A 56,693-nucleotide genomic window follows, 5' to 3' on the forward strand; every position below is an offset into this window, starting at 1 on the left:
TTCACTGTCGGGGTGGCGGGATTTGAACCCACGACCTCTTCGTCCCGAACGAAGCGCGCTGCCAAGCTGCGCTACACCCCGATGTCGTTGCTCCACCGGCCCGCTGCGCGGGTCGTGGCGACATCGATTACTTTAGCGGACCGGCGCCCGGAGACGAAATCCGGTTTTCGTAGGCCAGCGCAGGGCCTCGCAGCCCGCCGCCGGCAGCCCCACGGCCCCACGGCCCGAAGCCCGAGCCCGAAGCACGCCGCCGGCAGCCCCACGGCCCGAAGCCTGAAGCCCGAAGCACGCAGCCGTCAGCTCCGCGGCCCACGGCCCGAAGCCGTCAGCCCCGCCCCGTCAGCGTGAGCAGCGTCGCCTCCGGAGGACATGCGAACCGCATCGGGGTGTAGCGGTTCGCGCCGCAGCCCGCGGATACGTGCATGTACGACCTGTGCCCCTCCGCCTCGTGCGAGGACAGGCCCTTGACCCGGTCCGTGTCCAGGTCGCAGTTGGTGACGAGTGCCCCGTAGAAGGGGATGCAGACCTGGCCGCCGTGGGTGTGGCCCGCGAGGATCAGGGGGTACCCGTCCGCGGTGAAGGCGTCGAGGGTGCGCAGGTACGGGGCGTGCACGATGCCCATCGAGAAGTCGGCGCCCGCGGCGGGGCCGCCCGCCACGTGCGCGTACCGGTCGCGTTTGATGTGCGGGTCGTCCAGGCCGGTGAGGCCGATCTCGTAGCCCTCGATCTTCAGCGCGCCCCGCGTATTGGTGAGGTTCACCCAGCCTGCCTCGTCGAAGCCGTCGCGCAGGTCCTCCCACGGGTTGTGGATCACGCCGACCGCGGGCGGGTTGCCGTTCAGGCCGTGCTGGCCCCGCGACTTCTCGAAGAGGTAGCGGACGGGGTTGCGCGGCTTCGGGCCGTAGTAGTCGTTCGAGCCGAAGACGTACGCCCCGGGGAACCGCAACAGCGGGCCGAGCGCGTCCAGCGTCTCCGGTACGCCCTCCGGGTCGGAGAGGTTGTCCCCGGTGTTGATCACGAAATCCGGGCGGAGGCCCGCGAGGGACTGTAGCCATCGTTGTTTCTTGCGCTGCCCGGACACCATGTGGATGTCCGACACCTGGAGGACTCTGAGCGGTCGCATCCCCGGCGGCAGGACCGGCACCGTGATTCGTCGCAGACGGAAAGAGCGGGCTTCGAAGCCCACCGAGTAGGCCAGACCGGCGGCGGCCGTCGCCGAGATTCCCAGAGGTACTGCGTATCGCGCGCGCATCCATCCATCGTGTCAGACCCGAAGGCCCCGTAAATCAGCGGGCATCGGGCCGTACGCACCTGCGACAATCACCGCATGACCACGCTCAAGTCGAAGCTTCAGGAAGACCTCACCGCCGCGATCAGGGGGCGTGACGAGCTGCGCTCCTCGACGCTCCGGCTGACCCTCACCGCGATCACGAAGGAGGAGGTCTCGGGCAAGACGGCCCGCGAGCTCTCCGACGACGAGGTGCAGAAGGTGATCGCCCGCGAGGCGAAGAAGCGCCGCGAGGCCGCGGAGGCCTTCGCCAACGGCGGCCGCGCCGAGCAGGCCGAGAAGGAGAAGGCGGAGGGCGAGATCCTCGCCGAGTACCTGCCGAAGCAGCTCTCCGAGGACGAGCTCCAGTCGATCGTGGCCCAGGCCGTCGAGGAGGCCAAGGCCGCCGGTGCCGAGGGGCCGCGCGCCATGGGGCAGGTCATGAAGATCGTGAACCCGAAGGTCGCGGGCCTGGCCGATGGCGGCCGCGTCGCCGCCATCGTCAAGAAGCTGCTCGCGGGCTGAGTAAGCACTCGCGGGCTGAGTAAGCAGCGGACAGCAGCGGCACGTGCACACACACGCGCGTACGCGAAAGCGGCACGTGCACACACGCGCGTACGCGAATGCGGCACGTGCACACACACGCGCGTACGCGAATGAGGGCGCCCCCTGGTCGGCCAGGGAGCGCCCTCATTCATGCGCAGGGTGAATTAATTACCTGCCCCAGCCGCCGATCCCGCCCCCATTGCCGTTCCCGCCGTTGCCGTTCCCGCCGATGACGTCCGGCGGCAGTGAGATGTCCGGCCAGGGATCGTCGCCCCCGCCGCCACCGCCGTCGTTGCCGCCACCGCCACCACCGTTGCCGCCCGGCTTGTTGTCGTCGTGGGGCTTGTTCTTGTCCTTGCCCTTGTCGCCGTCCGGGATGTGGATGGTGTTGAAGCCCGGCGCGGGCTTGCCCGCGAGCGCCCCGCTCATCGCGTCCCGCCAGATCGGACCGGGGACCTCGCCACCGAAGACCTTGTCGTACGGGACTCCGCCGATGGTGATGTCGACCATCTGCCGCTTGTGCTGCGGGTCGCCGACCCAGACCGCGCCCGACATGTTCGGGGTGTAGCCGACGAACCAGGCGGCGTAGCGGAAGTCGGTCGTACCCGTCTTGCCCGCGCTCGGACGGGAGCCGAGACCCGCCTCCTGGCCCGTGCCGTCCTCGACCACGCCCTTCAGGAGCGTGTTGATCGTGTCGGCCGTCTTCTGCGACATCGCGCGCGAGCACGTCGACTTCGGCACCGGGAGCGTCTTGCCGCCCGGAGCGGAGATCGACTCGATCGCGATGGGCGTGCAGTGTTCGCCGCGCGCGGCGAACGTGGCGTACGCGCCCGCCATCGTCAGCGGCGACATCTCCTGGGTGCCGAGCGCGATCGACGGCGCCTGGTCCATCTTCCTGCCGTCGGCCCGCTCGACGCCCATCTTCTTGGCCATCTGCGTCACCGGGCAGATGCCGATGTCGCCGATCATCTCTACGTAGTAGGTGTTGACCGACTTCGCGGTCGCTTCCTTCATGGCGTAGGGGCCGACCTCGGACTCGTTCTCATTGGTGAGCTTCGCGCCGCCCGAGTTCAACCACTTCTTGCCGTCGCACGCCGCGACACTGCTCGGGTACGGCATCTCGTACGGAGCGCCGTAGCTCTTCGTAGGAGGCATTCCGCCCTCCAGGGCGGCCGCGGCCACGATCGGCTTGAACGTCGAGCCCGGCTGGTAGCCCGCGCCGCCGCCCACGGAGTCGTCCACGGACAGGTTGATCGTGGTCTCGCTCTTCTTGAAGCCGTAGGGCCGCGACTGGCCCATGCCCAGGATCTTGCCGGTGCCCGGCTCGACGATGGTGGCCGCCGTCGCCACGTCGTCGGTCTGGTTGACGTGATTCTTTATCGACGCCTGTACGGACTCCTGTGACTGCGGGTCGAGGGTCGTCTTGATCTGCAGACCACCCTGGTTCCAGACCTTGGCCCGGTCCTCCTTGGTCTTGCCGAAGGTCGGATCGGAGAGGAAGACCTCGCGTACGTAGTCGCAGAAGAACCCCGCGCCGCTGGCCGCCGTGATGCAGCCGTTCTTGGGCTTGCTGACCTTGAGGCCGAGTGGCTTCTCCTTCGCCGCCGCGGCCTCCGCCTGTGTGATGTCGCGCGTCTCGGCCATCCGCTGCAACACGGTGTTGCGCCGCTTGGTGGCTTCCTCCGTGTCGTTCACGGGGTCGTACCGGCTCGGGGACTGCACGATGCCGGCGAGCAGCGCCGCCTCCTGGACCTTCAGGTCCTTGGCGGGCTTGGAGAAGTAGCGCTGGGCCGCGGCCTCGACGCCGTACGCCTGCTGACCGAAGTAGGTGATGTTCAAGTAGTTGTTGAGGATGCGCTTCTTGCCCAGCTTGTCCTCGACCTGGATCGCGTACTTCAGCTCGCGGATCTTGCGCCCGATGGTCTGCTGGGTGGCCTCGGCGACCTTCGTCGGGTCGTCGCCCGCCTCCTCGACGAAGACGTTCTTCACATATTGCTGGGTGAGTGTGGACGCGCCCTGGGAGACGCCGCCGCTCTGCGCGTTCTGGTTCAGCGCGCGCAGGATGCCCTTCGCGTCGACCGCGCCGTGTTCGTAGAAGCGCGAGTCCTCGATCGCGACGATCGCCTTCTGCATGTACGGCGAGATCTGCTTGAGCGGCACCACGGTGCGGTCACGTGAGTAGACCGTGGCGATCGAGCCGCCCTTGTTGTCCAGGATCGTGGTGCGCTGACTCAGCGGCGGCTGCTTCAAGTTGGAAGGGATCTCGTCGAATCCCTCGACAGAGCCCTTCGCCGCGAGGCCGAGCGCGCCGGCCGCGGGCAGAGCGATGCCTGCCAGCACGGCTCCCGCGAGCACGCTGACACCTAGGAACTTCGCGGCCTGCTGAGTTGGTGACAGACCACCGCCCGAGCGCTTCTTTCCCATGGGGGCAGCCTACGTTCTGATTCCCCGGACACGCCTCAATGCCTTGGCCTAAGCTGCTCTCAACTGTCACAGCAGCGCGATTTGGCACCAACCCGGCACCGACCCAGCGCCAACCCCTCTGTCATCCCGAATGCGGAACGGGACTAGGGAAAGTGTGTCCGAATTCGCCTCATGCGGCATTCGATGCCCGTTGTGGCTCAGCCGAAGCGCCCGCCTTTGCCGGGTTCCTCACGTATGTCGCCAGCTCACTCCGTCGGGTGATCTGCCGCTTACGCATAGTCCGTTCGGGCCATTCAAGATTGGGCCCGAAGGGGGTGTTGCGCTGTGCCCACCTTCCGTAACGTCCTCAACTGGCGGCGGTGAATATGCCGCTGCCGCCGTGGGGGAGCCTCGATTCGGGAGAGGACGGCGCCGGTATGGGCTGGGTAACCGACTGGAGTGCGCAGGCGGCCTGCCGCACTACCGATCCAGATGAACTGTTCGTTCAAGGAGCAGCGCAGAACAGGGCCAAGGCGGTGTGCACCGGTTGCCCGGTGCGCACGGAGTGCCTGGCCGATGCGCTGGACAACCGCGTCGAGTTCGGCGTGTGGGGTGGCATGACTGAGCGGGAGCGCCGCGCATTGCTGCGCAGGCGTCCCACCGTCACCTCGTGGCGCCGTCTGCTGGAGACGGCGCGCTCCGAGTACGAGCGTGGCGCGGGCCTGCTGCCCGTGGACTTGGAGGACGACGAGACGTACGAGAGCTACGCGGCAGTGGGATAGCACCCGTCGGCCGCCTGGGACAGCACCCGTCGGCCGCGTCGGGCGGCGGGAAGAGCCCCGTCGACCGCGTGGCAGTGGGGCAGCTCTCGCTGCTCAGGCAACTCCGGCCGGATCGCCATCAGTACCGGCCGCGAGCCGGTCTCCGATGGCCCGAAGGCCAGCCAGGTCGTGCACATCGCCCGGCAGCGCCGTCACTTCGGCCACGGCCACCTCGGGGTGAAGCGCGGTGAAGCGGTCGCGCGTGCGCTGCTCGCGCACGAGCAGCTGCATCCGCTCCGCGTGCAGCCGCAGCAGGCCTGCGGTCAGCTGGGCCACTGACGGATCCGGGCGCGGGCTTGGCTGCGGGCTTGGCTGCGTTTGCGGGTCGTGGAGTTCAGAAGGTGCGTCTGTGGGTGCTTCCGAAGGTGCGGGAGTCTTGGAACTACCGGGCGCCTCGGGGGAGCTGCCGGGAGCCTCGTGGGAGCTATGCACTCCAACCTTCCCGTCCTCCTGATCCACAATGCGGCTCTCATCAAGATTTTCCGCGGCGGCGAGCGCCCGCTCGGCCGACAGCTGAGCGGCGCCACTGCTGTGCACCCGGTTCAGTACGAGACCGGCGAGCGGCATGTCGTCGGCGGCCAGGCGCTCTACGAAGTACGCCGCCTCACGCAGCGCGTCCCGCTCCGGCGACGCCACCACGAGGAACGCCGTCCCCGGCGCTTGAAGCAGCCGGTAGGTGGCATCCGCGCGGGTGCGAAAGCCGCCGAACATGGTGTCCATCGCGGCCACGAAGGTCTGGACGTCACGCAGCAGTTGACCGCCGAGCAGCTTGCCCAGAGCCCCCGTCATCATCGACATCCCGACGTTCAGGAACTTCATCCCGGCCCGGCCGCCCACCTTCGCCGGCGCCATCAGGAGACGGATCAGTTTCCCGTCCAGGAACGAACCGAGCCTCTTCGGAGCGTCCAGGAAGTCGAGGGCCGAGCGCGAGGGCGGGGTGTCGACGACGATCAGATCCCACTCGTCGCGGGAGCGCAGCTGCCCCAGCTTCTCCATCGCCATGTACTCCTGCGTGCCCGCGAAGCCTGCCGAAAGCGACTGGTAGAAGGGGTTGCCGAGGATCGAACTCGCCCGCTCCTTGTCCGCGTGCGCCTCGACGATCTCGTCGAAGGTGCGCTTCATGTCGAGCATCATGGCGTGCAGTTCGCCGTCGCCGTCCACGGCCTTCACGCGCCGTGGCACGTTGTCGAGCGAGTCGATCCCCATGGACTGCGCGAGCCTGCGGGCCGGGTCGATGGTGAGGACGACGACCTTGCGGCCCCGTTCGGCGGCGCGCAGGCCAAGGGCGGCAGCCGTGGTCGTCTTGCCGACGCCTCCGGAGCCGCAGCACACCACGATGCGGGTCTTCGGGTCGTCGAGCAGGGCGTCCACGTCGAGCGTGCGGGCCGGGTCCAGAGGGTGGGCCGGGGCCGTATCCGAGGAACGCGTCCGGTCCGAAGTCATGCGATCCCTTGCTTCCGCAGTTCCGTCGCGAGGCCGTAGAGCCCCGCCAGATCCATTCCCCCGGCCAGCAGGGGAAGTTCGTGCAGCGGGAGGCCGAGACCGCCCAGAACGGCCCGCTGGGAGCGCTCGAGGGCGTGCCGCTCGGCGTACTCGGTGGCCTGCTCGAGGAGTGGGTCGACGAGGCGCTCGGCGACCCCGCCCCGACGGGCGCCGCCGAGCCCGGCGGCGGACAGGGACTTGGCGATGGCGGTGCGTGGCGTCTGCTCGAGACCGACCTCCAGCGAGACCTCGTCGAGGAGCGCGGGGCGCACCATGTTCACCATGACGCGGCCCACGGGGAGCTTGGCGGCACGCAGTTCCGCGATCCCGTCGGCGGTCTCCTGGACGGGCATCTCTTCGAGGAGCGTCACCAAGTGGACCGCTGTCTCCGAAGACTTGAGGACACGCATCACGGCCTGCGCCTGATTGTGTATGGGCCCGATCTTGGCGAGCCCCGCGACCTCGTCGTTCACGTTCAGGAAGCGCGTGATGCGCCCGGTGGGCGGCGCGTCCATCACCACGCAGTCGTACGCGTAACGCCCGCGCTTGTCCTTGCGGCGTACGGCTTCGCAGGCCTTGCCCGTGAGGAGGACGTCCCGCAGGCCCGGCGCGACGGTGGTGGCGAAGTCGATGGCGCCGAGCTTCTTGAGCGCGCGTCCCGCGCTCCCCAGTTTGTAGAACATCTGGAGGTAGTCGAGCAGCGCGAGTTCGGGGTCGATGGCGAGGGCGTACACCTCCCCGCCCCCGGGAGCGACGGCGATCTTCCGCTCCTCGTACGGCAGCGCTTCGGTCTCGAAGAGCTGCGCGATGCCCTGTCTGCCCTCGACCTCCACGAGGAGGGTGCGCTTGCCCTCCGTCGCGAGGGCGAGCGCGAGTGCGGCGGCCACCGTGGTCTTGCCGGTACCGCCCTTGCCGCTGACGACCTGGAGCCTGCTCACACTTCCGAGCCTAACCAGTCGCTGTCCGGACTAAGCAGGAGGCCACCGTGAGCAGCGCCTCACAACGGCTACAGTCGGCCGTATGACCAAGTGGGAATACTCAACCGTGCCGCTGCTCGTCCATGCCACGAAGCAGATTCTGGACACCTGGGGCGAGGACGGCTGGGAGCTCGTCCAGGTCGTCCCCGGGCCGAACAACCCTGAGCAGCTCGTGGCCTACCTGAAGCGGGAGAAGCAGGCATGAGTGGCGTCGTAGAGGCGAAGCTGGCCGAGCTCGGCCTGACCCTGCCCGAGGTCGTGCCGCCGATCGCCGCCTACCAGCCTGCCGTGCAGTCGGGTGTGTACGTCTACACATCGGGCCAGCTCCCGATGGTGGAGGGCAAGCTTCCGGTGACCGGCAAGGTCGGCGCGGAGGTGACTGCGGAGGAGGCCAAGGACCTGGCCCGCACGTGCGCCCTGAACGCGCTCGCCGCGGTGAAGTCGATCGTCGGTGACCTGGACCGCATCGCACGCGTCGTGAAGGTCGTCGGCTTTGTGGCGTCGGCCCCGGACTTCACGGGCCAGCCCGGCGTGATCAACGGCTCGAGCGAGCTCCTCGGCGAGGTGCTCGGCGACAAGGGCGTGCACGCCCGGAGCGCCGTGGGCGTGGCGGTTCTGCCGCTGGACGCACCGGTCGAGGTCGAGGTCCAGGTGGAGCTCACCGAGGCGTAGTGGGCGTGGACGTAGTGGGCGTAGCCGCCGTGTTGCGGGGTGCCACATCGGATGCCCTACAGCCAGCCCTACCGGCACAGCCAGCCCTACCGGCCGCGTTCTTGCACCCGATAGTTGCCTCTCGAACATCAGCCCACTAGGGGATAGCCTCCGCCCATGGCTAATGGGCAGTGGTACCCCCCGGAGTGGCCCGACCGTATCCGCGCGCTGACCAGCGGCGAACTGACTCCCGCGACTCCGCGCCGGGCGGCCACGGTCATGCTCCTTCGGGACTCCCCGGCGGGCCCCGCCGTACACATGTTGCGCAGACGCGCCTCCATGGCCTTCGCCGGAGGCGCGTACGCGTATCCCGGCGGCGGCGTGGACCCGCGGGACGACGACCACCTCGTGCGCTGGGCGGGCCCGTCCCTGGCGACGTGGGCGGCGCGCCTCGGGGTGGACGAGCCGGGCGCCCAGGCGATCGTGTGCGCGGCTGTCCGCGAGACGTACGAGGAGGCCGGCGTGCTGCTCGCCGGGCCGACCCCCTCGACCGTCGTCGGCGACACCACGGGCGACGACTGGGAGGCGGACCGCGAGGCGCTGGTGGCCCGCGACTTCTCCTTCGCTCAGTTCCTGGACCGCCGAGGGCTGGTCCTCCGTAGTGACCTTCTTGCCGCCTGGGCGCGCTGGATCACTCCGGAGTTCGAACCGAAGCGGTACGACACGTTCTTCTTCGTGGCGGTGCTCCCGGAGGGCCAGCGCACCCGCAATGCCTCTACGGAGGCCGACCGTACGGTGTGGATCGCTCCCGGAGAGGCCACGGCGGCGTACGACAAGGGCGATCTCCTGATGATGCCCCCGACGATCGCGACCCTGCGCCAACTGAGCCCCTACGGAACGGCCGCGGACGCTCTGGCCGCCGCTCCGGAATGCGATCTGACGCCGGTGCTCGCCCAAGCGCGGTTCGAGGGCGGCGAGTTGGTGCTGACCTGGCCGGGACACGACGAGTTCACGAAGCACATCCCTACGGGGGGTTCCACATGACCATGGCCACGCCTGCCACGCCTGCCACGCCTGCCACGCCTGCCACGCCTGCCACGCCTGCCGTGTCTGGCGTGTCTGCTGTGTCCGCCACGCCTGGCCCGCTCGCCACACCTGCCACGAACCGGACGGGAGTCACCTCCGCATGACCGAAGCCGCCGCCCTTCCCGGCCAGCCCCGGGGCGGAGTCCTCAGCGGCCCCGCGACCACACGCGCGGTCAACGTCCTCGCGCCCAACGCGTCGGCCATGACGCTGGACGGGACCAACACCTGGATCGTCTCTGAACCGGGCTCCGGGCTTGCGATCGTCATCGACCCGGGCCCTCTGGACGACGCCCATCTCCAGCACGTCATCGCCACGGCGGAGAAGGCCGGGCAGCGGGTCGCGCTCACCCTCCTCACCCACGGCCACCCGGACCATGCGGAGGGCGCCGCGCGCTTCGCCGAGCTGACCGGCACCAAGGTGCGGGCCCTCGACCCCGCGCTGCGTCTGGGCGACGAGGGCCTCGGCGCGGGTGACGTGATCACGACGGGCGGCATCGAGCTACGGGTCGTGGGGACCCCCGGCCACACGGCGGACTCCCTGTGCTTCCATCTCCCGGCCGATCAGGCGGTCCTGACGGGCGATACGGTCCTCGGCCGCGGTACGACGCTCGTGGCGCACCCTGACGGCCGCCTGGGGGACTATCTGGACTCCCTGCGGCATCTCAGGTCCCTGACCGTCGACGACGGCGTGCACACGGTCCTGCCGGGCCACGGACCCGTCCTGGAGGACGCCCAGGGCGCCGTCGAGTTCTACCTCGCGCACCGCGCGAACCGCCTCGCCCAGATCGAGACGGCCGTCGAGAACGGCTATGCGGCGCCTTCGGACGTCGTCGCCCACGTGTACGCGGACGTGGACCGCTCCTTGTGGCCGGCGGCGGAGCTCTCGGTACGGGCGCAGCTGGACTATCTGCGGGAGCACGGCCTGATCCCGGGCCTCTAGCCGGTCCGGGGTGCCTTCGTGCCGTGCGCGGCGGTGTACTCGGCGGCCAGCCACGGCCCGAGGTCCTCGGTGTACGTGGCGAGGACCGCCGGGTCGGAGACAGGGTCGTACGAGACGAGGACGGCGTCCCGCACCTGCTCGGCCCGCGCCGGGTGGCCGGGGGAGTCAGGGGCGTCTGGGGCGTCGGGGTAATACAGCTGGAACACCTCGGCCATGGTGGCGAGGTCGCTGGTCCAGCCGTTCCACCGCGGCATCACGAGCGTGAACGCGGTGCGTACGAGATGCCGTGCGATGACGCGGCTGAGGGCGCGCAGTTCGTCGTCGGTGGTGGGCCGTGGCGATCCGCTCCCGCCAGCGGGGCAGGAAGAGGTCGAGGTCGCCGTTGGTCTCGCGGGCCAGCAGGCTGTCGGGCCGGTAGCGGGGCAGATACTCGGCGAGGTGCTCGCCGAGAAGGGGCGTACAGAGACAGGCGACGAACCACCCCAGGTCGTACGTCTCCAGGTCGCTCAGGACCTGCTTCCGACTGACAAGGAGGGTGCCGACTCCGTCGATCTGCGGGAACTCCTTGTCGAGCGCGACACCGAGCGCGTCGGCATCGGCCCGGTCGTCGTCCCCCGGCTCCTCGCGCAGGACGAGCAGCAGATCGAGATCGGAGCGCCCGGGGCGGGCGGTGCCGCGGGGGACGGAGCCGTAGAGGTACGCGCTGTCGAGCCGTGCCCCGAAGACATCAAGCACGTGATCGCGTGCGCGGGCGACGACGGCACGGAACTCACCCCGCACAAGGGCGAGGCCCCCTTCACGCGCGATGTACCCCTGGGCATCCAGACCACGGTCATCCATGCACCAACTGTGCAGGGCCTGAGCGGCGGGCGGCGCCCAATTTCCCCCAAGCGCTGCCCCGACGGACCAATCGGGCGCACAACCACCCCGTGCGGCGGGCCAAGAGGTCAGCTCACGCCGCCCTGTGTCGGGGGATTGGGGGGGGGATCGGGCAGTCCACGCCGCCAAGTACGGCAGGGCAATCGGGCGCACACCCGCCCCGTGCCGCGAGCCAATCGGGCAGCACACACCGCCCTGCGCCGCGGGGTAATCAGACAGCCGCCCCGGGCAAGCCCACCCCACCCCACCCCACCCCACCCCACCCCGTGCCGCGGGGCAGGCAAGCGCCCCACCCACCCCGAGCCACTGCGGGGCAATCGGACAAGCGCCCCCACCCGACCCCCCAACGCTGCGGGGTAATCGGGTGGGTGGGAAAGCCTGTGCGGAAGCACGAATGGGGCCCAGCCTCAAGAGAGGCGGAACCCCATCCACGTAAGACCAAGTGTCAACGAGACCGCTTGGCCAGCCGCTCCACGTCGAGCAGAATCACCGCACGAGCCTCGAGCCGCAGCCACCCACGCCCGGCGAAGTCCGCGAGCGCCTTGTTGACGGTCTCGCGGGAGGCGCCGACCAGCTGGGCCAGCTCTTCCTGCGTCAGGTCGTGCACCACGTGAATCCCCTCTTCCGACTGCACACCGAAGCGGCGCGACAGGTCGAGAAGAGCGCGGGCCACACGGCCGGGCACGTCGGAGAAGACCAGATCCGACATCTGGTCATTGGTCTTGCGCAGGCGCCGCGCGACGGCACGCAGCAGCGCCGAGGCCACCTCGGGCCGCGCGTTGAGCCACGGCTGAAGGTCGCCGTGGCCGAGGCCGAGCAGCTTGACCTCGGTGAGTGCGGAGGCCGTAGCCGTACGCGGGCCCGGGTCGAACAGCGAGAGCTCACCGATGAGCTCGCCGGGGCCGAGCACCGCGAGCATGTTCTCGCGGCCGTCGGGTGAGGTCCGGTGAAGCTTCACCTTGCCCTCGGTGACCACGTAAAGGCGGTCTCCGGGGTCACCCTCATGAAAAAGCGCATCCCCGCGCGCGAGCGTCACCTCACTCATGGAGGCGCGGAGCTCCGCGGCCTGCTCGTCATCGAGCGCCGCGAAGAGCGGGGCGCGCCGCAGAACGTCGTCCACGAGTTCTCTCCTTGTCGACCTGCATCAGGGGACCGTGCTCCCCATTTTGCCGGACGGTCCAAACAGTGTGATCAGTCACAAGTCTGCCGCACTGGCGTGGCGTGCTGTGCGGGAGGGGGCCAATTGGGGGCCGATCCATAGGGTCCAGGGCGGATGTCAGTGTCGGGCTCTAGGCTGGCCGGGTGTCCAAAAAGCCGGTGAGAGCACAGGCCAAGGGGTCTGGGAAGGTGACCGCCCCTCGTGATTCCGCTGTGGGCGAACATACTTCCACCGAGTCAGAGAATGCGACAAAAGGGGCAAGGGTGCCACCGGTGAAGAAGGCTACTCCCGCGACTGAAGCCACGTACGGGAAGAAGGCTACGGCCTCGAAGACGGCTGCCACGAAGACGGCCTCGAAGACGGCTGCCACGAAGACGGCCTCGAAGACGGCTGCCACGAAGACGGCCTCGAAGACGGCTGCCACGAAGACGGGCACGAAGACAGCTGCCACGAAGAAGACGGCCACGAAGAAGACGGCCACGAAGAAGGCTGCCGTGAAGCAGGCCGCAGCGAAGAAGCCTCCCGTGAAGAAAGCGCCCGCGCCCGCGCCCCCGCCCAAAGCCGAGGCCGCTCCCAAAGCCAAGCCCAAACCCGAGTCCCACACCGCCCTGGTCCGCCGCGCCCGCCGTATCAACCGAGAGCTCGCGGAGGTGTATTCGTACGCCCACCCCGAGTTGGACTTCGAGAACCCCTTCGAGCTCCTGGTGGCCACCGTCCTCTCCGCGCAGACCACCGACCTGCGGGTGAACCAGACGACCCCGCGTCTCTTCGCCGCGTATCCGACCCCGGAGGACCTCGCCGCCGCGAACCCGGAAGAGGTCGAGGAGTTGATCAGGCCGACCGGGTTCTTCCGGGCGAAGACGAAGTCGATCATGGGACTCGCCGCCGCCCTGCGGGACAACCACGGAGGCGAGGTCCCCGGCCGCATAGAGGACCTGGTCAAGCTGCCCGGCGTAGGCCGCAAGACCGCGTTCGTCGTCCTCGGCAATGCCTTCGGAGTCCCCGGCATCACCGTGGACACCCACTTCGGGCGGCTCGTCCGGCGCTGGAAGTGGACCGAGGAGACCGACCCGGTGAAGGTCGAAGCCGTCGTGGCCGACCTCTTCCCGAAGAGCGAGTGGACGATGCTCTCGCACCGCGTGATCTTCCACGGCCGCCGGATCTGCCACTCCCGCAAGCCCGCCTGCGGCGCCTGCCCCATCGCCGAGATCTGCCCGTCGTACGGGGAGGGCGAGACCGACCCGGAGAAGGCGAAGAAGCTCCTGAAGTACGAGATGGGGGGACTGCCGGGCCAGCGCCTGAAGCCCCCGCCGGACTATCCGGGGAAGGCGGCGCCCCCACTGGGCGCGGCATGATCGAGGAACCAACCGGGGGTCCACAGGCGTTGTCCACAGTTGGACGGGGGTGCCGATGACGCACGCGAGCGACACGAGCGAGACAACCGATACGAGCGATACGCACATGAGCGATGGGAACGGCCTCCAGGGCCCCGGCAGCACCAGCCGCGCAGGCAGCCCCAACGGACACGTGCGCCTCAGCACGGACGGCCTCCCCGCCTGGCTGGACCCCGTGGTCCGCGCCGCGGAGATCGTCGAACCGACCCAGCTCAGCCGCTTCCTGCCCCCGGAGAGCGGCGCGGGACGCCAGTCCGCCGTGCTCGTCCTCTTCGGAGAGGGCACCCGCGGCCCCGAGCTGCTCCTCATGGAGCGCTCAGGCTCCCTCAGATCGCACGCGGGCCAGCCCTCCTTCCCCGGCGGCTCCCTCGACCCCGAGGACGGCGATCCGCTGACGGACGGCCCCCTGCGCGCCGCCCTGCGCGAGGCCGAGGAGGAGACCGGGCTCGACCCCCGAGGCGTCCAGCTCTTCGGCGTGCTGCCCAAGCTCTTCATCCCGGTGAGCGACTTCGTGGTGACCCCGGTGCTCGGCTGGTGGCGCTCGCCGAGCCCCGTCGGCGTCGTCGATCCGGCCGAGACGGCCCGCGTCTTCACGGTTCCCGTGTCCGATCTCACGGATCCTGACAACCGCGCGACGACGGTTCATCCAAGAGGCCACCAGGGTCCGGCCTTCCTCGTCGAATCCGCCCTGGTCTGGGGTTTTACGGCGGGAGTGATCGACAGGATCCTGCACTTCGCAGGCTGGGAGCGCCCCTGGGACCGCACCAGGCAGGTGCCGCTCGACTGGAGCGCATGACAAGGTTGCGGGGACGTGGCGACCGCTAATGCGAGGCGAGGATTGAATCGGTGAACGTGCTGGACATCCTGTTGGTGGTCGCCGCCGTGTGGTTCGCGGTCATCGGCTACCGCCAGGGATTCGTCGTCGGCATCCTGTCGGTGATCGGTTTCCTGGGTGGCGGACTCGTCGCGGTCTACCTGTTGCCCGTCATCTGGGGCGCCCTCACGGACGACGAGGGAGCGGTCAGCACGACAGCCGCCGTCGTCGCCGTGGTCATCGTGATCGTCTGCGCCTCGATCGGCCAGGCCTTCACCACCCACCTGGGCAACAAGCTCCGCCGGTACATCACCTGGCAGCCCGCGCGTGCCCTGGACGCCACGGGCGGCGCCCTGGTCAACGTCCTTGCGATGTTCCTCGTCGCCTGGCTGATCGGCTCCGCCCTCGCGGGGACGACGCTGCCGACGGTCGGCAAGGAAGTACGTAACTCCAAGATCCTGCTCGGTGTTTCGCGCACACTGCCCGACCAGGCCGACACCTGGTTCGCGGACTTCTCGTCGGTCCTCGCGCGCAACGGCTTCCCGCAGGTCTTCAGCCCGTTCTCGAACGAGCCCATCACCGAGGTCCAGGCCCCCGACCCCAGGCTCGCCAAGAGCGCGGTCGCCACGCAGGCCAAGCGCTCCATCGTGAAGGTGCAGGGCGAGGCACGCGGCTGCGGCAAGGTCCTCGAAGGCACCGGCTTCGTCTTCTCCGACCGCCGCGTGATGACCAACGCACACGTGGTCGGTGGCGTGGACGAGCCGAAGGTGCAGATAGGCGGAGACGGCCAGGCGTACGACGCGAAGGTCGTGCTCTACGACTGGGAGCGGGACATCGCCGTACTGGACGTGCCGACCCTGAAGGCGCCCCCGCTGCAGTTCACTTCGAACGACGCGGCGAGCGGTGACAACGCGATCGTCGCGGGCTTCCCGGAGAACGGCCCGTACGACGTCCGCCCCGCGCGCGTGCGAGGCCGCATCACGGCCAACGGCCCGGACATCTACCACCGCGGCACCGTGCGCCGCGATGTGTACTCGCTCTACGCGACCGTCCGCCAGGGCAACTCCGGCGGCCCGCTGCTCACGCCCGAAGGCAAGGTCTACGGAGTGGTCTTCGCGAAGTCGCTCGACGACCCGGACACCGGCTACGCACTCACCGCCGACGAGATCCGCAAGGACATCGAGGCAGGCCGGACCGCCAACCAAGAGGTCGACAGCGAGGGCTGCGCGCTCTAGGGCCCTTCTGACGGATCTCCGCGGAGTCGCGGGAAGGCCGGGAGCGGATCAGTCGCGCGTATGCCGTAGCCGCGCCGAGACCCAGCGGGCCCTGCGGCGCAGGATGCGGGGAATGCCGATGCCTTGAGCAGGGCCTTCATGGCCCGGATCGTGCGGACCGCCCCTCTCACGGCTGTTCAGCGCTGTGGCCGAGCGGCGGTTGCGTGCTGCGTCACTGTAATCGTGCGTCCAGCCCATACCCCGACGTGTGCCCGTGCCTCAAGGTCGGTAACCGCGCCCAGGGGCCCCAATTGGCCTATGCGGGAGGCAATTGGCTGTTCGTAGGACAGGCGTTCCCCTGCCCCTGATTCAAGGGCCCGCCGGGCTGCCGGCGCGACTACCGATCAGGCTCAGGATCCTTCAACCAGTTCACCAGCTCGGTCGAGAAGGCGACAGGGTCCTCCTCCTGCGGAAAGTGCCCGAGACCGTCGAACAGCCGCCACCGGTAAGGCGCTTCGACGTACTCGCCGGAGCCCGCCGCGCTCCGCGTCCGCATCACCGGGTCCAGGGAGCCGTGCAGATGCAGCGTAGGAACCCGCACAGGCCGCTTCATGCGCCGGTTGAACTGGATGCCGTCCGGACGGGCCATCGACCGCACCATCCAGCGGTACGGCTCGATCGCGCAGTGCGCCGTCGAAGGGATCGTCATGGCACGGCGGTACGTCTCCACCGACTCGTCGTCCGGCAGGCTCGGCCCCGACCAGTCCCGGACCAGACGCCCCACCAGAGCCCCGTCGTCCGCGACGAGTTGACGCTCCGGAATCCACGGTCGCTGGAAGCCCCACACGTACGAACTCGCGGCGGTCTGCTTGCGGTCCGACAGCATCGCCGAGCGCCAGCGTCGCGGATGCGGCATCGAGGAGACGGCGAGGCGGCGCACCAGCTTGGGCCGCATCACGGCCGCCGTCCACGCGAGATACCCGCCCAGGTCGTGCCCGACGAGCGCGGCGTCCGGCTCACCGAGCGAGCGCACGACACCCGTGATGTCGAGCGCGAGGTTCGCCGGGTCGTAGCCGCGCGGCGTACGGTCGCTGCCGCCGACCCCCCGCAGGTCCATCGCGACCGCACGGAAGCCCGCGTCGGCGAGCGCCACCAGCTGGTGCCGCCAGGTCCACCAGAACTGCGGAAAGCCGTGCAGGAGCAGCACGAGCGGCCCGTCGCCCATCTCGGCGATGTGGAAGCGCGCGCCGTTGGCGGCGACATCCCGGTGGGTCCAGGGCCCTTCGACGCGTACGAGCGAAGTCGGTTGGGCCGACTGGGGGACAGGCTGGGCGGGGTCCGTCATGAAGACGAGCGTGCCACAGCCGCAGCCTTCTCACCGACACGGTCGACGGTGGCACCCGTGTGGGGCAGCGCAGGGCTGACCGCACGCGGATGCGGCTTGACGTTCCCCAGTACGGCAGCCGTCTCCTTGGCCGAAGCGGCGGCCTTCTGCGGGCCCTTGCCCTTCTTGGCCTTCTTCGCGAAGACGACGCCGATCAGCGCGAGCAACCCGGCGACCAGCACGTTCGCGGCGAAGGAGAGCACGAAGCAGATCGCCATGTTCCAGCCGCTCCAGGTACGGATGCCGTACGCGAGGGCGAAGCTCAGCATCGGCAGCGAGAAGATCAGCACCGCCCCGGCCGCGGCGAACGCGCCGCCGCCGATCGCACCTCGCTTGACGTCCTGCCGCAGCTGGGCCTTGGCCAGCGCGATCTCGTCGTGCACCAGCGCGGACATCTCGCTGGTCGCCGTGGAGACCAGCTGGCCGAGGCTGCGTTCGGTGCCGACGGGCCCGTCGGGTGCGCTCATCGCGTTCTCCCCTTCTCCGTAAGTTGTCCGTAAGCCTGCGTAAGCCTGCTCACATACGTCTGTTCCGGTACGACCGCTCAGCTCAGTCTGCGCAGTCAAGTCGAGTCAAGTCTGCTCAGATCATGCCGGACCGTCGTCATCGGCGCGTGCCCCGGCCGACACTTCGGCAAGCCTGCGGTGCTCGGCGGCCTTCTTTTCGTAGATCGAGGCCATCCGCAGGTGGTACTCCGGCTTGTCCTGCTCGTAGATGTCGGGGATGCCGTCGAGGTCGTCGTCGCGCTCCTCCTCCTCGCACATCGCGCGGTACTTGGCGTTGCGCATCTTGAGCAGGATCCCGGAGAGTACCGCCGCGATGAGCGAGCCGATCAGGACGGCGGCCTTGATCTCGTTGGTGAGCAGCGGGTCCTCGGTGAAGGCGAGTTCGCCGATCAGGAGCGAGACGGTGAAGCCGATACCGGCGAGCGAGGCGACCGCGAACACGTCCGGCCAGGCCAGCTCGTCATTGAGCTCGGCCTTGGTGAAACGCGCCGCGAGCCAGGTGCCGCCGAAGATGCCGACCGCCTTGCCGACCACGAGACCGAGCACCACACCGAGCGTCTCCGGCTTGCTGAATACGTCCCCGAGCGCGCCGCCCGACACCGCGACACCGGCGCTGAACAGCGCGAACAGCGGCACGGCGAGTCCCGCGGAGAGGGGGCGCACGAGGTGCTCGATGTGCTCGCCCGGCGAGTGCTCCTCGTCCTCGCGGCGGGTGCAGCGCAGCATCAGGCCCATCGCGACTCCGGCGATGGTGGAGTGGATGCCGCTGTTGTACATGAGGCCCCAGATGACCAGGGCCAGCGGAACGTAGACGTACCAGCCGCGTACGCCCTTGCGGAGCAGCAGCCAGAAGACCGCGAGGCCGACGACCGCGCCGCCGAGGGCCGCGAAGTTGAGGTCGTTCGTAAAGAAGACCGCGATGATCAGGATCGCGAAGAGGTCGTCGACGACGGCGAGCGTGAGCAGGAAGGCGCGAAGGGCGGACGGCAGCGAGGTGCCGATGACCGCGAGGACGGCGAGCGCGAAGGCGATGTCCGTGGCGGTCGGCACCGCCCAGCCGTCCGTGGAACCGCCGCCGACGGTGTTGACCACGACGTACACGAGGGCCGGTACGGCCATGCCGCAGAGCGCGGCGACGACGGGCAGCGCGGCGGCCCTGGGGTCGCTCAGATCGCCCGCGACCAGCTCGCGCTTGAGTTCGATGCCTGCGACGAAGAAGAAGACGGCGAGCAGTCCGTCGGCCGCCCAGTGCTGGATGGAGAGGTCGAGGCCGAGCGACCCGGGTCCCAGGTGGAAGCCGCGTACGGACTCATACGATCCGCCGGCGGTGTTCGCCCAGATCAGTGCGGTGACGGCGGCGACGAGGAGGAGGACACCGCCGACGGTCTCGGCACGCAGCGCGTTGGCGACGAAGTTCCGCTCGGGCAGCGAGAGCCGTCCGAGGACCTTGCGGTTGTTGCTGGGGCTGGGGCTGGGGCTGGGTGCGGGCGCGGCCACGGGGGTCGACCTCCGGTCGGGTAGGCAGGGCAAAGCTCATGCCGACCAGACTTCCCGGCGCACCTAGGTACTTCTTGTCACGTTGTTGATTGTCATGTTGTTGACGCGGTCCTTAGCTTACCTAACGTGCGTCAGGGCATATCCGGCGATCGTCACTTTATGCGCAAGAGGGGCACTCGGCGCGGTGCCGGGTGCCCCTCTCTGGCCCAGTCTCTGGTCCAGGTCCGACTAGTCCTCGCTCGACGCGGTCGGCAGCTTCGTCTGGATCAGATCCATCACGGAGGAGTCCGTGAGCGTGGTGACGTCACCCAGCTCGCGGTTCTCGGCGACATCCCGAAGGAGCCGCCGCATGATCTTCCCGGACCTGGTCTTCGGCAGCTCGGCCACCGGCAGGACCCGCTTCGGCTTGGCGATCGGCCCGAGCGTCGTGCCCACGTGGTTCCGCAGGTCCGCCACGAGCCCCTCGTCATCGGCGTTCGCGGTGCCCCGCAGGATCACGAAGGCCACGATGGCCTGCCCGGTGGTCTCGTCCGCCGCGCCCACGACCGCGGCCTCGGCGACCGCCGGGTGCGAGACGAGCGCCGACTCGACCTCGGTGGTGGAGATGTTGTGCCCGGATACGAGCATCACGTCGTCCACGCGGCCGAGCAGCCAGATGTCGCCGTCGTCGTCCTTCTTGGCGCCGTCACCGGCGAAGTACTTGCCCTCGAAGCGCGACCAGTACGTGTCGAGGAAGCGCTGGTCGTCACGCCAGATGGTGCGCAGCATCGAAGGCCACGGCTCGGTGAGGACGAGGTAGCCGCCACCGCCGTCCGGAACTTCCCGCGCCTCGTCGTCGACGACGGTCGCGGAGATGCCCGGCAGCGCGCGCTGGGCGCTGCCCGGCTTGGTCTCGGTCACGCCCGGCAGCGGCGAGATCATCATCGCGCCGGTCTCGGTCTGCCACCAGGTGTCCACGATGGGGCACTTGTCGGCGCCGATGTTCTTCCGGTACCACATCCATGCCTCGGGGTTGATCGGCTCACCGACCGAACCGAGGACCCGCAGGCTGCTGAGGTCGAACTTCGCGGGGATGTCGTCGCCCCACTTCATGAACGTACGAATCGCCGTCGGCGCCGTGTAGAGGATGGTCACGCCGTACTTCTGGACGATCTCCCAGAAGCGCCCCTGGTGCGGGGTGTCGGGCGTGCCCTCGTACATGACCTGCGTCGCGCCGTTCGCCAGCGGGCCGTACGTGATGTACGAGTGCCCGGTGACCCAGCCGATGTCGGCCGTACACCAGTAGACGTCGGTCTCCGGCTTGAGGTCGAAGACGGCGTGGTGGGTGTACGCGGCCTGCGTCAGATAGCCGCCGGAGGTGTGGAGGATGCCCTTCGGCTTACCCGTCGTGCCCGACGTGTAGAGGATGAAGAGCGGGTTCTCGGCGTCGAAGGCCTCCGGCGTGTGCTCGGCGGACTGGCGCTCGGTGACCTCGTGCCACCACAGGTCGCGGCCCTCGGTCCAGGCCACGTCCTGGCCCGTGCGGCGTACGACGAGGACATGCTCGACGGAGCTGCCGTCGCGCCCGACCGCGTCGTCCACGGCGGGCTTCAGGGCGGCGGGCTTGCCCCTGCGATAGCCGCCGTCGGAGGTGATGACGACCTTGGCGTCGGCGTCCGCCACACGCGTGGCGATCGCGTCGGCGGAGAAGCCGCCGAAGACCACGGAGTGCGCGGCGCCGATGCGGGCACAGGCCAGCATCGACACGACGGCCTCGGGGATCATCGGCAGATAGACGGCGACGCGGTCGCCCTGCCGGACTCCGAGCTCGGTCAGCGCGTTGGCGGCCCGGCTCACCTCGTCTTTGAGTTCGGCATAGGTGATGGCCCGGCTGTCGCCGGGCTCACCCTCGAAGTGGATCGCCACGCGGTCGCCGTTACCAGCTTCCACATGACGGTCCACGCAGTTGTACGCGACGTTGAGCTTGCCGTCGGCGAACCACTTCGCGAACGGCGGGTTCGACCAGTCGAGCGTCTCGGTCGGTTCGGTGGCCCAGGTCAGCCGGCGGGCCTGCTCGGCCCAGAAGCCGAGCCTGTCAGCCTTGGCCTGTTCATACGCCTCCGCGGTGACATTGGCGTTGGCCGCCAGGTCGGCCGGCGGCGCGAACCTTCGCTCTTCTTTAAGAAGGTTGGCCAGGCTTTCGTTGCTCACGACATCTCCCATTCCCAGGGTGTCCGTTGTGTCCAAAGCCTCAGCTCATCAGACACGCACCCCTGGTGACAAGAGCCTGCCGAAAATTGGTTTAGACCTTTACCCGGGTGGGTGGCTCCTCGTGCGGTGATTCCTCGTGTGGTGACGGTGTCACCTGGTCGAATACGTCGTCGGGGCTCTCGGTCAGCAGATACGCCTGCGCCTCGCCGACATGGAAGTACATGCCGTGCAGTTCGAGGGCGCCCTCGGCCATCCGCCGCGCCACGGACTCGTGGCCGCGCAAGTGCTCCAACTGCTGGACCACGTTGGTCAGGCAGAGCTGCTCGACCGCGTCGGCGGGCGCGCGGCCCGCGAGCCGTGCCCACCCCTTCTGGTGGGCGGCCAGCCGCTCGAGGCTCGGCATCCCGTGCCGCAGCCACCGCCTCAGGGGCGTCTGCGCCCCGCCGGGCGGGGTGTTGAGCAGCGCCTGCATCGCCCCGCACCCGGAGTGCCCGCACACGGTGATGGACCGCACCTTCAGTACGTCCACGGCGTACTCGATCGCCGCGGCCACCGAGTCGTCCCCGCTCTCGGCGCCCGGCAGCGGCACCAGATTGCCCACATTGCGTACGACGAAGAGGTCGCCGGGGCCGCTCGACGTGATCATCGAGGTGACGAGCCGGGAGTCCGCACAGGTCAGGAAGAGCTGTGAGGGCTGCTGCCCCTCCCGTGCGAGGCGGGCCAGCTCGCCCCGCACATGCGGCGCGGTGTTCCGCTGGAACGCGCTGATGCCGCTTGCCAGTTGATGACCGCTGGGACGTCCCTCGCCCTGCGGGGCTTCCTGGGGCCGGTCGCAGTGGTGGTTGCGCCAGGCCGTCCAGGGGCGGCAGCACGAGTGCGAAGCTCCCCCGTGCTCCAGGCTTCGATCAAGCAGGGGGTGCCCGTTCGCCGGTTCGGCGATCCTGGCTCCCGCGCGGCCGGTCACCTCGACGGTGCCGCCCTGTGCGGTGTGCGCGTCCTGCCAGCACTGCAACGCTTCGTACGCCGCGTGGTCCATGAAGGACCCGTCAAGCTCCACGACGGCCGACGCCTCGTGGGGCACGAGGTGCAGGGTCCTGCTGAGCCGCGGCACGGCTAGGAACGTCAACTGCCCCCGCGCGCGTACGTGATGGACTCCGCCTTCCTCGGAGTGGGTGATCCGGGTGCGGGCGAGGCGGTGCAGCGCGACGGCCACGGCGATGGCCACGCCGAGCGCCACGCCTTCGAGCACTCCGAGGACGACCACGCCGATCGTCGTGACGGTGTAGACGAGGATCTCGCGGTGGCGGGTGATGGTGCGGATGTGGTTCAGGCTCACCATCTGGATGCCGACCGCCATCACCAGGGCGGCGAGCGCGGCGAGCGGGATCAGCTCCAGGGCGGGAGCCATCAGGAGGGCGGCTACTACTACCCAAACGCCGTGCAGCATCGAGGAGTTCCTGCTGACGGCACCGGCTCGCACATTGGTCACGCTGCGCACGGCGACCCCGGCGACGGGGAGCCCGCCGAGCGCCCCGGACACGGCGTTCGCGGCGCCCTGGCCGAGCAGTTCACGGTTGAGGTCGGACCGTCCGACGCCCGCGCCGGGCCCCGGTCGCCCGGCGATGAGCTTGTCCACGGCGACGGCGCCGAGAAGCGACTGGACGCTGCACACCAGCGTGACGGTGAGCACGGCGGCGACGATCCCGAGCACGGGCCCTTCGGGCAGCCCCGCCAGCGCGTGACTGCGCCACGATGGCAGGTCGACCTTGGTCACGCTGAGACCGGCGAACGAGGCGACCGCCGTCGCGACGGCCACGGAGATGAGCGCGGCGGGCACGACACGCACAACGCGGCCCGCACGCCCGGGAATCCGGGGCCAGAGCAGCAGAACCGCCAGAGTCAGGGCACTGATCGACAGCGCGGACGACTGTACGTCGGCCAACTGGGCCGGTAGCGCACGGAGGTTGTCGAGCACGGCGCTCTGGGGGGTGCCGCCGAGCATGATGTGCAGCTGGGCGACGGCGATGGCGACGCCGATGCCGGCCAACATGCCGTGCACGACGGCGGGGCTGACGGCGAGCGCGGAGCGGGCCACGCGCAGGCAGCCGAGGCCGAGTTGGGCGAGTCCGGCGAGGACGGTGATGGCGCAGGTGGTCCGCCAGCCGTACTGGTGGATGAGGTCGGCGGTGACGACCGTGAGACCTGCGGCGGGGCCGCTGACCTGCAGCGGCGATCCGCCGATCCATCCGGCGAGCAGACCGCCGACGGCGGCGGAGACAAGTCCTGCCTGGAGCGGTGCTCCGGTGGCGAGGGCGATACCGAGGGACAGCGGCAGGGCGATCAGGAAGACGGCGATCGAGGCGGACAGATCGGCGCCCGCGATGCGGAACTTCCGGAACCTGGGGAACTTGGGGGGCTTTCCGGGCGGCGGTGCGTGGGCCTCGTGGTCGCGTGATGCGTGGGCCGAGTCGGTGGCGTGGGCGGGGACGCAGGCAGACATGGTTTCCCGTCTCCTCCGGGGCAGCGCGGTCGCGGGACAGGGGGTCCTCCGGCGGTCTCCGGAGGGCGGGTCGCGGCCGTGGGTCACGGCGTTGCAGCGGCGGGATATCTCAACTCTCGGTAAACGAATCGTAATGGAGAGTAAAGGCCACAGATAGACAAATAGGGCAAATGGACCACTGGATCACTCTGAAGAGTGAATAAAGCATTTTGTCGGCTTGTCGGAACCCGCGCCCCATGTCTCCGTGCGACGTTGGCGGCGCTGTAGGGCATTTACGAGCATTTGCGAGCGTATGCGAGCAATTCGGCCGCAAGGCCCAAGGGTCTCCGCGGGCAGCTCGTGCCCTGATTCGAAGCCGACTTGAAGGAAGAAGGTGGGCGGAAGATGGCCGCCACCCAGAGGATCCAGCGGATCGCCGCGGGCATCACCGCTCTCGTGGCATGTGTCGCGGCACTGGCCGGTTGCTCCGGCGGTGCCGCCGGCGTCAAGGAAGGCGCGCACGGCGCCAAGAAGGCGGCTCCGGCTCCGGCCCCCAAGAGCGCGGTCCGCATGATCGGTGACGGCTCCACCGCCTTCACCGGCCGCCAGCCGCACCTGTCCAGACCCGAGCGACTGAAACCGGGCCAGAAGCCGCCCCAGTTCGTGGTCTTCTCCTGGGACGGAGCGGGCGAGGACAGTCAGAAGCTCTTCTCGCACTTCCGCAAGGTGGCCAAGCGGAACAACGCCACGATGACGTACTTCCTCAGCGGCGTGTACATGCTCCCCGAGGCGAAGCGCAAGCTCTACGACCCGCCGCAGCACCTCGCGGGCAGCTCGGACATCGGCTTCAACGACCGCAAGGGAATCAAGGACACCGTGGACCAGCTCCGCGGCGCCTGGCTCGAGGGCAATGAGGTCGGCACCCACTTCAACGGTCACTTCTGCGGGGCGAGCGGTGGCGTGGGTCAGTGGTCGGTCGCCGACTGGAAGAGCGAGATCAACCAGGCCAAGTCCTTCGTCAAGGGCTGGAAGACGAACACGGGCATGAAGAAGGCGCAGCCGCTGCCCTTCGATTACGACAAGGAACTCGTCGGCGCCCGCACGCCCTGCCTCGAAGGCCAGAAGAACTTCACGCGAGCGGCCCGCGAGCTGGGCTTCCGCTATGACACCAGTGGCGTCAACAACCAGCTGTGGCCCAAGAAGAAGGAAGGCCTCTGGGATCTGTCGATGCAGCTCGTGCCGGTTCCCGGCCGCAAGTTCGAGACTCTCACCATGGACTACAACTTCATGGTGAACCAGTCGGGTACGACGTCCCAGGGCGACCCGGACAAGCACGAGTACTGGGGCGACCAGATGCGGGACGGTCTGCTCCAGGGCTTCGACCGCGCCTACAAGGGCAACCGCGCCCCCCTGATCATCGGCAACCACTTCGAGTCCTGGAACGGTGGCACGTACATGCGCGCCATCGAGGAGACGATCAAGTCGGTCTGCACCAAGCCCGACGTGCGCTGCGTCTCCTTCCGTCAACTCTCCGACTGGCTGGACGCCCAGGACCCGCAGACCGTGGAGCACCTGACCAAGCTCCCGGTCGGCGAGGCCCCGAAGAAGGGCTGGGCGTCCTACCTCTCCGCCAAGCCCGCGCCGGCCCCGAAGGGCGTCCCGGGCGCTCCGGCGGCCAAGCCGTAGCTCCCTTCGGAGAGTTCAGGCCGTGGCCACCGGCCGCTGCTCACCCAGTACGAAGTCGGGGTCGACCTGGCCTGCCAGGTCGGCGCCCGTCCGCTCGTTGCCCCAGCTCTGTGCGTTCTTCAGATGGAAGTGGACCATCTGGCGGGTGTAGCGGTCCCAGTCCCTGCGCTCGTACGAGGCGTCGGCTGCGGCCTGAAGTGCTTGCAGGGAGCGGTGGTTCTCCTCCTCCAGGAGGTCGAACCGGGGCGGGCGGCCCTTCTCCATGGCGCGCACCCAGTCCGAGTGCCCGACGGTCACCAGGAGGTCGTCGCCCACCTGCTCGCGCAGGAAGTCGATGTCGTCCTGGCCCTGCACCTTGTTGCCGACGACCTTGAGGTCGATCCCGAAGTCCCGTGCGTATTCCTTGTACTGGCGATAGACGGAGACCCCCTTCCGGGTCGGCTCGGCCACCAGGAACGTCATGTCGAAGCGGGTGAACATGCCGGACGCGAAGGAGTCGGAACCGGCGGTCATGTCGACGACCGCGTACTCGTCGCGCCCGTCGGCCAGGTGGTTCAGGAACAGCTCCACCGCCCCCGTCTTGGAGTGGTAGCAGGCGACACCGAGATCGGCTTCGGTGAACGGCCCGGTGACCATCAAACGCACGCCGCCGCCGTCGAGTTCCACCGGCCGCGCACACGCGTCGTACACCGGATTGTCCTCGCGCACCCGAAGAAGCCGCGAGCCTTCACCGGGGGGCGTCGTCTTGATCATCGTGTCGGCGGAGGCGATCCGCGGATTGGAGCCCCGCAGGTAGTCCTTGATGAGCGGGAGGCGCGCGCCCATGGCGGGCAGCTGTGCGGCATCCGTCTCGTCGAGGCCGAGCGCGGGGCCCAGGTGCTGGTTGATGTCGGCGTCCACCGCGATGACGGGCGCGCCAGTGGCGGCGAGGTGTCGGACGAAGAGCGAGGACAGCGTGGTCTTGCCGCTGCCGCCCTTCCCTACGAAAGCGATCTTCATGTTCACCAAGGGTAGCGGCACGATTACCTGGCGTATCCATTCAGCGTGAAGAAGACCACTCCTTCGTGGGGCGGACGCCGGGTGTGCGTAGGGTCGTACTCATGAGTACGACAGCCGATCCTTCCCCAAGCTCTCGAAGCGGCTCGAGCGGGGGAGACCCCATTGCGGCCCTGGGTGCACTGCCCGGCGTGGCCGACTCCGTGGACTCCGTGCGCAAGGCCGTGGACCGGGTCTACGGACACCGGATCATGCGGCGCCGCAGCAATGAGCTCACCTCCGAGGCGGCGCTGCGCGGCGCGCGCGGCTCGGCGGCGCTCTCGGGTGCCGAGTGGGCGCTCGAAGAGGTACGCCGCCGCAGCGACTTCAGCGGGGACGAAGAGGCCCGCACGGTCGGCGCGGCCCTGCGGTTGACCGCTGAGGCGGGCCAACTCCTGTCCATCTGGCGGCAGTCGCCGCTCCGGGTCCTCGCGCGCCTCCACCTGGTCGCAGCCGCGGAGAACGACGAGGCGGCGGGCCGCCCGCGTCTCGCGGGCGAGCCGGTCGACGAGCCGCTCGTCGAGCTGGATGTATCCGACTCCGAAGAGGTGGCGGGCCGGTTGGAGGGTCTCTCGGAGCTGATCGTCGCGGGCGGTTCGGCGCCTGCTCTGGTGACGGCGGCCGTGGTGCACGGCGAACTGCTGAGCCTGCGCCCCTTCGGCTCGCGCAACGGTCTGGTCGCGCGGGCGGCCGAGCGCATCGTCCTGGTGGGCAGCGGGCTCGACCCGAAGTCCATCTGCCCGGCCGAGGCGGGCCATGCGGAACAGGGGCGGGCTGCCTACGTGGCGGCGCTCGACGGCTATGTGTCCGGTACGCCGGAGGGGATGGCCGCCTGGATCGCCCACTGCGGCCGTGCGGTCGAGCTGGGGGCCAGGGAGACGACGGCGGTCTGTGAGGCGCTCCAGCGGGGCGCGGCGTAAGGCTTCCCGGGGCCTACGTAGAAGGCCCTGCACAGGGTTGCGGCGGTACGAGTTCTCGTACCGCCGCTGGCATGTTCACCGTGTTACCAAGCGTCCTCGTAAGTTGCCCATCAGGTCGGGAACTTAGCCCGTCACCTGGTGCGGCTGGCCCGTAATCGACGGGTCGACGTCGCGTGGGTGCTCGATGTTCATGCTTCGGTCCGTGGGGCCTTGGTTGCGTTCAAAGGTAATCCTCTCGGATGTCCTTGGTCTCGCGGGCCGTTGACTCCTTTGTACTCCTGTCCTGGGGTAAGCGGAAGTCCTGGCCCTACTTCTTTACTTTTAGGTTCAAATAAGGGTGAATCGGGCACGCGTGTTCCGGCGGCGGCTGGCGACCCAGACGAGCCCCGCGGCGGCGGCCGCAGCACCCACCGCGGCCACCAGGACGAGCGTGGGACGGGACGGCGCCCGGCGCCGCTCCTTGAGTCTGACCGGGCGGTGGAAGTCCAGAATCGGCCACCCGCGCGCGAGCGCCTCGCGACGCAGCGCGCGATCGGGGTTGACCGCGTGCGGATGCCCGACGGACTCGAGCATGGGGATGTCGGTGACCGAGTCGCTGTAGGCGTGACAGCGGTCGAGGTCGTACCCCTCGGAGGCCGCGAGCTCCTTGATGGCGGTCGCCTTGGTGGGGCCGTAGGCGTAGTACTCCACCTCGCCTGTGAAGCAGCCGTCGTCGCCGACGACCATCCGGGTCGCCACCACTCGGTCCGCTCCGAGGAGTTCCCCGATCGGCTCCACGACTTCGGCGCCCGAGGTGGAGACGATGACGACATCCCGTCCCGCGGTGTGGTGCTCCTCGATGAGGGATGCGGCCTCGTCGTAGATGATCGGGTCGATCAGGTCGTGCAGTGTCTCGGCGACGATCTCTTTGACCTGCTGCACGTTCCATCCGCGGCAGAGCGCGGAGAGGTACTCGCGCATCCGCTCCATCTGGTCGTGATCGGCTCCGCCGGCGAGGAAGACGAACTGTGCATATGCCGTTCTGAGTACTGCCCTGCGGTTGATCAGGCCGCCTTGGTAGAACGACTTGCTGAAGGTGAGAGTGCTCGACTTCGCAATGACCGTCTTGTCCAGGTCAAAGAAGGCAGCTGTCCGAGGCAAGGAGTGGTTTTCCACGAGCTCGAGCATAGGCGCCCACCATTCGGCGTAAGGTGAGGCGCGTGGGTTTGCCTGAGAAGGCTCTCGGGTACACCATGGAAGTCACGGATCGTTCGCGACCGTGCTAACCCGGTCTGGCTCCTCCCCCCCCGAGTCGGACCGTGGGGACGACCCCCGCTCTCCCCCCCGGCGGGGGTCGTCGCATGTCCGGATGGGTTTTCCCGGCATCTTTTGACCCTCATTCGATCGCCTGACCCCACCTTGTGGCTGATCCGGCGATCTCTTGGCATGTCCAAGATCCGTCACTGTGCGTATCCATCAGGCTGCTCTGCGGAAGCCTGTGGGATGTCTCCGGTAAGTCCCCGTGATGTCACCGGTATGGGTGAAGGAGATATTCACAGGCGCCGTGTTGTCCACAGTTATTGACCAAGATCCACACGTTATCCGGGATCGCTGCACGCTGATTCCGCCCGTTCTGCACGCGAAGTTCATGGCCGGATTGCTTTGGCCGGTTCAACGCCGATGTGGAACGCGGCATTCACAGTGCTTGTGGTGAGAGGGGGTTGGAGATCGTGGCTGGAGTGATTGCGTGCGACAGGCCGCCGTCGTCCGATGGACGGCAGGGCGGACCGCTGATCGTGACGGAAGATGTGGAGCTGCTCGACGACCTGCTGCGGCTGTGCGCCGCGGCGGGCGCGCGGCCCGAGGTGCAGCACGGCGTGCCCGAGCGCAGGGGCGGCTGGGACGCGGCGCCGCTGGTTCTGGTCGGGGACGACGCGGTGGACCGGGTGCGGGGAGCCGCGCGCAGACGCGGGGTCGTGCTGGTCGGGCGGGATCAGGATGATTCCGGGGTCTGGCGGCGTGCGGTGGAGATCGGTGCCGATCATGTGCTGGTCCTGCCGGACGGCGAGCGCTGGCTGGTGGACCGGATCGCCGATGTCGCCGAGGGCGTGGGGCGGCCCGCGCTCACGGTGGGGGTGATCGGCGGCAGCGGCGGGGCAGGGGCCTCGACACTGGCGTGCGCGCTGGCCGTCACGGCGGCCCGCGCGGGGCGGCGCACGATGCTCGTGGACGCCGACCCGCTCGGCGGCGGGCTCGACGTGCTGCTCGGCGGCGAGGCGGCCGACGGGCTGCGCTGGCCCGCGTTCGCCCAGTCCAGGGGCAGGGTCGGCGGGGGCGCGCTCGAGGAGTCGCTGCCCGAGCTGCACGCCTTGCGGGTCCTGAGCTGGGACCGGGGCGACTCGGTGGTCATCCCGCCCGAGGCCATGCGCGCGGTGATCGCCGCCGCCCGCCGCCGGGGCGGGGTGGTGGTCGTGGACCTGCCGCGCCGGGTGGACGAAGGGGTGGCCGAGGCGCTGGCCCAGGTGGATCTGGGGCTCCTGGTGGTACCGGCGGAGCTGCGCGCCGTCGCGGGGGCGCGGCGGGTCGCGTCGGCCGTGGGGATAGTGCTGCGGGATCTGCGGGTGGTGGTCGGCGGCGGCCCTCTTGGTGGCTTCGGTGGCTTCGGTGGCTTCGGTGGGTCCGATGGGTCCGGTGGCTTCGAGGCGGAGGAAGTCGCGCGGCTGCTCGGGCTTCCGCTCGTCGGTGAGCTGCCGAGAGAGGGCGGCTTGTCGGCGGCGCAGGCCAAGGGAATGCCGCCCGGAGGTGTCGCGAGGGGGCCGCTGGCTCGGTTCTGCGCGGGCTTCTGGGAGCGGGTTCCCGTCGATGCCACCGGAGGCGGCTCATGAGCGCCGTCGGTGCCGTCGTCGGGGCCAGGATGCTGGACGGGGTGCGCCAGTGGCTCGCGGAGAACGGCACCGAGCCGACCCCGGCCCGCGTCGCCGAGGCGCTGCGGGCACAGGGCAGGGTGCTCGGCGACGCGGAGGTCCTGGGAGCGGCGGCGCAGTTGCGCTCCGAGCTGGTCGGCGCGGGACCCCTTGAGCCATTGCTCGCGGACGGTTCGGTCACCGATGTGCTGGTGTCCGCGCCCGATCGGGTGTGGGTGGACCGCGGCGGAGGCCTGGAGCTGACCGCGGTCTCCTTCAGGGACGCGGCGGCGGTGCGGCGGCTCGCACAGCGGCTCGCGGCCGTGGCAGGACGCCGGCTCGACGACGCCAGGCCCTGGGTGGACGCGCGACTCCCGGACGGAACCCGCCTCCACGCGGTGCTGCCCCCCGTCGCCGTCGGCTCGACGTGCCTCTCCTTGCGTGTCGTACGCCCCCGGGCCTTCACCCTCACGGAACTGGTCGCGGCGGGGACGGTTCCGCCGGGCGGGGACCGGGTGCTGCGCGCCCTCCTGGACGCCCGGCTGTCCTACTTGATCAGCGGCGGGACAGGCTCGGGCAAGACGACGTTGCTGAGCGCCCTCCTCGGTCTGGTGGGCCCTGGGGAGCGGATCGTGCTCGCCGAGGACTCGGCGGAGCTGCGCCCCGACCACCCCCACGTGGTGCGCCTGGAGGCTAGACCGGCGAACCAGGAGGGAGCGGGCCAGGTCGGCCTGGACGACCTGGTGCGGCAGGCGCTGCGGATGCGCCCCGACCGGCTGGTCGTGGGCGAGGTGCGGGGTGCGGAAGTCGTCCATCTCCTGGCAGCCCTGAACACGGGGCACGAGGGAGGCTGCGGCACGGTGCACGCGAACGCCGCCGGGGACGTTCCCGCCCGCCTGGAGGCGCTGGGGACGGCGGCGGGCCTCGACCGGGCGGCGCTGCACAGCCAGTTGGCGGCCGCGCTCTCCGTGGTGCTCCATCTCGTACGGGACCGGGCGGGGCGGCGGCGGATCGCCGAGGTTCATGTCCTGGAGCGAGATCCGTCGGGCCTTGTGGTGACGGTGCCCGCGCTGCGGTGGGGCGAGAAGGAATTCGTCCGGGAGCGGGGCTGGGAGCGGCTGAACTCGCTTCTGGGTGACGGTATTTCGGGTGGTGCGGGATGAGCGCGTCGGGGGTGGCGGGGGCTGTGTGTGCGGGAGGAGCGGCCTGGCTGATGGCTGGGCGGGGATCGGGGATGCGGCGGGCGCGGGAGGTGCTCAGGAGCGGCGATGAGGTCGTGCCGGAGCGCTCGATGTGGCGGCGGGCCACTGCGGTGGTCGCAGTCGGCGGACGGGTGCGGCACGAATGGTGGGTCCTTGCGGGCGGGGCGGCGGTCGCCCTGCTCGGGGAGTCCGTGCTGCCGCTGATCCTGGGGGCGGCGGGGGTGCCGCTGATACGGCGCGTGCGGCGGGCCAGGGACGCACGGCTGGCGGGGGAGCGGCGGGCCACCGCGGTGATCGCGTTGTGCGGGGCGCTCGCGGGGGAGGTGCGGGCGGGGCGGCAGCCGGGGGAGGCGCTGAGGGCGGCGGCCGGCGAGTCCGAGTCCGGCCTTGCGGGTGGTGCCGGCGCGGGGCTCGGTGCGGCGCGGGCCGGGGTTCTCGCGGCGGCGCGGTTCGGCGGGGATGTGCCGGGGGCGCTCGAGGAGGCGGCTCGGGAGCCGGGGGCCCAGGGGCTGTTGGGGCTCGCCGCGTGCTGGCGGGTGGCGGTGGACCGGGGCGCCGGGCTCGTGGCGGGTCTTGAGCGACTGGAGGGCGCGCTGCGGGCGGAGCGGGATCAACGCGCTGATCTGCGGGCGCAGTTGGCGGGGGCGCGATCGACGTCGGTGATGCTCGCGGGTCTTCCGGCGCTCGGGCTGCTCATGGGCAGTGCGCTCGGGGCGGCGCCGTTGAAGGTGCTGCTGCATACGGGGGCGGGGTTCGGGTGCCTGGTGGTGGGCGGGGTGTTGGAGGGCGTCGGCGTGTGCTGGGCGCTGCGGATCGTTCGAGGGGCGGAGGAGCGATGAGCCTGGGTGTCCACGAGTTGGGGGTGGCGGTGTGGGGTGCGGTGGCCGTGCTGTGGCTGGTGTCGGCGGTCCTTGCGGTACGGCGCGAACGGGCGGTGCGGTGGCGTGCGGGGATCGTACTGGGGAGGGCGGAGCGGCCGACCGGGGCCCCGTCGAGGCGATGGCTCGGGCGGCGGGACGCGGTGCGGCGATGGCTGGCGGTGGCCGGGGCGGCGAGCGCCGGGTGGGTGCTGGTCGGTGGTGTTCCGGGGGGCCTGGTGGGGCTGGGTGCCGGGTACGGCGTGTGGCGTTGGTGGCGGGGGCGGGGTGCTGGCGCCGCGGAGTTCGACGTCGCTGAGGCCGCTCGGCAACTTCCCTTGGCGGCAGACCTGTTGGCGGCCTGTGTCGCGGCGGGCGCGGGGCCTGTGGTGGCGGCGCAGGCCGTGGGCGATGCGCTGAAGGGGCCGGTCGGCGAGCGGCTCGCGCAGGGGGCCGCGGAGTTGCGGCTCGGGGGTGAACCAGCCGACGCCTGGCGGAGGTTGGGCGCGATACCGGGCGCGGGGGCGCTGGCCCGCCTGCTGGAACGGGCGGGTGAGTCGGGGGCTCCGGCGGCCGATCCGGTGGCGCGTCTCGCCGCGGACTGCCGTGCCGAACGGAGCCGTTCGGCGACGGCGGCAGCACGCAGGGCCGGCGTGCTGATGACGGCACCGGTGGGGCTCTGCTTCCTGCCCGCGTTCCTCGCGGTGGGGGTGCTGCCGGTGGTGATCGGCCTGGCGGGCGGGTTGTTGGGCGGCAGCTGAGGGATGAGCGGCGGCTGAGTGACGGGCGGCTGCCTTGGCATCGATTTGACAGTGAACGGACGCGAATTTCATGGGGGTTGGGATGTGGGGACAGCTGTGTGCACGGGCGTTGCGCCGCAGGGCGCGTGCGGTGTGCGGGGACGTGGGAATGGTCACTTCGGAGTACGCGATGGGGCTGATCGCAGCGGTGGGGTTCGCCGGACTGCTCTACAAGGTGGTGACGAGCGGGCAGGTCAGGGCGGCGTTGCAGGCGGTCGTGGAGAAGGCGCTCGATGTCCAGTTCTGAGTGGCCCCGGGGTGGTAGGGGCTGCCACGGAGACCGGGGGTTCGTGACGGCTGAGGCAGCCGTGGTGCTGCCCACGCTGGTGCTGTTCACGATGGCGCTGGTCTGGGCGTTGCTGACCGCGTCCGCGCAGATCCAATGCGTGGACGCGGCTCGGGCCGGGGCCCGAGCGATGGCCCGGCAGGACCCCGAGAGCGCGGCTGTGGCGGCGGCGCGGCAGGCGGCACCGCGTGGCGCGTCGGTGGCGGTGCGGCGGGACGGCGACCTGGTGCGGGTGGAGGTCACGGCGGACTCGCCGGGGCCCCGAGCGCTCGGGCTCGGGCTGCGGCTGCGGTCGGAGGCGGTGGCGTCGGCGGAGGAGACGGTGGGGGTGGGCGCATGAGGGGGCGGGTGTGTCGCCGGACTGCCGGGGCCGCGTCGGACCGGGGCGCCGCCACCGTGTGGGTCGTCGTCGTGATGGCCGTGCTGTGCGTGGTCTGCGGCGCGGTCCTCGCGATGAGCCAGGTGATCGTCGCCCGCCATCGAGCGGGCGGCGCGGCCGACTTGGCGGCGCTTGCTGCGGCGGACCACTGGATGGAGGGGCCTGCCGGTGCCTGTGCCAGGGCCGGGCGGGTGGCCGAGGCGCAGGGGACGCGCGTCGTGCGGTGCGCGGTGCACGGCGAGATCTCGGACGTCACTGCGGCGGCTGGCTTCGGCCCGTTCGTGACGGAGGTCAGATCCCGGGCGGGACCTGCGGGACCTGCGGGACCTGACGCCGAGCCGTCAGGGAGCGGGCGCGTCTTTGAGGAGGACGGAGAGGAGGCGGACCGCGCCGCGTTTGTGCAGGGGGTCGTTGCCGTTGCCGCACTTCGGGGACTGGATGCAGGACGGGCAGCCGGCCTCGCACTCGCAGGAGTCGATGGCCTGGCGGGTGGCGGTGAGCCACTCGCGGGCCGTGTGGAAGGCCCGCTCGGCGAAGCCCGCGCCGCCCGGATGGCCGTCGTACACGAAGACGGTGGGCAGGAGCGTGTCCGGGTGGAGCGGGATGGAGACGCCGCCGATGTCCCAGCGGTCGCAGGTCGCGAAGAGCGGCAACATGCCGATGGAGGCGTGCTCGGCGGCGTGCAGGGCGCCGCCGAGAATCTCCGGGTTCACGCGGGCGGCGTCCAGTTGGTCCTCGGTGACCGTCCACCAGACCGCGCGGGTGCGCAGCGTGCGGGGCGGGAGGTCGAGTTTCGTCTCGCCGAGGACCTCACCCGTGATGAGTTTCCGGCGCAGGAAGGAGACCACCTGGTTGGTGACTTCGACGGAGCCGTAGCAGAGGCGTCCGGAGCCCCAGGGGATCTCGGTGTCCGTCTCCAGGATGGAGATGGCCGTGGTGTCGCGGGCCGTCGTGGAGTACGGCGGAACAGCCTCCTCGACCAGGGCGACCGAGTCCTCCAGGTCCAGGCTGCGGACGAGATACGTGAGGCCCTGGTGGAGGTGGACCGCGCCCTCGTGCACGGCGGTGTGCGCGGCGGACGCGTCGACGGTGCCGAGCAGTCGGCCCGTGCCCTCCTCGACGATCTGGATGGGCTTCCCGCCCTCGCCGCGGATGTCGGTGAGGTCGGCGGCCCGCTCCCGGCGGGTCCAGTGCCAGGCCTTCGTGCGGCGGCGCAGCAGTTTCGCGGCCTCCAGCTGCGGGAGCAGCTCCGCGGTGGCCGGGCCGAAGAGGGTCAAGTCGTCGTCCGTGAGCGGAAGTTCCGCGGCGGCCGCGCAGAGGTGGGGCGCGAGGACGTACGGGTTGTCGGGGTCGAGGACCGTCGACTCCACAGGCTGCTGGAAGAGGGCCTCGGGGTGGTGGACGAGATACGTGTCGAGCGGGTCGTCGCGGGCGACGAGGACGGCGAGCGCGCCCTGCCCGGAGCGCCCGGCGCGGCCCGCCTGCTGCCAGAGGGAGGCACGGGTCCCCGGATAACCGGCGATGATCACGGCATCCAACCCGGAGACGTCTACGCCGAGTTCGAGGGCGGTCGTGGCCGCGAGCCCGAGGAGCTCGCCGGAGTGCAGCGCGCGCTCCAGGGCCCGGCGTTCCTCGGGGAGATAGCCGCCCCGGTAGGCGGCCACGCGGCGGGCGAGAGACCGGTCGACCGCCGAGAGGCGTTCCTGGGCGATCACCGAGATCAGTTCGGCGCCGCGCCGGGAGCGTACGAAAGCGACCGAGCGGACGCCCTGGACGGTCAGGTCGGTCAGGAGGTCGGCCGTCTCGGCGGTGGCGGTGCGGCGGACGGGGGCGCCCTTCTCGCCGTGGAGCTCGGTGAGAGGGGGTTCCCAGAGGGCGAAGACGAGCTCGCCGCGGGGTGAGGCGTCGTCGGCGACCTCCTTCACCGGCAGTCCGGTGAGGCGTTCCGCGGCGATGGCCGGTTCCGCCGAGGTGGCGGAGGCGAGGAGGAACACGGGATCGGAGCCGTAGCGGGCGCAGAGGCGGCGCAGGCGGCGCAGGACCTGGGCGACGTGGGAGCCGAAGACGCCGCGGTAGGTGTGGCACTCGTCGATGACGACGTAGCGCAGGGCGCGCAGGAAGGAGGACCAGCGGGGGTGGGACGGGAGTATCCCGCGGTGCAGCATGTCGGGGTTGGTCAGGACGTAGTTGGCGTACTGACGTACCCATTCGCGTTCTTCGACGGGGGTGTCGCCGTCGTACACGGCGGGGCGGATGGCGTTGCCGAGGGGCGCCGCCAGTTCGCGTACCGCGCGGCGCTGGTCGGCTGCCAGGGCCTTTGTCGGGGCCAGGTACAGCGCAGTCGTGCCGCGGCCGTTGGGGGCCTCGGAGCCGTCGAGGAGGGCCGAGAGGACGGGGGTGAGATAGGCCAGCGACTTGCCCGAGGCGGTGCCGGTGGCGACGATCACCGACTCGCCGTCCAGCGCGTGCTCGGCGGCGAGTGCCTGGTGGGCCCAGGGGTGCTCGATTCCGGCCGACTGCACTGCGGCGACGACCTCGGAACGAATGCGATCAGGCCAGACTGCATAGCGGGCCTCGCGCGGGGGCAAGTGCTCCGTATGAGTGACGCGCGAAGCACGGCTCGGTCCCGCGGTGAGCCGGTCCAGGACCGTCCGTGGAGACGTGCGTTCCGGGGCGCCCGTGGAGGGTCCTCCGGGAGGGGAAAAGTCGGCCATCGGCACCGAGTGTGTCACTGGCGGGATGGACAATGGTCCCAAGGCGTCGTGCACGCCTGCCTGTAAGTGATTGAATGCCATCGCGGCTGGCGATCCGTCCCGGGGGCTCTGCCGAGGTATCCCAAGGGATGACCGCTCGATAGCAAGGTGCTGGAGGATCCGTGGACCTGTCCCTGTCGACCCGTACCGTCGGCGATCGCACGGTCGTCGAGGTCGGTGGAGAAATCGACGTCTATACCGCGCCCAAGTTGCGCGAACAGTTGGTCGAGTTGGTGAACGACGGCAGTTTCCACCTGGTCGTCGACATGGAGGGCGTGGACTTCCTCGACTCCACCGGACTCGGCGTGCTGGTCGGCGGCCTGAAGCGGGTGCGTGCCCATGAGGGCTCGCTGCGCCTGGTGTGCAACCAGGAGCGTATTTTGAAGATCTTCCGCATCACCGGCCTGACCAAGGTGTTCCCCATTCACACCTCGGTCGAGGAAGCGGTCGCGGCCACCGACTGAGAGCCGGATGTCCCGGGCCGGCTGCCGGCCGGTCCCGGGGGTGGCAGTACAGCAGGGGACCGGGCCCTCGGCCCGGCCCTCTGACAGCACGCGCGTAAGTCCGAGGGGGATGCATGGCCACCGTTGAACTCCGCTTCAGCGCGCTGCCCGAGCACGTCAGGACCGCCCGACTTGTGGCGGCGGCGGTCGCGCGCAGGGCCGGAGTGGACGACGCCGTCCTCGACGAGGTCAGACTCGCCGTGGGCGAGGCCTGCACGCGCGCCGTCGGGCTGCACCAGAGCAACGGTGTCTCGGCGCCCGTGCGGGTCGCCCTGATCGAGGACGAGAAGCAGTTCTCCATCGAGGTCGGCGACGAGGCCCCCCATGTGGTTCCCGGCGACCGGGCGCCCGGCGCGCGGCCCGGTGAGGTCGATCTGGACGCCGAGGGTGAGGACGAGATGGGTCTCGCCGTCATCAGCGGGCTCGTGGACGATGTGGAAGTCACCGCGGGCGAGGGTGGTGGCCTCATCCGGATGACGTGGCCGACGACCCCGGCCGAGCTTCTCTGACAGCTGGCACCGTCGCGCGGAACCGCGCCACGGAACCGTGCCTCAGTACCGCGTCTCAGAGCTGAATCAAGGTCTTGCTCCCGACTCCGGGAGCAGGGCCTTTTCTTTTATGATCATTACCTCCCGGCTTTTATGATCATTGCCCCGGTCATTTGCCGCGTGCTGTATGTCCGCTCCGCGGCGCGCCCGAATGGATCACCGCCCGGATCACCGCTCTAGATCATTCACTGCTGTCAACGGTTTTGGGGCATTACCGCTTTCGGGGTCAATCTGCGGTCGCGATCATTTGCTGGAGAGCACTCTCGCGCCAATTCCGTTTGCGGCGCTCTGTTTTGATCAGGTTCCGCTCCCTACAATCCGTCCACATCTTGAGCTCAGCCCCAGCGTCAAGGAGGACGAATGGCGGGGCTTCCTTCCCCTCATCAGTTTGACCACCCCACAACCCTCGCAGCGGCGGTACTGACCGACGACAACCGTCTGATCGTGATGGCCATCGCGGCCGTCGCGATCGCGGCGCTCGTGGTCGCCTGGGTACTCGTACGCCAGGTACTCGCGGCCGACGAGGGCACCGACAGCATGAAGAAGATCGCGAAGGCGATCCAGGAGGGCGCCAACGCCTATCTCGGCAGGCAGCTGCGCACTCTCGGCGTATTCGCCGTCGTGGTGTTCTTCCTGCTCCTGCTGCTGCCCGCAGACGACTGGAATCAGCGTGCCGGCCGATCGATCTTCTTCTTGATCGGTGCGGTGTTCTCGGCGACCACCGGCTATATCGGCATGTGGCTCGCCGTACGCAGCAATGTTCGTGTGGCGGCAGCCGCACGAGAGGCCACGCCGGCGGAAGGTGAACCCGAAAAGGACCTCACCGCCGTTTCGCACAAGGCCATGAAGATCGCTTTCCGCACGGGCGGCGTTGTCGGCATGTTCACGGTGGGGCTCGGTCTTCTCGGCGCCTCCTGTGTGGTGCTTGTCTACGCGGCCGACGCGCCGAAGGTCCTCGAAGGTTTCGGCCTCGGGGCGGCGCTGATCGCGATGTTCATGCGTGTGGGCGGCGGCATCTTCACCAAGGCCGCCGACGTCGGCGCCGACCTGGTCGGCAAGGTCGAGCAGGGCATTCCGGAGGACGACCCGAGGAATGCCGCGACCATCGCCGACAACGTGGGCGACAACGTCGGCGACTGCGCGGGTATGGCCGCCGACCTCTTCGAGTCGTACGCCGTGACCCTGGTCGCCGCGCTGATCCTCGGCAAGGTGGCGTTCGGCGACTCCGGACTCGCCTTCCCGCTGATCGTCCCGGCGATCGGCGTCGTGACGGCGATGATCGGGATCTTCGCGGTGGCGCCACGGCGCTCCGACCGCAGCGGGATGACCGCCATCAACCGCGGATTCTTCATCTCCGCGTTCATCTCGCTGGCACTCGTGGCCGCGGCCGTCTTCGCGTATCTGCCGTCGTCGTACGCCGACCTGGACGGCGTCACGGACGCGGCGATCGCCGGTCATGACGGCGATCCGCGGGTCCTCGCGGTCGTCGCCGTCGCGATCGGCATCGTCATGGCCGCGCTGATCCAGCAGCTCACCGGCTATTTCACCGAGACGAGCCGGCGTCCTGTGAAGGACATCGGCAAAACCTCGCTCACGGGACCGGCCACCGTCGTCCTGGCCGGAATCTCGCTCGGGCTCGAATCGGCCGTCTACACCGCGCTTCTGATCGGGCTCGGCGTGTACGGGGCGTTCCTGCTCGGCGGTACGTCGATCATGCTCGCCCTGTTCGCGGTGGCGCTCGCCGGAACCGGCCTGCTCACCACGGTCGGCGTGATCGTCGCCATGGACACCTTCGGCCCGGTCTCCGACAACGCGCAGGGCATCGCTGAGATGTCCGGTGACGTCGAGGGCGCCGGTGCGCAGGTGCTCACCGACCTCGACGCCGTCGGCAACACCACCAAGGCCATCACCAAGGGCATCGCCATCGCCACGGCCGTCCTAGCGGCCGCGGCCCTCTTCGGCTCGTACCGCGACGCCATCGCGACCGCGGCCAAGGACGTCGGCGAGAAAATGGGCGACGGCGCTCCGATGAACCTGGTCATGGACATCTCACAGCCCAACAACCTGGTCGGCCTGATCCTGGGCGCCGCGGTCGTGTTCCTCTTCTCGGGGCTCGCGATCAACGCGGTGTCGAGGTCGGCCGGAGCGGTGGTCTACGAGGTGCGGCGGCAGTTCCGCGAGCACCCCGGGATCATGGACTACTCCGAGGAACCGGAGTACGGGCGCGTCGTCGACATCTGCACCAAGGACGCGCTGCGCGAGCTGACCACGCCAGGTCTGCTCGCCGTGCTCACGCCGATCGCGGTCGGCTTCTCGCTCGGTGTCGGCGCGCTCGGCTCGTTCCTGGCGGGTGCGATCGGCACCGGCACGCTGATGGCGGTCTTCCTCGCCAACTCCGGCGGCGCCTGGGACAACGCGAAGAAGCTCGTCGAGGACGGTCATCATGGCGGAAAGGGCAGTGAGGCCCACGCCGCGGTGGTGATCGGCGACACCGTCGGTGACCCGTTCAAGGACACCGCGGGTCCGGCGATCAACCCCCTGCTGAAGGTGATGAACCTGGTGTCGCTGCTCATCGCGCCCGCGGTCGTCCAGTTCAGCTACGGGGACGACGCGAGCGCAGGGGTGCGGGCACTGATCGCGGTGCTCTCGATCCTGATCATCGTCGGCGCGGTGTACGTCTCCAAGCGGCGCGGCATCGCCGTGGGCGACGAGGAGAAGGGTGGTGCGGACTCGGTGGCCAACTCGGTGGACCCAGCCGTAGTTTCGTAACACCGGGTCAGACTCTGCCCAATACAAAGGGCTGTGCTCAACACCTGGGCGGACGGCGCGTTTTGACGTGTCGTCCGCTCTTCGTGTTTCTGGTGAGCCTTCTCTCGCGCCCCCTGCTTGGTGCAAATGGCTTCAATAGCGGCGGTACCGGACCCCCGACATGCGGTTGTAGCCCAGTTGGCGTGTAAGTTCCGGGGCCGAGAGCCATGGAAGGGACCAATCCGGTGAACAAGAAGCTTGCAGCCGCACTGTCCGGCGGTGCGGTACTGGTACTGGCGCTGTCGGGCTGCAGCGACGACGGCAACGAGAAGCTGGACTCCTGGGCCAAGGACGTCTGTGACTCGGTTCAGCCGCAGTCGAAGAAGATCGCTGACGCCAATGCCGCGATCCAGAAGGAGACCTCGGACAACAGCTCGCCGGAGGACGTCCAGAAGACCGACTCCAAGGCGTTCCAGGACATGTCCGACGCCTACAAGGCGATGGGTACCGCTGTGAAGGACGCGGGCGCCCCGCCGGTCGACGGCGGTCAGAAGAAGACCGACGACGCGGTCAAGGAACTGAACGCCATCTCCAAGTCGTACGGCGACCTGAAGAAGAAGGTCGACGGCCTGGACACCAAGAACCAGGCGGACTTCGCCGACGGCCTCAAGTCCGTCGCGGGGGAGCTGGACAAGCTCAGCAAGAGCGGTAACGAGGCCCTTGAGAAGCTTCAGGAGGGCGAGGTGGGCAAGGCGATGGGGAAGCAGGACAGCTGCAAGTCGGCTAGCGCTACGCCTTCTGCGTCCTAGGGGTAACCCCTTCGTTGCGTTGCTGCCCCGGAGCCTGAGGGAAGACCCCCCGGCGTCCGGGGCAGCGTTGCGTCCAGCTGCGCCCGGCATCGTGGGCTGTGCCCACCCTCCCCCACTCTCAACTTCGTTCGAGCGGGGGGACCCCCATCGCCCTGCGGAACGCCTGCCCACAGCGGCGGATAGAAGCGGATGCGGGTCACAATGGGGGTGTGAGTACTCGCAGCCCTGCCCCCCTGCCCTCGTCCGACCGTGCCGATGTGTCCGCTCAGTTGCGGGAAGCCCTGCTTGCGGCCGACTTCACCGCTGATGGGCTGCTCGAGCTCCTAGGGGCGCCTGCCTACACGGCGCTCGCGCGCAGTGAGACCGTGCCCGCGCTGCGGGCCACGCGCGGTGACGGGCCCCTGGAGACGCTCGTACGGCTCTTCCTGCTGCAGCGTTCCGTGCCCCACGCGCGCGTGGCGGCCGTTCTGCCGGTCGACGCTCTACTGGAGGGCGGTTGGCTGGCCGAGGCGGACGGTGAGCTGAGCGCGACCGTGGACGTGCGGCCGTACAGCGGGCCCAGCGGTGAGGACTGGTTCATCGTCTCGGACCTGGGGTGCGCGGTCGGCGGCGCCGGAGGCATCGGCAGCCATGACGAAGGGGTCGTGCTCGGCGTCGGCGGGGCGTCCACGACACTCGCGGGGCTCACGGTGCGTACGCCGGTGGAGAGCGCGCTCGACCTCGGCACGGGCTCCGGGATCCAGGCGCTGCACGCCGCTCAGCACGCGACCCGGGTGACGGCCACCGACCTCAACCCCCGGGCCCTGCACATCACGCGGCTCACCCTGGCCCTCTCCGGGGCGCCCGAGGCCGATCTGCGGGAGGGCTCGCTCTTCGAGCCGGCCGGCGAGGAGACGTACGACCTGATCGTGTCCAATCCGCCCTTCGTGATCTCTCCCGGGGCGCGGCTGACCTACCGCGACGGCGGTATGGGCGGGGACGATCTGTGCCGGTCGCTCGTTCAGGAGGCAGGGGAGCGGTTGAACGAAGGGGGGTACGCCCACTTCCTTGCCAACTGGCAGCACGTGGACGGCGAGGAGTGGACCGAGCGGCTCCGTTCCTGGGTGCCGCGCGGGTGCGACGCGTGGATCGTGCAGCGCGAGGTGCAGGACATCACGCAGTACGCCGAGCTGTGGCTGCGGGACGCGGGGGATCACCGGACGGATCCGGAGGAGTACGCGGCGCGGTACGACGCGTGGCTTGATGAGTTCGACGCCCGTAAGACGCGTGCGATCGGGTTCGGGTGGATCACGCTGCGCAAGATTGGTGCTGGTGCTGGTGCTGGTGCTGGTGCTGGTGCTGGTTCAGGTGCTGGTTCAGGTGCCGCCGAGCCGTCCGTGACCGTCGAGGAGTGGCCGCACCCCGTCGAGCAGCCGCTCGGCGAGACCGTGCGGGAGTTCTTCGCGCGGCAGGACTTCCTGCGGGCGCACGACGACGCCGCGCTGCTCGCAGGGCACTTCAAGCTGGCGGACGAGGTCGTGCAGGAGCAGGTCGGGCTGCCCGGCGCCGAGGACCCGGAGCATGTCGTGCTGCGCCAGCACCGTGGGATGCGGCGGGCCACCAAGGTGGACACGGTGGGCGCGGGCTTCGCCGGGGTGTGCGACGGGACGCTGAGTGCCGGGCGCATCCTCGACGCCATCGCCCAACTGGTGGGGGAGGACCCCGTATTGCTGCGGGACCGTACGCCCGCGCAGATCCGGCTGCTCGTCGAGCAGGGCTTTCTGGAGCCGGTCGGGGTGTAGTCGGCGCGCTGACCCCGCTGGGCGGGAAGTGTCGGGCCGCCGAGCCGTCGGAGGTCCGCGTACGGCGTGTCTCGTACGTTTCGGGGATGCCGGTCACCCGTTGTGGGTGGGGTGGATGGGCGTAGGCGACCGCTGGACGTACCTCGAGAAGGTGGACCGGCGATCCGGCTCCGGGGCGACGAGTTCCGGTCGAGTTGAGTGGGGCACAGGCGTGTGATTCCGGCCGTGCGCCCTCCGTTCACCCGGGGTTCGCGCCCCGGCTTTCCCGGCGTGCGAGTTTCCCAGACCGGGAACTCGGTACGGGGAGGCAACGCCATGGAGAGCGGACCAGCGATCTTCGCGGGCACGGTATTCGCGCTGTTCGGAGCGGGGCTGCTGCTGTGGACCGGGGCACGGGTGGCGCACCGCTCGCCCGTCGCCCACGGTGTGAGCCCTGTCGCATCGGCGACGCTCGCCGTGCTCGCCGGATCGGCCGCACTAGTGCTCGGGGTGTGGTGCTTCACTCGGCTGTGACGGGGGGCGTCGGTGGCCGCGGGGCGCGGGCGGGCCGTAGGCCCGGTGCCGGTGCTGAAGCCGAGGCTGAACCGCTGGTGAAACGGCAGGTCGGCACTCCGGGCGGCAGGAATGGCGGTAGTCGGGTTACCGTTCGAGTGGCCGTTGCGGCCTTTTCCCGTTTGACACGGGGGCGGGATGTACCGTCACACTCCGCAGCGTCAGCGCAACTCAAGCGCATCGAGCGAGGCCACTTAGTACGGCTGCCGAGTACCGACCGGAGAGAAGAGCGAAGTTGTCCCCGACCAGCGAGACCGCAAAGGGCGGCCGCCGACTCGTCATCGTCGAGTCGCCTGCCAAGGCGAAGACGATCAAGGGTTACCTCGGCCCCGGCTACGTAGTCGAGGCGAGCGTCGGGCACATCCGCGACCTCCCCAACGGCGCCGCGGAGGTGCCCGACAAGTACACCGGCGAGGTCCGCCGCCTCGGCGTGGACGTCGAGAACGACTTCCAGCCGATCTACGTCGTCAATTCCGACAAGAAGGCGCAGGTCAAGAAGCTCAAAGACCTGCTGAAGGACTCCGACGAACTCTTCCTCGCCACCGATGAGGACCGCGAGGGCGAAGCCATCGCGTGGCACCTCCTCGAAGTCCTGAAGCCCAAGGTCCCGGTCAAGCGCATGGTGTTCCACGAGATCACCAAGGCCGCGATCCAGGAGGCCGTGGCCAGCCCCCGCGACCTCAACAAGCGCATGGTCGACGCCCAGGAGACCCGCCGCATCCTCGACCGTCTCTACGGCTACGAGGTCTCGCCGGTCCTGTGGAAGAAGGTCATGCCGCGCCTGTCGGCGGGCCGCGTCCAGTCCGTGGCGACCCGCCTCGTCGTCGAGCGCGAGCGCGAGCGCATCGCCTTCCGCTCCGCCGAGTACTGGGACCTGACGGGCACTTTCGGCACCGGTCGCACCGGTGACGCGTCCGACCCCTCGCAGCTGATCGCGCGCCTCACCACGGTCGACGGCAAGCGCATCGCTCAGGGCCGCGACTTCAGCTCGATCGGACAGCTCAAGTCCGACACGCTCCACCTGGACGAGGCGAACGCCCGCTCGCTCGCCGCCGCCCTGGAGAACACCCGGTTCGCGGTCCGCTCCGTAGAGTCCAAGCCCTACCGTCGCTCTCCGTACGCGCCGTTCCGTACGACGACGCTCCAGCAGGAGGCCAGCCGCAAGCTCGGCTTCGGCGCGAAGGCCACGATGCAGGTGGCGCAGAAGCTGTACGAGAACGGCTTCATCACCTACATGCGTACGGACTCCACGACGCTGTCCGACACGGCGATCACCGCCGCTCGCGCCCAGGTCACGCAGCTGTACGGCAGCGACTACCTGCCGGACAAGCCCCGCACGTACGCCGGGAAGGTCAAGAACGCGCAGGAGGCGCACGAGGCGATCCGCCCCTCGGGTGATCGTTTCCGTACGCCCGCCGAGACTGGCCTGACCGGCGACCAGTTCCGGCTCTACGAGCTGATCTGGAAGCGGACCGTCGCCTCCCAGATGAAGGACGCGGTCGGCAACTCCGTCACGGTGAAGATCGGTGGCACGGCCTCCGACGGCCGCGACGCCGAGTTCAGCGCGTCCGGCAAGACCATCACCTTCCACGGCTTCATGAAGGCCTACGTAGAGGGCGCGGACGACCCGAACGCCGAACTGGACGACCGCGAGCGCAGGCTCCCGCAGGTCGGCGAGGGCGACGCGCTGTCCGCCGACGAGATCTCGGTCGACGGCCACGCGACCAAGCCCCCGGCCCGCTACACCGAGGCCTCGCTGGTCAAGGAGCTCGAAGAGCGCGAGATCGGCCGCCCGTCGACGTACGCGTCGATCCTCGGCACGATCCTCGACCGCGGCTACGTCTTCAAGAAGGGCACGGCTCTTGTGCCCTCCTTCTTGTCCTTCGCCGTGGTCAACCTCCTGGAGACGCACTTCGGGCGTCTCGTGGACTACGACTTCACCGCACGTATGGAGGACGACCTCGACCGCATCGCGCGGGGCGAGGCGCAGTCGGTGCCGTGGCTGAAGCGCTTCTACTTCGGCGAGGGCGACGACGCGGGTGCAGCGTCGAGCGCGGGCAACGGAGACGGTGACCACCTCGGCGGGCTCAAGGAACTGGTGACCGACCTGGGCGCGATCGACGCCCGGGAGATCTCCTCCTTCCCCGTCGGCGAAGGCATCGTGCTGCGGGTCGGCCGCTACGGCCCGTACATCGAGCGCGGTGAGAAGGACGCGGAGGGCCACCAGCGCGCCGACGTGCCCGACGACATGCCGCCGGACGAGCTGACCGTCGAGTACGCCGAGGAGCTGCTCGCCAAGCCGAGCGGTGACTTCGCGCTCGGCACCGACCCCACGTCGGGTCACGAGATCATCGCCAGGGACGGCCGTTACGGCCCCTACGTCACCGAGGTGCTCCCCGAGGGCACTCCGAAGACCGGCAAGAACGCGGTCAAGCCGCGGACGGCGTCGCTCTTCAAGTCCATGTCACTCGACACGGTGACGCTGGCGGACGCCCTGAAGCTGATGTCCCTGCCGCGTGTGGTCGGGGCGGACGCCGAAGGCGTGGAGATCACCGCGCAGAACGGCCGCTACGGCCCGTATCTGAAGAAGGGCACGGACTCGCGCTCCCTGGAGACCGAGGAGCAGCTCTTCAACATCACGTTGGAGGAGTCCCTCGCGATCTACGCCCAGCCCAAGCAGCGCGGGCGGGCCGCGGCCAAGCCGCCGCTGAAGGAGCTCGGCGAGGACCCGGTCAGCAAGAAGCCGGTCGTCGTCAAGGACGGCCGCTTCGGGGCGTACGTCACGGACGGCGAGACCAACGCGACGCTGCGGGCCTCGGACTCCGTCGAGGACATCACTCCCGAGCGGGGCTACGAACTGCTCGAGGAGAAGCGGGCGAAGGGTCCGGCCAAGAAGACCGCCAAGAAGGCGGCGAAGAAGGCTCCCGCCAAGAAGACCGCGGCCAAGAAGACGGCTGCGAAGAAAACGGCCGCCAAGAAGACGACGGCCGCGAAGAAGACCACTACGAAGACTGCGGCTGCCAAGAAGACCGCGGCTTCGGCTGCGAAGGCCGCCGACGCCGAGTAGTCAGCTGTCCGTGTCGTCTCGTGCGGCGCTGTGAATCTGTGAACCGAAGGGGCGCCCGTTTGTTCGGGCGCCCCTTCGGAGTGTCACACCGTGCCGATAGGCTGGACGGATGACGCGAGCCGAGCAGCCACCGGTCGGAAACCCGGCCCCCGACGACGCCCTGGTCGCCGATTCCCGAGAGCGCGCTGTCCGCGCCCTGCTGCGCGTGCCGCAGCTGAAGCGGCTCTGGAGCGCCCAGCTCGTCGGCGGTGTCGGCGATGCCCTCGCCCTCCTTGTCCTGGTGGTGCTCGCGCTGCAAGCGGCCATCGCGGAGGGGGCGTTCGGCGGCGGATATCGAGGGGTGGCGTTCGCCGTCACCGCGGTCTTCGGGGCACGCGTTCTCGCGACGCTGCTCTTCGGAGCGGTGCTGCTCGGTCCGCTGAGCTCGATCACCTCACCGGACGGGCCGCTCGACCGGCGCTGGACGATGCTCGTGGCGGACGGCCTGCGGGCCGCGCTGCTGATCGTGGCGCCGCTGTGGATCGACTGGACCCCGGACAACGCGCTCGCTGTTCTGCTCGTCACCGCCTTCGTGATCGGCGTCGCCGAGCGCTTCTGGACCGTCTGCCGGGAGAGCGCGGCGCCCTCGCTGCTGCCCGCGCCGCCCCTGGAGGGCGCGACGGTGCGGCCGCTGCCGGACCACATGGACGCACTGCGCCGCCTGTCGCTGCGTACGGGATTCGTGGCGCTGCCCATCGCGGCCGCCGCGCTCGTCGCCGTCACGCTGGTCGGGAATCTCCTCGGCGCCGGGCTCGACTGGTTCGAGCTGCACCAGGCCGGGCTCGGCTCGTTCGTCGCCGCCGGGCTCTTCGCGGCGTCGCTCTCGATCGTCTACTTCCTCGAACTTCCCGCCACGCAGACGCCACGCGCGCGTAGCCCGCTCGAAGGGCTCCGCAGGCCCCGCACGACCAGCGGCACCGACAAGGGCCGCACCGGCGCGATCCCGCTCCTCGTCGCCGCCTGCGCCGCGATCGCCGGGGCCGTCGCGGCCTCCGTGGCGGTCGCCGTGCTGCACGCCAAGGACCTGGAAGGCGGGCCCGTCACGTACGGCCTGATCGTCCTCGCGCTGACCGGTGGCACCGCCGTCGGCATCCGCACCGCGCCGTCCCTGCTGCCCACGCTCCCGCGCCGCCGGCTGCTCGCCCTCGCGATCGCCGTCACCGGCATCGCACTGCTCGCCGCGGGCCTCGTGCCCGACGTGACGACCGTGCTGCTGCTCCTGGTGCTCACCGGCATGGCCGCGGGCGTCGCCGCCCACACCGGGCACGCGCTGCTCGACCAGGAGGTCGAGGACTACCGCAGGGCGCGCACGACGGAGCACCTCCAGGCGGTCGTACGCCTCTTCGTCGCACTCGGCGCGCTCGTGGCCCCGGTGGTCGCGGCGGCGATCGGGCCGCACCGTTTCGTCAACGGCAAGTTCGTGTTCGACCACGGAGGCGCCGCCTTCACCCTGATGCTGGTGGGCGCGCTGCTCCTGCCGGTGGCCGCGCTGGTCCTCGCCAAGATCGACGACCGGCAGGGCGTGCCGCTGCGGCACGACCTGCGGGACGCGCTGCGCGGCGGCGACGACCCCGTGCAGGGGATCGCGGCCACGGGGTTCTTCATCGCCCTGGAGGGTGGCGACGGCGCGGGCAAGTCGACGCAGGCCGAGGCGCTCGCGGAGTGGATCCGCGCCAAGGGCCACGAGGTCGTCGTGACGCGCGAGCCGGGAGCCACGCCGGTCGGCAAGCGGCTGCGGTCGATCCTGCTCGACGTGTCGAGCGCCGGCCTTTCGCACCGCGCCGAGGCACTTTTGTACGCCGCCGACCGCGCCGAGCACGTGGACACGGTGGTACGTCCCGCACTTGAGCGGGGCGCGGTCGTCATCTCCGACCGCTACATCGACTCGTCCGTGGCGTACCAGGGCGCGGGACGCGATCTGTCCCCGACCGAGATCGCCCGGATCTCCCGATGGGCGACGGCCGGGCTCGTACCGAATCTGACGGTGCTGCTCGACGTGTCTCCCGAGGCGGCCCGTGAGCGGTTCACCGAGGCGCCCGACCGTCTCGAGTCCGAGCCCGCCGAGTTCCACGCGCGCGTGCGCTCCGGTTTCCTGACGCTCGCCGCAGCCGACCCGGGGCGCTACCTGGTGGTCGACGCCGCTCAGGAGCCGGAGGCGGTCACGACCGTCGTCCGGCACCGGCTCGATCTGACGCTGCCGCTCTCCGAGGCCGAGGTGAAGGCGCAGGAGGAGGCCCGCAAGGCGGCCGAGGAAGAGGCGCGCCGCAAGGCCGAGGAAGAGGCCGCGCGCAAGGCCGAGGAAGAGCGGGTCGAGCGCGAGCGCCAGGAGCAGCTCGCCAAGCTCCTCGCCGAGGAGGAGGAGCGCGCCCGCCGCGAGCTGGAGGAGGCGCAGCGCCGCGAGGCCGAGCGCCAGGCCGAGGAGGCCAGGCAGCGCGCCGAAGAGGCCAAGCGCCGGGCCGAGGAGGAGCAGGCCCGCCTGCTCGCCGAGGAGAAGGTGCGGGCGGCCGAGGAGGCGCGGCGCCGCCGGGAGGCCGAGGAAGAGGCGCGGCTGAGGGCCGAGGCGGAGGAGCGGCGGCTCGAGAAGCAGCGGAAGGCTGAGGAGGCATTGCTGCGGGCTGAGGAGGCGCGGCGCCTGGCGGTGGCTTCGGCGGCGGCTGCTGCCGCGGCTTCGGCTTCAGCATCCAGTGCCCCGGCGTCACGTCCTGCTGCCCCTGCCCCTGCCCCTGCCCCTGCCCCTGCTACTTCCCCTTCCGCTCCTGTGCCGGACAACGAGACGACGGTGCCTACTCCCCTCGTGAAGCCGGGCGCTGCCGCGCCCGGTGCGGCGGACGAGACCGCGGTGCTGCCGCAGCCGCTGGTTCCCGGCGCCGCTGACGAGACGGCTGTGCTGCCTCCCGTCCAGGAGGACAAGGTGCCGCCGGGGTACTTCCGCGATGAGCGGCCCTCGACTGCCGGGGGGAACGACCAGACGCGTGAGCTCCCCCAGGTCGACGAGGACGGCACGCCGCGGCAACGGCCTCGCTCGGACTGGGCGGAGGAGACTCCGCTGGACGATCTGCCGTCGCTGGCGGACGAGTTGCTGGGTTCGCCTGACGACGAGGGCGACGAGGGCCGGGGCGGCCGTCGGCGGAGGCGCTGAGCGCTCAGGGCTGACCCCCACGGCAGATCGGCGCCCGGCAGCGGGAGCCGGACCGCGTTGTCAGTGGCGTGCTCCACAATGAATCCGACAGCGCGAAGTGCGACGCAGGTGCAAGGCGAAGGCGGTGACCCATGACCGTATGGGACGACCTGGTGGGCCAGGAGCGGGTGAGTGAGCAGCTCGGTGCCGCCGCTCGGGACGCCGACGCGCTCGTCACCGCCGTGGCCACGCGCACCCCGCCGCCCGAGGCGTCGAAGATGACGCACGCCTGGCTGTTCACCGGACCGCCCGGCTCCGGGCGGTCCACCGCCGCCCGCGCCTTCGCCGCCGCGCTCCAGTGCACGAGCCCCGACCGCGCACTCGGCGGCGCCCCCGGCTGCGGCTTCTGCGACGGATGTCATACGAGCCTGGTCGGTACGCACGCCGACGTGGAAGTGGTGCGTACGGACCTGCTGTCCATCGGCGTCAAGGAGACCCGCGAGCTGGTCAGGCGGGCCCAGTTGTCGCCTGCGGGAGGCCGCTGGCAGGTCATCGTCCTGGAGGACGCCGATCGCCTCACAGAGGGCGCGGGCAACGTCCTCCTGAAGGCCGTGGAAGAGCCCGCCCCCCGCACCGTGTGGCTGCTCTGCGCGCCCTCGCTCGAGGACGTGCTGCCCACCATCCGTTCCCGCTGCCGCCATCTGACGCTGCGGACGCCTCCGGTGGACGCCGTCGCGGACGTACTCGTACGGCGTGACGGCATCGAGCCGGACGTCGCCGCGAACGCCGCGCGCGCCACCCAGGGCCACATCGGCCGCGCCCGCCGCCTCGCGACCGACCCGCGGGCCCGCGAGCGCCGGGCCGCCGTGCTCAAGCTGCCCATGCGGGTGGCGGACATCGGCGGCTGCCTCAAGGCCGCGCAAGAGCTGGTCGACACGGCCGGTGACGACGCGAAGCAGGTCGCCGAGGAGGTCGACGTCAAGGAGACCGATGACCTGAAGGCGGCGCTCGGCGCGGAGAAGGGCGGCCGGATGCCGCGCGGCACGGCGGGCATCATGAAGGACCTCGAGGACCGGCAGAAGCGTCGCAGGACCCGCACCCAGCGCGACAGCCTCGATCTCGCGCTCATCGACCTGACCGGCGTCTACCGAGACGTGCTCACCCTGCAGTTGGGCTCCCGCGTCGCACTGGCCAACACGGAGGTGATCGACATGCTGGAGCGCATAGCGCGCGGCACCTCGCCCGAGTCCACGCTGCGCCGCATAGAGGCGATCGGCGCGTGCCGCACTGCCCTTGACCGCAATGTGGCGCCGCTGCTCGCGGTGGAGGCGATGACGGTGGCGCTGCGGGCGGGCTAACAAACGACCGCTAGTCCCACTCCAGCTCCGCGGGTTGACCGAGTCACCCATACGAGCACCTTGCGTTACCTATCCAACGCATAGCGTTAGTCTCCTCTGATGCGCATCAGAGGACTCCGTACCCCCGCGACCGCGTTCCTGGCCGCCGGACTGCTCGTTTCCGGCTGCTCGGCGGGCGGCTCGACGGCGGACGCGTCCATGGCCGCGCTGCCCCGGGCCACCCCGCAGGAGCTGTCTCCGTACTACGGGCAGAAGCTGAGCTGGCGCGAGTGCGGCGTCCCAGGCTTCCAGTGCTCCACGATGAAGGCGCCGCTGGACTACGCGAAGCCGGACGGCGAGTCCATCAAGCTCGCCGTCTCCCGGAAGAAGGCCACAGGCCCCGGCAAGCGCCTGGGCTCGCTCCTGGTCAACCCGGGCGGCCCCGGCGGCTCGGCGATCGGCTATCTCCAGTCGTACGCGGCCCTCGGTTACCCCGAAAAGGTCCGCGCCCAGTACGACATGGCAGCGGTCGACCCGCGCGGCGTGGCCCGCAGCGAGCCCGTCACCTGTCTCGACGGCAAGCAGATGGACGCGTACACGCAGACGGACATCACACCGGACGACCAGCGCGAGACCACGGAACTGTCCGACTCCTTCAAGAAGTTCGCGGCGGGCTGCGAGAAGCACTCCGGAGCGGTGCTGCCGCATGTCTCCACGGTCGAGGCGGCCCGCGACATGGACATCCTGCGCGCGGTGCTCGGCGACGAGAAGCTGAGCTACGTGGGCGCTTCGTACGGCACGTTCCTGGGCGCGACGTACGCCGGGCTCTACCCCGACCGGGTCGGGCGCCTCGTCCTGGACGGCGCGATGGACCCGTCACTGCCGGCCCGCCGGATGAACCGCGACCAGACGGCAGGCTTCGAGACGGCGTTCCAGTCGTTCGCGAAGGACTGCGTGGGCCGGACGGACTGCCCCCTGGGCACGGCGGACGCGAAGGACGCGGGCAAGCGCCTGAAGTCCTTCTTCGACGACCTGGACCGCACGCCGATCCCCGCAGGGGACGCCGAAGGACGCAAGCTCGGCGAGGCGCTCGCCACGACGGGCGTGATCGCGGCGATGTACGACGAGGCGGCCTGGCCCCAGCTGCGCACAGCGCTGACCGCTGCGATCAAGGACAAGGACGGCGCGGGCCTGCTCGCCCTCTCGGACAGCTATTACGAGCGCGACGGCGACGGAACGTACGCGAACCTCATGTTCGCCAACGCCGCAGTGAACTGCCTGGACCTGCCTCCGGCCTTCGCTACGGCGGCCGAGGTGAAGAAGTCACTCCCGGACTTCCAAAAGGCCTCCCCGGTCTTCGGCGACGGACTCGCCTGGGCATCGCTGAACTGCGCGTACTGGCCGGTGAAGGCCACGGGCGAGCCGCACCGCATCGAGGCGGACGGCGCGGCCCCGATCGTCGTGGTCGGCACCACCCGTGACCCGGCGACCCCCTACCGCTGGGCCGAGGCCCTGGCCGGCCAACTCTCCTCCGGCAAGCTGCTCACGTACGAGGGCGACGGGCACACGGCGTACGGGCGGGGCAGCAAGTGCGTGGACTCGGCGATCAACGCGTACCTGCTGAAGGGCGTTGCCCCGAAGGACGGAAAGCGCTGCTCACAGGGGTGACGGGGGTGCTGCTGCGCCGCACACCGGGCGTGTACGGAGCACCCCTGGAAACTGTGTAGACTTGGCGTCGCTGCTGACCGCACCATAGGTGCGAGACGCGTGCCGCCTTAGCTCAGATGGCCAGAGCAACGCACTCGTAATGCGTAGGTCTCGGGTTCGAATCCCGAAGGCGGCTCCGGAAGAACCCTAGGACTCACTCGCCGTGACCTGGGGTTTTTTCATGTCCGGGGCATGCCGAGCCGCGTGACGGGGGTGTCGTGGGAGTGCTTGCGTGAGCGGAGCGGCTCGCCCGTCGTGAAGAGCGCACAGCCCACGATCCGCCGCTTCACCGGTGAAAAGCGCGACGCCCGCGTCGGTCCTCTGCGCTTCCTCGACGAGGAGCGTGTCCGCCTCCAGGAGATCGCCGCCGAGCACAGCTACAAGGGTGATTCCGGCATCGCCGCCGACGTCGTCCTCGCCTTCATCGCCGGACGGTTCACCGCGAACCTGCCGCTGTCCGAGGACCGCCGCCGCACCCACCCGCGCCCAGGTGCTGCGCCAGCTCAACCGCATCGGCGTCAACGTCAACCAGATCGCCCGCGCCCTCAACAGCGACTACGCGCCCCCCGACATCCGCCGGCACCTGACCGAACTCCAACAGCTGCTGGAGCTGATCGTCGAGGCCCTGCGCCAGCCCGCAGACTCGATCGAGCCGGAGGAAGGGGAGGGCGCCGCGCGATCGCCGCCATCAAACCGGCCGGGGCCAACACCCGTGGCCTGCTCACCTACCTCTACGGCCCCGGCCGCCAGGACGAGCATCTCGATCCGCACATCGTCGAGGGCTTCGCGATGCTCGGCGTGCCCGACCCAGGCCGCGACGAGAGCGCGACCCTTACCGAACTCGCCCGCTACCTGGATGAGCCGGTGCGCCTGCGCAACAGCGAGTTCGGCCGGTCACCGACCACGTGTGGCATTGCTCCGTGCGCGCCGCACCCGAAGACCGCTACCTCTCCGACGCCGAATGGGGCGAGATCGCCCAGCGCATCGTCGAGACCGCCGGACTCGCCCCGCCCGGCGACGACTTGGCCTGCCGCTGGATCGCCTCCGCCACGCCGACGACCACATCTTCGCCACCACCGTCCGCGAAGACGGCCGGCGCCCCAAACGCCACGACAGCGGCGTCCGCGTCGGCGACGCCTACCGGTCCTGGACCACGGGGTCCGCACCTACGACGAGTTCCGTGCCTGGCACGCCCAGATCACGACGGACGGTCTGACGTCGTGGCATCCGAGCGCCACGCGGACAGCGGGGTAGGCCCTGTCGCCAAGGTCTCGGCATCCGCCCGAAGGGGGGGGCGCGAGGCAGGCAGGAGCTTGAAGACAGCCTACGTCCCGAGCAGCCGCGCCTTCTGCTGATCGAACTCGTCCTGTGTCAGAACTCCTTGGTCGACAAGAGCCTTGAGCTTGCCGAGCTCGTCGGCCACCGACTGGGGCTGAGGTTGAACTGCTTCGGGCGATGAAGCAGAGCTCGTTTCGTCGGCCAACTGCGAAGCGAGCACGTTGAACGCATTCACGTACTGGTTGGCCGCTCGCAGGGTCGTGGAGTCCGGTTTTACGTTGTACGTCTGCGCAGCCCCGTTGCCGAAGGTCACATTGATGACCGCCGCGCCCTTGTTCTTGCGTCCCGCCAAGGCGGAGACACCGCCCGTTGCAACTCCGCCAGCGAGCCTGGTTGCCGTCCAAGCTTTGTGAGCACCAGCGTTGACGAACTCGGCTTGGCCGCCGAGCACTGGTCCTTGCCCAGTCACGCCGAACTTGGAGGACGGCCACAAGCGCATCATCGCTGCGGTGTTCATCGTCTTCTCGGCAGGGTGCAACTTGCGCCAGTCCTTCAGCTCGTCCTTGTCCGCCTGCCGCTTTTCCGCGGCTCCCGTACGAACCTGCTGCTTTTCCTCGCGCGAAGCGGCCTTCTGCGCAGATTTCTCCGGGTCACGCTTGAACATGATCCTCATCAGCTCCTTTGGAGGATGGGAACGGGCGTCATACCTTGGCCCAGTGTCGCGCGCTCCTCGTCCGAGGACGACACCTTCAACGCTTCCGGCAGCTGGGCACACCCTCCAGGCACGTTTCCCAAACCGAAGACCACACTGCGGAGACCGCTTAGTACCCCCGAATGGTGTGTGATCCGCGAGTGCGGCAGTGATCTTGCCGTGCTGCTGAACGGCAGAAGTGTTCACGCCGGAGCGTCCGGCGCGTCGGGAGGGCGGGACAGTACGCTGAACTCAGCGGGATCGGTCCCGCCCGCATGGTGTCCAGGAGGTGCGTCATGAGTGCCGAGACGGTAGCTCCTGCGTGGATGCACGAGCAGATCACGGCGGAGCAGTACGACTCCTGGTCCGAGGAGCAGTGTGCGGGGATCGAGATCGTGGACGGGATGGTCGTCGTGAGTCCCAGTGCGTCCAAGCGCCACAACCGGCTTGCCCGGATCCTGGCGAATGCCTTGGAGGCTGCCGCGGGGCCGGAGTGGAACGCCGACACCGACTTCGACGTCCGACTGCAGGATGTTCCGCTGACCAATCGGCGTCCGGACGTTGTCGTGTATCGCGCGGAGACGATCGATGTCTCGCCCACCCGTCCGGAGCACGTGCTGCTGGTTGTGGAGGTTGTCTCGCCGGGGTCGGAGACCACCGATCGGATCGTGAAGACGGACCAGTACGCCAAGGCCGGCATCGCCTTCTACTGGCGGGTCGAGCAGGCCGCGACCGGGGTCCCGTTGGTGTACACCTATGTGCTCGATCCGGCGACCAAGACCTACCGGGACGGGGATGTCTTCACCGGTGTCGTGGAGGTCTCGGCGCCCTTCCCGGTCGAAGTCGACCTCGGTCGGATCTGAGCCTTGCGTCGGCGAGCAGCGTGCCAATTTGCGAGGGCGCTGCGTGAGCGGACTGCGCGGCGCGGCCCGCTCAGCGCCTCTTCCGCGCCACGTAGTACACATTGAGGATGTCGCCCTCGACCTGCCGCATCTCGACATCGTCGAAGCCCGCCTCGGCGAGCATGTGTTGAGCCGTCTGCTTGCCCCACACCGTGCCAAGGCCGGCGCCGCCCTCTCCGAGGGAGACCGTCATGCAGTAGAAGACGGAGAATGTGTAGAGCGCGGGGCCCAGCGGGTGGTCGAGGTTTTCCTCCAGGTTGCTGGAGGCGTCGATGTCGCCCATGAGGAACGTTCCGTCGTCCCGTAGCGCGGATGCGACGGTCGTCAGGGTTTGTGCGGGGCGGGCCAGGTCGTGGATCACGTCGAAGGCGGTGATCAGGTCGTAGGTGCCGGTCACCTCTGCCGTGTCCGTCACGTCGAAGCGGACGTTCCGCAGTCCCAGCGTCTCGGCCTCTCGTCGCGCCGCCGCGATTCCCGTCTCCGAGATGTCCACGCCGCGGAAGCTGCTCTCGGGGAAGGCCTTCGCCAAGAGGTTGACCGCGTGCCCCTGGCCGGTGCCGATGTCCAGGGAGTCGATTCCCTCGCGCAGGCGCTCGGTGAGGCCGGGGGCCAGTGGGATGACGGCGTCGATCAAGGCGGCGTCGTACACCCTTGCCGTCTCCTCGGCCTGGAGTTCCTGGAAGCGGGGGTATGAGGAGTACGGGACGCCGCCGCCTTTCCGGAACGCCTGGAAGACCTCTTCCTCTACGTTTCCGATCAGCGAGATGTCCTGCATGAGGGACGCCATGTTTTCGGGTCCTCCGGCTCGGGTGAGCGAGGCCGTGTGTTCGGGCGGCAGGCGGTAGGTGCCGTCCTCGGGGGCGTATTCGACGAACCCGCCCACCGTCATCCCGCCGAGCCACTCCCGTACGTACCGCTCATCGAGGCCGGTGGCCGTCGCGATCTGGTCGCTTGTGGAGGGGGGTAGTTCCGCCATCGTGTCGAAAAGGCGCGTCCGGTGCCCCAGGCTGCACAGATACCCCAGGCAGGCATCGTTCAGCACCTGCACCATCCGACCGGCGAACTCTTCCTGCTTCGCGCGGTCGATCGCGTGCGTGGTCATCGCCGTCTCCTTCCCGTCGCAG

At 69.7% G+C, this 56,693-nt stretch carries 44 protein-coding genes, 2 tRNA genes and 4 pseudogenes; 32 read left to right on the forward strand and 18 right to left on the reverse strand.

All coding sequences use genetic code 11. The features are described from left to right. Positions 1 to 7 precede the first annotated feature (7 nt). Positions 8 to 81: transfer RNA gene (locus tag ACGFSB_RS10300), tRNA-Pro, on the reverse strand. Positions 82 to 325: 244 nt separating this feature from the next. Continuing rightward, positions 326 to 1,252, reverse strand: coding sequence for a metallophosphoesterase (locus ACGFSB_RS10305; protein WP_393396730.1), 927 nt, complete (start codon positions 1,250 to 1,252; stop codon positions 326 to 328). A 75-nt stretch (positions 1,253 to 1,327) separates the two neighbouring features. On the opposite strand from ACGFSB_RS10305, the gene ACGFSB_RS10310 reads away from it, so the two are divergent. Beyond that, complete coding sequence (locus ACGFSB_RS10310) at positions 1,328 to 1,792, forward strand: GatB/YqeY domain-containing protein (protein ID WP_393396732.1); 465 nt, start codon at positions 1,328 to 1,330, stop codon at positions 1,790 to 1,792. 189 nt (positions 1,793 to 1,981) lie between these two features. Here ACGFSB_RS10310 and ACGFSB_RS10315 read toward each other — a convergent pair whose 3' ends face one another. Then, entirely contained in the window at positions 1,982 to 4,237 is a 2,256-nt protein-coding gene (locus tag ACGFSB_RS10315; RefSeq protein ID WP_393396734.1) for a transglycosylase domain-containing protein, read from the reverse strand. Between the two features lie 416 nt (positions 4,238 to 4,653). Between ACGFSB_RS10315 and ACGFSB_RS10320 the strand changes: the two genes are divergently transcribed. Further along, positions 4,654 to 4,998: a WhiB family transcriptional regulator gene (locus ACGFSB_RS10320; protein WP_167828965.1), complete on the forward strand. Its 345-nt coding sequence runs from the start codon at positions 4,654 to 4,656 to the stop codon at positions 4,996 to 4,998. Between the two features lie 93 nt (positions 4,999 to 5,091). On the opposite strand, the gene ACGFSB_RS10325 is transcribed toward ACGFSB_RS10320, so the two are convergent. Both ACGFSB_RS10325 and ACGFSB_RS10330 read right to left on the reverse strand, forming a co-directional pair. Beyond that, positions 5,092 to 6,480 carry an ArsA family ATPase gene (locus ACGFSB_RS10325; RefSeq protein WP_393396737.1) on the reverse strand — a complete coding sequence of 463 codons (1,389 nt, stop codon included), beginning with the start codon at positions 6,478 to 6,480 and terminating at the stop codon, positions 5,092 to 5,094. After that, positions 6,477 to 7,457 carry an ArsA-related P-loop ATPase gene (locus tag ACGFSB_RS10330; protein WP_393396739.1) on the reverse strand — a complete coding sequence of 327 codons (981 nt, stop codon included), beginning with the start codon at positions 7,455 to 7,457 and terminating at the stop codon, positions 6,477 to 6,479. The genes ACGFSB_RS10325 and ACGFSB_RS10330 overlap by 4 nt, the downstream gene beginning before the upstream one ends. A gap of 82 nt (positions 7,458 to 7,539) precedes the next feature. Here ACGFSB_RS10330 and ACGFSB_RS10335 point away from each other — a divergent pair, with 82 nt between their 5' ends. From ACGFSB_RS10335 to ACGFSB_RS10350, 4 genes are all read left to right on the forward strand, one after another. Further along, a complete protein-coding gene (locus ACGFSB_RS10335) occupies positions 7,540 to 7,701 on the forward strand; it encodes a DUF4177 domain-containing protein (protein ID WP_019355547.1) in 162 nt (53 codons plus the stop codon). Further along, entirely contained in the window at positions 7,698 to 8,168 is a 471-nt protein-coding gene (locus ACGFSB_RS10340) for a RidA family protein (protein ID WP_393396741.1), read from the forward strand. Before ACGFSB_RS10335 ends, ACGFSB_RS10340 begins: the two co-directional genes overlap by 4 nt. Positions 8,169 to 8,324: 156 nt before the next feature. After that, complete coding sequence (locus ACGFSB_RS10345) at positions 8,325 to 9,191, forward strand: NUDIX hydrolase (RefSeq protein WP_393396743.1); 867 nt, start codon at positions 8,325 to 8,327, stop codon at positions 9,189 to 9,191. Between the two features lie 142 nt (positions 9,192 to 9,333). Then, positions 9,334 to 10,173, forward strand: a complete 840-nt coding sequence (locus ACGFSB_RS10350) for an MBL fold metallo-hydrolase (RefSeq protein WP_393396745.1) — start codon at positions 9,334 to 9,336, stop codon at positions 10,171 to 10,173. On the opposite strand, the pseudogene ACGFSB_RS10355 reads toward ACGFSB_RS10350, so the two are convergent. After that, positions 10,170 to 11,013, reverse strand: a pseudogene (locus ACGFSB_RS10355) (nucleotidyltransferase domain-containing protein). The gene ACGFSB_RS10350 and the pseudogene ACGFSB_RS10355 overlap by 4 nt on opposite strands. Before the next feature lie 484 nt (positions 11,014 to 11,497). After that, positions 11,498 to 12,172 carry a Crp/Fnr family transcriptional regulator gene (locus ACGFSB_RS10360; protein ID WP_161304336.1) on the reverse strand — a complete coding sequence of 225 codons (675 nt, stop codon included), beginning with the start codon at positions 12,170 to 12,172 and terminating at the stop codon, positions 11,498 to 11,500. A gap of 311 nt (positions 12,173 to 12,483) precedes the next feature. Here ACGFSB_RS10360 and nth point away from each other — a divergent pair, with 311 nt between their 5' ends. Genes nth through ACGFSB_RS10375 form a run of 3 tightly spaced genes read left to right on the forward strand, consistent with a single transcriptional unit; the run spans position 12,484 to position 15,654 of the window. Further along, positions 12,484 to 13,566 (forward strand): endonuclease III, encoded by a 1,083-nt coding sequence (nth, locus tag ACGFSB_RS10365; protein WP_393396747.1) that lies wholly within the window; start codon positions 12,484 to 12,486, stop codon positions 13,564 to 13,566. 55 nt (positions 13,567 to 13,621) lie between these two features. Further along, positions 13,622 to 14,401 (forward strand): NUDIX hydrolase, encoded by a 780-nt coding sequence (locus ACGFSB_RS10370; protein WP_393396749.1) that lies wholly within the window; start codon positions 13,622 to 13,624, stop codon positions 14,399 to 14,401. Positions 14,402 to 14,451: 50 nt separating this feature from the next. Further along, positions 14,452 to 15,654 (forward strand): MarP family serine protease, encoded by a 1,203-nt coding sequence (locus ACGFSB_RS10375; protein ID WP_393396751.1) that lies wholly within the window; start codon positions 14,452 to 14,454, stop codon positions 15,652 to 15,654. 48 nt (positions 15,655 to 15,702) lie between these two features. On the opposite strand, the gene ACGFSB_RS10380 is transcribed toward ACGFSB_RS10375, so the two are convergent. The 6 genes from ACGFSB_RS10380 to ACGFSB_RS10405 form a co-directional block, all read right to left on the reverse strand. Beyond that, positions 15,703 to 15,891 (reverse strand): hypothetical protein, encoded by a 189-nt coding sequence (locus ACGFSB_RS10380; protein WP_393396753.1) that lies wholly within the window; start codon positions 15,889 to 15,891, stop codon positions 15,703 to 15,705. A 139-nt stretch (positions 15,892 to 16,030) separates the two neighbouring features. Next, positions 16,031 to 16,978 (reverse strand): alpha/beta fold hydrolase, encoded by a 948-nt coding sequence (locus tag ACGFSB_RS10385; RefSeq protein WP_393396755.1) that lies wholly within the window; start codon positions 16,976 to 16,978, stop codon positions 16,031 to 16,033. After that, the gene (locus ACGFSB_RS10390; protein ID WP_393396757.1) at positions 16,975 to 17,484 is read right to left on the reverse strand and encodes a phage holin family protein; all 510 of its coding nucleotides are present in this window, start codon (positions 17,482 to 17,484) and stop codon (positions 16,975 to 16,977) included. Before ACGFSB_RS10390 ends, ACGFSB_RS10385 begins: the two co-directional genes overlap by 4 nt. A 120-nt stretch (positions 17,485 to 17,604) precedes the next feature. Beyond that, on the reverse strand, positions 17,605 to 19,020 hold the full coding sequence (gene nhaA / locus ACGFSB_RS10395) for a Na+/H+ antiporter NhaA (protein ID WP_393396759.1): 1,416 nt from the start codon (positions 19,018 to 19,020) through the stop codon (positions 17,605 to 17,607). 228 nt (positions 19,021 to 19,248) lie between these two features. After that, positions 19,249 to 21,222 carry an acetate--CoA ligase gene (acs, locus tag ACGFSB_RS10400; protein WP_393396761.1) on the reverse strand — a complete coding sequence of 658 codons (1,974 nt, stop codon included), beginning with the start codon at positions 21,220 to 21,222 and terminating at the stop codon, positions 19,249 to 19,251. 79 nt (positions 21,223 to 21,301) lie between these two features. Continuing rightward, positions 21,302 to 23,710, reverse strand: a complete 2,409-nt coding sequence (locus ACGFSB_RS10405; RefSeq protein ID WP_393396763.1) for a bifunctional SulP family inorganic anion transporter/carbonic anhydrase — start codon at positions 23,708 to 23,710, stop codon at positions 21,302 to 21,304. 384 nt (positions 23,711 to 24,094) lie between these two features. Here ACGFSB_RS10405 and ACGFSB_RS10410 point away from each other — a divergent pair, with 384 nt between their 5' ends. Continuing rightward, entirely contained in the window at positions 24,095 to 25,375 is a 1,281-nt protein-coding gene (locus ACGFSB_RS10410; protein ID WP_393396765.1) for a hypothetical protein, read from the forward strand. A 15-nt stretch (positions 25,376 to 25,390) separates the two neighbouring features. On the opposite strand, the gene ACGFSB_RS10415 is transcribed toward ACGFSB_RS10410, so the two are convergent. Further along, positions 25,391 to 26,374: an ATP-binding protein gene (locus ACGFSB_RS10415; RefSeq protein ID WP_393396767.1), complete on the reverse strand. Its 984-nt coding sequence runs from the start codon at positions 26,372 to 26,374 to the stop codon at positions 25,391 to 25,393. A 101-nt stretch (positions 26,375 to 26,475) separates the two neighbouring features. Here ACGFSB_RS10415 and ACGFSB_RS10420 point away from each other — a divergent pair, with 101 nt between their 5' ends. Continuing rightward, on the forward strand, positions 26,476 to 27,330 hold the full coding sequence (locus ACGFSB_RS10420; protein WP_393396769.1) for an oxidoreductase: 855 nt from the start codon (positions 26,476 to 26,478) through the stop codon (positions 27,328 to 27,330). 327 nt (positions 27,331 to 27,657) lie between these two features. Here ACGFSB_RS10420 and ACGFSB_RS10425 read toward each other — a convergent pair whose 3' ends face one another. After that, positions 27,658 to 28,497 carry an HAD family hydrolase gene (locus tag ACGFSB_RS10425; protein WP_393396771.1) on the reverse strand — a complete coding sequence of 280 codons (840 nt, stop codon included), beginning with the start codon at positions 28,495 to 28,497 and terminating at the stop codon, positions 27,658 to 27,660. 542 nt (positions 28,498 to 29,039) lie between these two features. Between ACGFSB_RS10425 and ssd the strand changes: the two genes are divergently transcribed. The 7 genes and pseudogenes from ssd to ACGFSB_RS10460 form a co-directional block, all read left to right on the forward strand. Further along, positions 29,040 to 30,194 carry a septum site-determining protein Ssd gene (gene ssd / locus ACGFSB_RS10430; protein ID WP_393396773.1) on the forward strand — a complete coding sequence of 385 codons (1,155 nt, stop codon included), beginning with the start codon at positions 29,040 to 29,042 and terminating at the stop codon, positions 30,192 to 30,194. Then, the gene (locus ACGFSB_RS10435) at positions 30,191 to 31,375 is read left to right on the forward strand and encodes a TadA family conjugal transfer-associated ATPase (protein WP_393396775.1); all 1,185 of its coding nucleotides are present in this window, start codon (positions 30,191 to 30,193) and stop codon (positions 31,373 to 31,375) included. Before ssd ends, ACGFSB_RS10435 begins: the two co-directional genes overlap by 4 nt. Positions 31,376 to 31,425: 50 nt before the next feature. Continuing rightward, on the forward strand, positions 31,426 to 32,253 hold the full coding sequence (locus ACGFSB_RS10440) for a type II secretion system F family protein (protein WP_393396777.1): 828 nt from the start codon (positions 31,426 to 31,428) through the stop codon (positions 32,251 to 32,253). After that, positions 32,250 to 33,032: a type II secretion system F family protein gene (locus tag ACGFSB_RS10445; protein WP_393396779.1), complete on the forward strand. Its 783-nt coding sequence runs from the start codon at positions 32,250 to 32,252 to the stop codon at positions 33,030 to 33,032. Before ACGFSB_RS10440 ends, ACGFSB_RS10445 begins: the two co-directional genes overlap by 4 nt. A 70-nt stretch (positions 33,033 to 33,102) precedes the next feature. After that, positions 33,103 to 33,318 carry a DUF4244 domain-containing protein gene (locus tag ACGFSB_RS10450; protein WP_393396781.1) on the forward strand — a complete coding sequence of 72 codons (216 nt, stop codon included), beginning with the start codon at positions 33,103 to 33,105 and terminating at the stop codon, positions 33,316 to 33,318. Next, positions 33,305 to 33,697: a TadE family type IV pilus minor pilin gene (locus ACGFSB_RS10455; RefSeq protein WP_393396782.1), complete on the forward strand. Its 393-nt coding sequence runs from the start codon at positions 33,305 to 33,307 to the stop codon at positions 33,695 to 33,697. The genes ACGFSB_RS10450 and ACGFSB_RS10455 overlap by 14 nt, the downstream gene beginning before the upstream one ends. Continuing rightward, a pseudogene (locus ACGFSB_RS10460) lies at positions 33,694 to 34,035 on the forward strand (Rv3654c family TadE-like protein); the annotation flags it as partial. The gene ACGFSB_RS10455 and the pseudogene ACGFSB_RS10460, both read left to right, overlap by 4 nt. Before the next feature lie 42 nt (positions 34,036 to 34,077). On the opposite strand, the gene ACGFSB_RS10465 reads toward ACGFSB_RS10460, so the two are convergent. Beyond that, complete coding sequence (locus ACGFSB_RS10465; RefSeq protein ID WP_393396784.1) at positions 34,078 to 36,531, reverse strand: DEAD/DEAH box helicase; 2,454 nt, start codon at positions 36,529 to 36,531, stop codon at positions 34,078 to 34,080. Between the two features lie 80 nt (positions 36,532 to 36,611). On the opposite strand from ACGFSB_RS10465, the gene bldG reads away from it, so the two are divergent. From bldG to ACGFSB_RS10530, 13 genes and pseudogenes are all read left to right on the forward strand, one after another. Then, positions 36,612 to 36,953, forward strand: a complete 342-nt coding sequence (gene bldG, locus ACGFSB_RS10470; protein ID WP_003975386.1) for an anti-sigma factor antagonist BldG — start codon at positions 36,612 to 36,614, stop codon at positions 36,951 to 36,953. A gap of 113 nt (positions 36,954 to 37,066) precedes the next feature. Beyond that, entirely contained in the window at positions 37,067 to 37,501 is a 435-nt protein-coding gene (locus ACGFSB_RS10475) for an ATP-binding protein (RefSeq protein WP_393396786.1), read from the forward strand. Between the two features lie 399 nt (positions 37,502 to 37,900). Beyond that, entirely contained in the window at positions 37,901 to 40,309 is a 2,409-nt protein-coding gene (locus ACGFSB_RS10480) for a sodium-translocating pyrophosphatase (RefSeq protein ID WP_393396788.1), read from the forward strand. Positions 40,310 to 40,515: 206 nt separating this feature from the next. Further along, on the forward strand, positions 40,516 to 41,097 hold the full coding sequence (locus ACGFSB_RS10485) for a small secreted protein (RefSeq protein ID WP_393396790.1): 582 nt from the start codon (positions 40,516 to 40,518) through the stop codon (positions 41,095 to 41,097). 209 nt (positions 41,098 to 41,306) lie between these two features. After that, entirely contained in the window at positions 41,307 to 42,878 is a 1,572-nt protein-coding gene (locus tag ACGFSB_RS10490) for a methyltransferase (RefSeq protein WP_393396792.1), read from the forward strand. A gap of 315 nt (positions 42,879 to 43,193) precedes the next feature. Then, positions 43,194 to 43,391: a hypothetical protein gene (locus ACGFSB_RS10495; protein WP_393396794.1), complete on the forward strand. Its 198-nt coding sequence runs from the start codon at positions 43,194 to 43,196 to the stop codon at positions 43,389 to 43,391. 274 nt (positions 43,392 to 43,665) lie between these two features. Then, positions 43,666 to 46,497, forward strand: coding sequence for a type I DNA topoisomerase (gene topA, locus ACGFSB_RS10500; RefSeq protein WP_393396796.1), 2,832 nt, complete (start codon positions 43,666 to 43,668; stop codon positions 46,495 to 46,497). A gap of 109 nt (positions 46,498 to 46,606) precedes the next feature. After that, complete coding sequence (gene tmk, locus ACGFSB_RS10505; protein ID WP_393396798.1) at positions 46,607 to 49,675, forward strand: dTMP kinase; 3,069 nt, start codon at positions 46,607 to 46,609, stop codon at positions 49,673 to 49,675. A 131-nt stretch (positions 49,676 to 49,806) separates the two neighbouring features. Then, on the forward strand, positions 49,807 to 51,012 hold the full coding sequence (locus ACGFSB_RS10510) for a DNA polymerase III subunit delta' (protein ID WP_393396800.1): 1,206 nt from the start codon (positions 49,807 to 49,809) through the stop codon (positions 51,010 to 51,012). Between the two features lie 99 nt (positions 51,013 to 51,111). Then, on the forward strand, positions 51,112 to 52,659 hold the full coding sequence (locus ACGFSB_RS10515; protein WP_393396802.1) for an alpha/beta hydrolase: 1,548 nt from the start codon (positions 51,112 to 51,114) through the stop codon (positions 52,657 to 52,659). Between the two features lie 101 nt (positions 52,660 to 52,760). Next, a tRNA-Thr gene (locus ACGFSB_RS10520) sits at positions 52,761 to 52,834 on the forward strand. 104 nt (positions 52,835 to 52,938) lie between these two features. After that, a pseudogene (locus ACGFSB_RS10525) lies at positions 52,939 to 53,341 on the forward strand (MobC family plasmid mobilization relaxosome protein); the annotation flags it as partial. Positions 53,342 to 53,376: 35 nt separating this feature from the next. Then, positions 53,377 to 53,842 (forward strand): annotated as a pseudogene (locus ACGFSB_RS10530) (mobilization protein); the annotation flags it as partial. A gap of 180 nt (positions 53,843 to 54,022) precedes the next feature. Here ACGFSB_RS10530 and ACGFSB_RS10535 read toward each other — a convergent pair. Beyond that, a complete protein-coding gene (locus ACGFSB_RS10535; protein ID WP_393396804.1) occupies positions 54,023 to 54,640 on the reverse strand; it encodes an SHOCT domain-containing protein in 618 nt (205 codons plus the stop codon). Positions 54,641 to 54,963: 323 nt separating this feature from the next. Here ACGFSB_RS10535 and ACGFSB_RS10540 point away from each other — a divergent pair, with 323 nt between their 5' ends. Next, a complete protein-coding gene (locus ACGFSB_RS10540) occupies positions 54,964 to 55,530 on the forward strand; it encodes a Uma2 family endonuclease (RefSeq protein WP_393396806.1) in 567 nt (188 codons plus the stop codon). Between the two features lie 70 nt (positions 55,531 to 55,600). Here ACGFSB_RS10540 and ACGFSB_RS10545 read toward each other — a convergent pair whose 3' ends face one another. Continuing rightward, on the reverse strand, positions 55,601 to 56,671 hold the full coding sequence (locus ACGFSB_RS10545; protein ID WP_393396808.1) for a class I SAM-dependent methyltransferase: 1,071 nt from the start codon (positions 56,669 to 56,671) through the stop codon (positions 55,601 to 55,603). Between the last annotated feature and the right edge of the window lie 22 nt (positions 56,672 to 56,693).

Source organism: Streptomyces sp. NPDC048441 (assembly GCF_043200235.1).
In the GTDB taxonomy this organism is placed as follows: domain Bacteria; phylum Actinomycetota; class Actinomycetes; order Streptomycetales; family Streptomycetaceae; genus Streptomyces.

What these genes read in the sequence shown, in the direction of transcription:
- ACGFSB_RS10325 (WP_393396737.1), bottom strand. Translation starts at nt 6,480, where the DNA reads ATGACTTCGGACCGGACGCGTTCCTCGGATACGGCCCCGGCCCACCCT.
- ACGFSB_RS10310 (WP_393396732.1), top strand. Translation starts at nt 1,328, where the DNA reads ATGACCACGCTCAAGTCGAAGCTTCAGGAAGACCTCACCGCCGCGATC.
- ACGFSB_RS10480 (WP_393396788.1), top strand. Translation starts at nt 37,901, where the DNA reads ATGGCGGGGCTTCCTTCCCCTCATCAGTTTGACCACCCCACAACCCTC.
- ACGFSB_RS10475 (WP_393396786.1), top strand. Translation starts at nt 37,067, where the DNA reads ATGGCCACCGTTGAACTCCGCTTCAGCGCGCTGCCCGAGCACGTCAGG.
- ACGFSB_RS10425 (WP_393396771.1), bottom strand. Translation starts at nt 28,497, where the DNA reads ATGCTCGAGCTCGTGGAAAACCACTCCTTGCCTCGGACAGCTGCCTTC.
- ACGFSB_RS10345 (WP_393396743.1), top strand. Translation starts at nt 8,325, where the DNA reads ATGGCTAATGGGCAGTGGTACCCCCCGGAGTGGCCCGACCGTATCCGC.
- ACGFSB_RS10445 (WP_393396779.1), top strand. Translation starts at nt 32,250, where the DNA reads ATGAGCCTGGGTGTCCACGAGTTGGGGGTGGCGGTGTGGGGTGCGGTG.
- ACGFSB_RS10340 (WP_393396741.1), top strand. Translation starts at nt 7,698, where the DNA reads ATGAGTGGCGTCGTAGAGGCGAAGCTGGCCGAGCTCGGCCTGACCCTG.
- ACGFSB_RS10485 (WP_393396790.1), top strand. Translation starts at nt 40,516, where the DNA reads ATGGAAGGGACCAATCCGGTGAACAAGAAGCTTGCAGCCGCACTGTCC.
- ACGFSB_RS10495 (WP_393396794.1), top strand. Translation starts at nt 43,194, where the DNA reads ATGGAGAGCGGACCAGCGATCTTCGCGGGCACGGTATTCGCGCTGTTC.
- ACGFSB_RS10385 (WP_393396755.1), bottom strand. Translation starts at nt 16,978, where the DNA reads ATGACGGACCCCGCCCAGCCTGTCCCCCAGTCGGCCCAACCGACTTCG.
- ACGFSB_RS10380 (WP_393396753.1), bottom strand. Translation starts at nt 15,891, where the DNA reads ATGGGCTGGACGCACGATTACAGTGACGCAGCACGCAACCGCCGCTCG.
- acs (WP_393396761.1), bottom strand. Translation starts at nt 21,222, where the DNA reads ATGGGAGATGTCGTGAGCAACGAAAGCCTGGCCAACCTTCTTAAAGAA.
- ACGFSB_RS10435 (WP_393396775.1), top strand. Translation starts at nt 30,191, where the DNA reads ATGAGCGCCGTCGGTGCCGTCGTCGGGGCCAGGATGCTGGACGGGGTG.
- ACGFSB_RS10515 (WP_393396802.1), top strand. Translation starts at nt 51,112, where the DNA reads ATGCGCATCAGAGGACTCCGTACCCCCGCGACCGCGTTCCTGGCCGCC.
- ACGFSB_RS10390 (WP_393396757.1), bottom strand. Translation starts at nt 17,484, where the DNA reads ATGAGCGCACCCGACGGGCCCGTCGGCACCGAACGCAGCCTCGGCCAG.
- ACGFSB_RS10450 (WP_393396781.1), top strand. Translation starts at nt 33,103, where the DNA reads ATGGGGGTTGGGATGTGGGGACAGCTGTGTGCACGGGCGTTGCGCCGC.
- ACGFSB_RS10420 (WP_393396769.1), top strand. Translation starts at nt 26,476, where the DNA reads ATGAGTACGACAGCCGATCCTTCCCCAAGCTCTCGAAGCGGCTCGAGC.
- ACGFSB_RS10545 (WP_393396808.1), bottom strand. Translation starts at nt 56,671, where the DNA reads ATGACCACGCACGCGATCGACCGCGCGAAGCAGGAAGAGTTCGCCGGT.
- ACGFSB_RS10350 (WP_393396745.1), top strand. Translation starts at nt 9,334, where the DNA reads ATGACCGAAGCCGCCGCCCTTCCCGGCCAGCCCCGGGGCGGAGTCCTC.
- ACGFSB_RS10405 (WP_393396763.1), bottom strand. Translation starts at nt 23,710, where the DNA reads ATGTCTGCCTGCGTCCCCGCCCACGCCACCGACTCGGCCCACGCATCA.
- ACGFSB_RS10455 (WP_393396782.1), top strand. Translation starts at nt 33,305, where the DNA reads ATGTCCAGTTCTGAGTGGCCCCGGGGTGGTAGGGGCTGCCACGGAGAC.
- ACGFSB_RS10535 (WP_393396804.1), bottom strand. Translation starts at nt 54,640, where the DNA reads ATGTTCAAGCGTGACCCGGAGAAATCTGCGCAGAAGGCCGCTTCGCGC.
- ACGFSB_RS10315 (WP_393396734.1), bottom strand. Translation starts at nt 4,237, where the DNA reads ATGGGAAAGAAGCGCTCGGGCGGTGGTCTGTCACCAACTCAGCAGGCC.
- ACGFSB_RS10335 (WP_019355547.1), top strand. Translation starts at nt 7,540, where the DNA reads ATGACCAAGTGGGAATACTCAACCGTGCCGCTGCTCGTCCATGCCACG.
- ACGFSB_RS10305 (WP_393396730.1), bottom strand. Translation starts at nt 1,252, where the DNA reads ATGCGCGCGCGATACGCAGTACCTCTGGGAATCTCGGCGACGGCCGCC.
- ACGFSB_RS10540 (WP_393396806.1), top strand. Translation starts at nt 54,964, where the DNA reads ATGAGTGCCGAGACGGTAGCTCCTGCGTGGATGCACGAGCAGATCACG.
- ACGFSB_RS10410 (WP_393396765.1), top strand. Translation starts at nt 24,095, where the DNA reads ATGGCCGCCACCCAGAGGATCCAGCGGATCGCCGCGGGCATCACCGCT.
- ACGFSB_RS10465 (WP_393396784.1), bottom strand. Translation starts at nt 36,531, where the DNA reads ATGGCATTCAATCACTTACAGGCAGGCGTGCACGACGCCTTGGGACCA.
- ACGFSB_RS10370 (WP_393396749.1), top strand. Translation starts at nt 13,622, where the DNA reads ATGACGCACGCGAGCGACACGAGCGAGACAACCGATACGAGCGATACG.
- ACGFSB_RS10415 (WP_393396767.1), bottom strand. Translation starts at nt 26,374, where the DNA reads ATGAAGATCGCTTTCGTAGGGAAGGGCGGCAGCGGCAAGACCACGCTG.
- ACGFSB_RS10510 (WP_393396800.1), top strand. Translation starts at nt 49,807, where the DNA reads ATGACCGTATGGGACGACCTGGTGGGCCAGGAGCGGGTGAGTGAGCAG.
- ACGFSB_RS10440 (WP_393396777.1), top strand. Translation starts at nt 31,426, where the DNA reads ATGGCTGGGCGGGGATCGGGGATGCGGCGGGCGCGGGAGGTGCTCAGG.
- ACGFSB_RS10320 (WP_167828965.1), top strand. Translation starts at nt 4,654, where the DNA reads ATGGGCTGGGTAACCGACTGGAGTGCGCAGGCGGCCTGCCGCACTACC.
- tmk (WP_393396798.1), top strand. Translation starts at nt 46,607, where the DNA reads ATGACGCGAGCCGAGCAGCCACCGGTCGGAAACCCGGCCCCCGACGAC.